Source organism: Rhizobium sp. B230/85 (assembly GCF_019355735.1).
GTDB lineage: Bacteria > Pseudomonadota > Alphaproteobacteria > Rhizobiales > Rhizobiaceae > Rhizobium > Rhizobium rhododendri.
Genome location: NZ_CP072156.1, coordinates 2,801,286 through 2,858,764 on the forward strand (window position 1 = coordinate 2,801,286; position 57,479 = coordinate 2,858,764).

A 57,479-nucleotide genomic window follows, 5' to 3' on the forward strand; every position below is an offset into this window, starting at 1 on the left:
CGGCGCCGGCCGGATACCGGCATAGGTCTCGCTGATCATCTCCTCGGGCGACAGGGTCTCTTCGGTCGCATATCCCCAGAATTCGCGGCGCACCCGTTCATGCATGCGCTCGGCAAAAGCTTCCGCAAAACGGTCGGCCAGCGCCTTCACCAGGATGGACGAGTAGTCGTCGTTGGCGCCGGCGAAGCGTTCAGAAATCGCCACTTCCTCGACACCAGCCGTGACCACGAAGCCACCGATGTAATCCCTAGCGCCGCTGTCGACGGGGGCCACGAAATCCGACAGCGCCACATTCGGCCGTCCATCGCGCTTCGAGAGCTGCTGGCGAAGCGTGTAGAAAGTCGCAAGCTCCGCAGTCCGCGTCTCGTCGGCAAAAAGCTTGATATCGTCGCCGACGGCACCTGCTGGCCAGAAACCAATGACGGCGCGCGGACGAAACCACTTTTCATCGATGATTTTCTTCAGCATCGCTTGTGCGTCAGCAAACAGTGCGCGTGCCGCCTCGCCCTGCTTTTCGTCCTCGAGAATGGCGGGATAGCGGCCCTTCAGCTCCCAGGTCTGGAAGAACGGCGTCCAGTCGATGTATTGCGCCAGCTCGGCGAGATCATAGTCCTCGAAGATCTTCGTGCCGAAGAACGACGGCGTCTTTGGGGTATAGGCCGACCAGTCGAGCTTCTCAGGATTTTCGCGGGCACGGGAAAGCGGCAGGCGGACCTTTTCCAGTTCGTTGCGGGCATGCGCTGCCGCAACCTTGGCGTATTCCTCGCGGATGGTGTCGACATAATTCTTCTTGCCCTCCGGCGACAACAGCGCCGAGACGACGCCGACTGCGCGCGACGCATCGGTGACGTAGACCGCCTGGCCAGAGGAATAGCCCGGGTGGATCTTCACCGCCGTATGAACGCGGCTTGTCGTCGCTCCGCCGATCAGCAGGGGAATATTGAAGCCCTGGCGCTCCATCTCTGCGGCGACATGCACCATTTCGTCGAGCGACGGGGTGATCAGGCCGGATAGGCCGATGATGTCGACCTTCTCGCGGATTGCTGTCTCAAGGATCTTCGCCGCCGGCACCATGACGCCGAGGTCGATGATGTCGTAGTTGTTGCAGGCAAGCACGACGCCAACGATGTTCTTGCCGATATCGTGGACGTCGCCCTTGACCGTTGCCATCAGCACCTTGCCGGCCGCCTCGCGCTCGCCGTTGCCGCCATTGGCCAGCTTTTCAGCCTCCATGTAGGGCAGCAATACGGCGACGGCCTGCTTCATGACTCGAGCGGATTTGACCACCTGCGGCAGGAACATCTTGCCCGAGCCGAACAGGTCGCCGACGACGTTCATGCCGGACATCAGGGGGCCTTCGATGACGTGCAGCGGTCGTTCGACACCCTGGCGCGCCTCCTCGGTGTCGGCCTCGATAAATTCGGTAACGCCGTTGACCAGCGCGTGCTCTATGCGCTTTTCAACCGGGAGCTCGCGCCAGGACATATCCTGTACACGGGCTTCGCGCACGCCGGTTCCGCGATAGCGCTCGGCGACCTCGAGCAGCCGCTCCGTGCCGTCAGGGCGGCGGTTGAGAACCACGTCCTCGCAAGCCTCGCGCAGAACAGGATCGATGGTGTCATAGACGACCAGTTGGCCGGCATTGACGATACCCATGTCCATCCCCGCCTGGATGGCGTGATAGAGGAAGACAGAGTGCATCGCCTCGCGCACCGTATCGTTGCCGCGGAACGAGAAGGACAGGTTCGAGACACCGCCGGAGATATGCACCAGTGGCATGGTCTGCCGGATGGTCCGCGTCGCCTCGATGAAATCGACGCCGTAATTGTTATGCTCCTCGATGCCGGTGGCGACCGCAAAAACGTTCGGATCGAAGATGATATCCTCGGGTAAGATGCCCGCCTGTTCGGTCAGGATCTTGTAGGCGCGGGTGCAGATATCGACCTTGCGCTGGTAGGTGTCGGCCTGGCCGGTCTCGTCGAATGCCATGACGACGACCGCGGCACCATAGGCATGTACCAGCCGTGCCTGCTCGAGGAACTTCTCCTCGCCTTCCTTCAGCGAGATCGAGTTGACGATCGACTTGCCCTGGACGCATTTCAGGCCGGCCTCGATGATCGACCATTTCGACGAGTCGATCATGACAGGCACGCGGGCGATATCAGGCTCGGCTGCGATCAGGTTCAGGAACTCGACCATCGCCTTCTCGGAATCGATCAGGCCTTCATCCATGTTGATGTCGATCACCTGGGCGCCGGCCTCGACCTGGTCGCGAGCGACAGCCAGGGCCGCGTTGTAGTCGGCATTGGTGATAAGCTTGCGGAATTTCGCCGAGCCGGTGACGTTGGTGCGCTCGCCGACGTTGACGAACGGAATATCCTTGGTGAGCTGGAACGGCTCGAGACCCGACAGCGACATGAAGGGACGATGTTCGGGGATGGCGCGCGGCTTGTATTTCGACACGGCTTCGGCGATGGCGCGGATATGGTCCGGCGTCGAGCCGCAGCAGCCGCCGACGATGTTGACCAGACCCTCGGCTGCAAAGCCCTCGATCTGCGCCGCCATCATCTCGGGCGTCTCGTCGTATTGGCCGAATTCGTTCGGCAGGCCGGCATTCGGATAGGCGCAGATCAACGTGTCGGCAGCGCCTGACAGCTCCTGCAGATGCGGCCGCATGGCATTGGCACCGAGCGCGCAGTTAAGGCCGATGGTGAACGGATTGGAATGGCGAACCGCGTTCCAGAACGCCGACGGCGTCTGGCCGGACAGGGTACGGCCGGAAAGGTCGGTGATGGTGCCGGAGATCATAACCGGCAGGCGGACGCCCTTGGCGATAAAACGCTCCTCGCAGGCGAAGATCGCCGCCTTGGCGTTCAGCGTGTCGAAAATGGTTTCGATCAGGATGATGTCGGCGCCGCCATCGATCAGCCCATCGATCTGCTCGCCATAAGCAATGCGCAACTCGTCGAAGGAGACGGCGCGGAAACCGGGATTGTTGACGTCGGGCGAGATCGATGCCGTACGGTTTGTCGGGCCGATGGCGCCGGCGACAAAGCGGCGACGGCCGTCTTCACGCTCGGCACGGATGGCAGCCCGGCGCACGACGCGTGCCCCCTCCTTGTTGAGATCGTAGACAGCGCCTTCCATCTCGTAGTCGGCCTGGGCGATGCGCGTCGAGGAAAACGTGTTGGTTTCCAGGATGTCGGCGCCGGCCATGGCGTAGCGATAGTGGATTTCCTCGATGGCGTCGGGCTGGCTGAGGATCAGAAGGTCGTTATTGCCCTGCTGGTGACAGGCGCAGCCGATGAAGCGATCGCCGCGGAACTGCTCCTCGTCGAAGCCAAGCCCCTGAATCTGCGTGCCCATGGCACCATCGAGCACCAGAATACGCTCGCTGGCTGCCTGCTTCAGCGCCGCGAACACGTCACTGCCATCCCGCTTTGCCGCTTCCGGACCAAAAAGATCGTCAAACACCAGCATACTCCCTCGACCCGACTGCGACTCCGCATTCAATCACATAAAGATATCTTTATGTCAATATATGCGGTCGACTATAGTGATTTGCAATATAGCCGCTCTTTTTGCCGAACGGCAAAAAACATGCAGGTGTGCCCGCCATTACCGGACTTCGGTCTTGGTTGCTGGCGCCTTGACCGTCGCAAAACACGCTGCAGCCGCAGAGGGCAAGGGTGGTGAAGTGCGGCTTGATATCTATGCAGCCTGCACCACGTTTTTCAGCGATCCACCGACAAGCACCCCGAGTGCGCGCAACGCACTTGACGCCGCAGCTCTGTTCTTGTCGGATCACTGACACTAAGAATCCCGGCCAAGGGCGCGCTCTGCGCTCGGCATCTATAGACTCCCGGAGGAAACACTTATGATCGCAGCTGAACCCGCCACGCTGGGAAACTGGAGCAACCGCGACTATCATCGCCGCTGGCTGCTCGATCAGGCCAACGGCTTGTTCGATTTCTTCCAGTATCGCGCCGTCAATCCGAAGGGCGGGTTTTACGACATGGACGATGCGGGCAAGCCGCTCGATGCCGACAACCCGGTGCGCGGCATTCATTCGTCAGCCCGCATGGTCCACTGCTTTTCGATCGCCAGCCTGCTGGGGCGGCCCGGGGCCGACGAGATCATCGACCACGGTATGAGCTACCTCTGGCATCATCACCGCGACAAGACCCATGGCGGCTACTTCTGGACTGTCAACAATGACGGTCCCGTCGATGCCAGCAAGCAGGGTTACGGCCACGCCTTCGTGCTGCTCGCCGCATCATCGGCAAAGACCGTCGGCCATCCGCTGGCGGACGAGATGCTCGCCGACATAACGAAAATAATCGACGAGAAATTCTGGGAAGACAGCCACGGCGCCATCGCCGAAGAGTTCAATCAGGATTGGTCACCGATCGGTGACTACCATGGCCAGAACTCCAACATGCATCTGACCGAGGCGCTGATGGCAGCGTTCGAGGCGACGGGCGACAGGTCATACCTCGACAAGGCCGAGCGTATCGCCGACCTCATCATCCGCCGGCAGGCAGCCGTCGTCGGCTTCCGCGTGCCCGAGCATTTCGATGCCCAGTGGCAACTCGACAAGACCTATCGCGGCAACGAGATGTTCCGCCCGTCCGGCACGACGCCCGGCCACTGGCTGGAGTGGGCACGCCTCGTGCTGCAGCTCTGGACGCTGGGCGGCAAGCACCACGACTGGATGCCGGAAGCGGCTCGCCACCTGTTTGCGCAGTCCATGTCACTGGGCTGGGACAAGGAGATCGGTGGCTTTTTCTACACGCTCGATTGGGAGGATGTCCCGGCCAAGCGCAACAAGCTGTGGTGGCCGGCCTGCGAAGGAGCCGGTGCTGCCCACTATCTCAACGCGCATCTGCCTGATGACTTCCACGAGCAGAGCTATCGCAAGATCTGGGATATCGTCGGCAAGGCGTTTATAGACCGTCAGAACGGGGGCTGGCATGAGGAACTGACGGAAGATCTGGCCCCTGCCCACACGCTGTTTACCGGCAAGGGCGATATCTACCACGCCCTGCAAGCCTGCCTGATCCCGCTATTTCCGGCGACCGGCAGCCTGACCAAAGTGATATCGGAAGCCTGCGGCAAGCTCTGATCGCAGTTCGATGACGACGCGGGGCGATGCCGTCCCGCGCCGCATTTCGCGTGGCTATTCCGTCGCCAGGCTGAGATTGTGCAATTCATGCCCGAGCGTCAGTGCCAGCGCCTCGACCACCAGATTGTGGTCGTCGCGCTGTGGCAGGCCGGAGACGGTGACGGCGCCGATGCAGCCTGTGCCGATGACGTGGATCGGGAAGCTGCCGCCATGCGGCGCATAGTCGGCCGACGACAGTCCGTTGTTCTCGACAGTCTTGCCGGCCTTCTTCAATTCAAGACCGCTGGCATAGCTGCTGCGGAAATAGCGCAGCACCATCGCCCGCTTGCGGCGGATCCAGTTGGCGTTATCCGGCGTCGAGCCGGCAAGCGCTACGTAGAATACCGGCATCGAATGCAGGGTGATGTCGATGGCCACGCCGAGATTGCGCTCGCGCGCCAGATCGTGCAGCAGATTGCCAAGAACCCAGGCGGTGGAGAGATCGAACGAGTCGAAGCGCAGCACTTCTTCCTGCACGGCAATGCGGCTGAGATCGTGGTCAATGGTCATGGTCGGAACTCCCTCGTCTTCTCTGAACGCAATCAAGCCCCAAGCGCGCTGTTTGTCCACCGGCTTGTCTTCGATTGTCCAATCACCGCCCCTTGCCGAGGCGCTGCGTACACGTCAATGATGCGACAATCGAAATATGCCGGAGCCCGACTTAATGCGCGCCAAGATCATCTTTCTGGCCATCCTGACCGCGATCTCGCGGATTGCCAGCGCCCGGGCGGAAGACGGCGGTCAGCAAGTGCTGCGCGACGGCTTCGACGGGAAAGATTTCGCCCCGGCCGGTCACCTCTACTATCGCAATAACGCCGAGCAGAAGGCAGGCACCTACCAGTTCCAGTCGGCGGTGAGCCGAAGCGGCGGCGGCGCGTTGAAACTCACCATCAAGCCGAATTGCGCAGCCGGCAAAGAAAATTGCAGCGAACGCGCCGAGATCTGGGAAAAAACCAAATACCGCGTCCCCTATGATCAAGGCGTCTGGTACGGGTTTGCGGTCAAGTTCGCCGATCCGATACCATCAGGAGACCATCGTTACCTGATTGCCCAGTGGAAGCGCGAGATCGGCCCGGAGGCCAAGGGCGACTTCAGCCCCTTCCTCGCCCTGCGCCTCAACAACGGCAAGTTGTTTGCGACTGTCGAGACGAACTATGTCGCGCCGCCGACGGGTGCGCCAAGCGCAAATCCCGGATCCTGCGCTTCCGGCCAGACGCCTGTCTGGTACCGCCCCGACACCAACCAGATGCGTGCCCTCGTCGCGACAGACGCCACCTGGACCAAGAGCGACGGCGGCGAGTTCACCAGTTGCACGGATGCAATGACCATCACCGATCGCGGCAACAAGCTGCCGACGCCCGGTTCAGGCTGGATCGATTTCGCCATCTACACCCAGCCCGGACCAGACGGCACCGGCCGCATCGAGATTTTTGCCAACGATAAATGGATTGTCACCGTCAAGGGACATATCGGTCATGCGGACAAAGGTCTCGGCAGGAACCAGTATTTCAAGTTCGGCCCTTACCGCGACGCGGACACTACTGAATGGACCATGTATTACGATGATTTCCGCCGTTCGCCCCGCTGCAGGGATGTTCTGGCCGACGCATCGCTGTGTCCCGCAGACTAAAGGCGAAACAGCGACGAAATTGTTTGGAGGAGCGAACCATTGCGCGCATGGTGCGTTTAGTAAAGTTGTCATCAGGAGGCGATAGCTATGCTTAACACAACCCGTGACTGTGCTCGCGATAGCGCGAAAAATGCAATTCCGTCGCTGGGGGAAATCGAAGGTCGCCTCGCGGTGCTGGAGATCTTGGCCCAATGCGCCCTCACCCACGCGCTCAGCGAAGGCGATCAGAAGGTCGACAAGGCTCTTCTGGAGGAAATTCGCCGCGCCATGCATGCGAAGTGCGGTGAACTGAAGCTCGGCAGCGAGGACGCAGAATCTGCCTTCAGCTTTGCCGAGGAACTGATCAGCGCATCAATAGAAGCATCGAGGCTTAATCGCCAGTGATCTCGCGTCGTGCACAAATCATCCTCGCAGCCATGGTCGGGCTGGCCGTCATCCTGACTGTGCTGCTTCTCGTCGTCCCAAAAGTCCCTGAAATTCCAGGGACCGATCTGCCCCAGTCCGGGGCAGCAGCGCCTTCCAAACAGCAGTAATGTACCGTTACGGAACGGTGGGTGTCCCGTTTTCGGAGGATATTAACACCCCCGCGCGGTCTTGCTTGAATATTAGCAAAATCGCGGCTTTATGGGATCGTCACCTGATCGCGGGTGCTTTCATCAAGAGGGTGGCGATATGACCATGCTGATCCAGACGCCGATCTGCTCCGAAGAAGTCGACGTTCTCGCCGGTGCCCTCTACGCTTGGTGTGCGGAACGGGAAATTAAACTTTCAAGCCAGGCCGGCCTTGCGGCAGCCAACAGGGCAATCGACCTCTTTCATGCGGGACATCGTACGCAGGAAGATCTTCTCAGCGCTTTGCACAACGCATGAACCTAAGGGGCTGACCGACGTCGGACCACGGGGTCTCGGCCTGACGTGAGATATTCGCGCAACAGTCGCAAAAAACAACCCACGCGACAGATTGATAATTGTTAAATCAACCATGCGAATCTGCGGGCTTGCCGTTACGGTAAGCCTAGCATGACTTCAAAATCGACTTTCAATTCCATATCCCAGACCCTGATCGACAACTGGCTGGATGCAACCAGCCCGATAGAAGATCCGGAGACGTTTTGCGGCACGATAAGCGAGGCCATGTCTCTGAAGATGTCGCTCAACTTCATCGACACCAGAAGCGATGATCCTCTCGACTGGTATTTCCGGCGCATCAAGCCCTACGGGATCAACAGTCGCATTCTCAATCTGAAAAAGATGTTTCCCGACGGTCCGTTGAGGAACTTGCCAGACAGGACCTACCTCCTCGACGCCGTCATCCCCCATTACAGCCGCGCGCTTTCGCTGCGAAAGCCCTTGATCGATCTGGTCCTGACAAAAATTGCTGGCATCAATGTCGGCTACGACCGTTTGCTGATTCCTCAAAAGACCAACGACCGGGCGGAATGGTGCGTATCGTTCACCGAAGGCCGTTTCCTTTTCAAGGCGCCTGTTGACGCCAAGCTGGACCCGGTTGACGAAGTCATCATCCAACTGCTGATGGAGGGCGAGACCGCCAGGGAAATCGCCGTGGAGCTTGGCTTGTCGCAGCGGACCATCGAGCACCGGATCGACAAGATGAAGATCCGCTATGAGGCGCGCAACGTCGTCCATCTCACCGCCAAGCTTTTCTCCATCCACATGGACCGCCGCATGGCGGAAGACCGGATTATCGATGCGGGCCAAAGGGAAGACTAGCGCGGCCTACCTCTTGCGCGCAGCCGCCTGCGCCCTTGCCTTCAGTTGCTCCATCGAAAGGCCGGTGGCAGCGGCGGCAACATTGTAAAGCGCCTTGTTCAGATCCTTCGTCTTGAATGCGATACCGTCGACGCCGCGCTTGCGATCGAAACCCAGCGGATTACCATCCCGATCAACCACGACATGCACGCCAAAAAACATCTGGTCGAATTCGCGACTATTCGGCTTGTAGAAGCTTGCACCGGCGGAGGTGTCGAATTCCCCGTCGAAATTGGCGATGAAAAGCTGCAGCACCGAATAGCTCGCGGACGACTGGCCGACCACCACTTCGCCGAACTTGCAGCTGCCGAGATAGGGGATGGAAGGCAGCACGCTGGAGCGGTTCGCTTTCCTCATCCGGTTGTTGGCCGGCAGTCGATCGGAAAAAAGATCATGCGCGTCGTTCCCAAGGATCGACAGGTTTTCGCGCGTCGCCGACGCAACCTCGATGGCGTCCATTGTCGGCAGGATCTTGCGGAAACGCGCTCGTGACGTCTCGGATGGCTCCGGTATTACCTCGCCGTTGCTGAACCATCGGGCGTATTTCGCAGCTGCGATTTCGGATTCGGAAGATTGGGAGGCAAGGCTGAGGGAGGCATTCGCCAACTTTACGATGTCGTTTCCGAAGCGATTTCCGTATTGTAGCTTTTCGGCGGCCTTCTTGTCAGACACTGCAATTCCCCTTGTTTTCCCGAGCAGTCTAGTTGCGCTCTGTTGGGATGCTATGGACGAAATCTTAATGCGACGGCCGATTGGCACCGTAGATTTACCGTGCCAACGTCAAGTTGTGTCTCCCACGTCGGTTGATGGTTAGCAAACTGTGATGATCGGACAGGCGCCATTGATAGGCAAGCAACGCCCAAATTCGACAAAATTGACGGAAAAAAAGGCGACCCTGAGGTCGCCTTTGTAGTCGCTGAAGCTGATATTGATTACTGGATCCGGATACGGAACGCGCCCGATGGATACCAGAAACCATCGCTGTGGCGGCGATAGCCGGGACGGCGTTGCTCATAGCCACGATAACCGTTCCAATTGCCGCGACGATCGCGCGGAGGACCGCGTCGGAAGCCAGGGCGTTCATCGTTGCGGTAACCAGGTGGGCTGCGGCGATCGCGGTTCATGCGACGAGGCGGTGGCGCATCGGGATTGTACTGGACAGTCGTAACGTCAGAGCCACCAGCCATTGTCATGGCAGGCAGCGGCGCGGCAGAAGCCGGCGCAACTCCGGAAAGGCCAACCATCGCAGCAAGCGCTGCTGCAGCAAAACCTGTAAAAATTTTCTTCATCGGTACTCCAATTCGGCGTTATCGCCGCTCATTTCTCAAGGAGCGCGATGGGAATGACATAGGGTGCAGGCAACATCCGACAAGACGTAAGGTTGTGTAATCTGCAGGTATGCGCCCGATTGTCCCTCACGAGGCTACTGATCGTCCTCCGGAACCTGAACCTCGCCTTGATCCTCCCCGTCCCAGTAATGGACGCGTTCGGCATGGACGTGGATCATCACAACGCCCGGGGTATCCACACCGTCCTGGAACCAGACGTCCAGCTCGCTCGTCCAGTGCTCGGCAAATCGTGCCTTGTCGCGGATCAGCGCTGCTTCGCCTTCTACAGCGACCGCGAAAGACTTCTCGCCTTGAAATGTCAGCGACACCATTGGATTGGCCTCGATGTCGGCGACCATCTTGGCCTCTTCCCAGGTGAAGTAATAGCTGTCGCCATCGTAGTCGACATCGCCGTTATTGCTCATCGGCCGCCCGGCAATTGTACCGTTTTCGGCATGCGTCAGGAGCATGGCGATATCGATATCGCGCATCTTTTCGGCCAGGTCTTTCAAAGTCATTTCGCTCATCCCGACAGTCCTCCAGGTTGCATGAACACGTCTAACGTGTTCATGCGGTGAAGGTTCAGGCAGTCGGAGGCTATAAATGCCGATATACCGTCGGTTCAGACTTTTTCGGTCTTCTTGACGGGCGCCTTCTTCTGGGGCTCGACCGGGGCATCGGGTGTCGGTGCCAGCAGCTTGCGCAGCGAGCTGATCTTGTCTTCCACCAGTGGCCGGAAACGGGAGGCGCGATAAGGCATGTCGGCAGCACCATAGCCTTCCGGACCGTCATCGTCCCCACGGAAGATCTCGGCTACCTTGATGCCGAGAAATTCGCCGTCGATGTAGTGCGAATACATGCCAACCCAGCGGATCGTATAGATCTCGTCCTTGCGGATCAGCTGGTCGATCGACACGTTCTTGAACTTATCGTCGATACAGACGACTTTCTGGCCGACGTAAAAATCGTTCATCTCATCCTCATGCAAGAAAACTATCGTCGCCTTGTGCTGCCGGTGAAGAAAACCGCAGCTGCAAGTTGACAGCCTTATCGCATAATTTATGGCATTTTGCCGACCGGCGCAAACGTTGCGCTTAAAAATTGGCCGCTGTCGGCGATCAGTGAATGCTGTCGGAGGGAACGTCCTCGCCAAGAATACGAAAGGCTTCGCTGAGGGCAGCGACCAGAATGTCCGTCAGTTTGTCTGCATCATTGTCCATCAGGAAAAGAGCGACAGTGGAATCCTTGGGGTCGCGGTAAGTCTCTGTTTCGTTCGACATATCATTGTCCTTTTTCCCGCCGCGTCACATCCCGGCGTCTTCGAAGAGTCATAGGCGGCATGGCTTGTGCAAAGCTTGTTAAGGTCTGGCGCGCGGCGACATCAGCGAGAGGTCAGTGGCGACTTCCCGTCCAGCCCGTCAGCACCGTGTCGTTGACGTCGAGGTCGATCCAGCAGTGATAGTCTTCGTCCCTCGAGCTTCCGGAAGCACTGACTTTCCGCTGGCAACGCGAGGCTCCGGGCCCTCCTTCGCTTCCGAAACGGCGCGTGATCAGCGTAACGCCAGCGGCGGACGTATCGCTGGTCTCGGCACCAAGGGTTTCGAGCGCGTCGTAGAAATACCTGGCGCCGTCGTCATCGCAGGCAATCTGCGCCACGGGCTTATCCTTGCCGAGAACCACGGGCCTGTTTTCTTCGGCAGCCTGCACGATGCATGCCGTCAGCGCCTTGCCGATGCTGTGCGGCTGGGCAGAAGCCGTCATGGGAACGGCCACAAGCGCGCAGAACGCCAGGAAAAGCCGTCTTTCCATTTCTTTTCTCCCATATTTCGGCCGCACGGATTGCCTATGCAGCGCGTCGTCATCGTACCGTCATATTAACCACCCGGTCCGGAATGGCGCAACGGTCAAGACGGCCGAACTGTTCCAAAAACGAACGCCAAGGTGCCGCTCTTGAGCCGCGACGGACAGAAATTTGCGGCAGAGGCTTCTAATATTCACCGCGTAAAGGGTTTAGTTACCAAGATTCTTCATTCTTTGAGACGAGCGGCGGGAAGCAGCGGAGACGAACATCGTCTAGCTGACCACCAGCACAGGCTCCGGCAATCCGGATCGCCTGGCCGCCCGAGTGTGTATCAGTGTGGAACGAGTATCATGGCGTTTGCGATCGAGACGTTTAGGGACGTCAGTCCCAGGGCAGGAAAGGCCGGCAAGAAAGGCTCGTCCCGCGTCATGACGGTCGGCACCGTGATGATCGGCACCGGCGTGGTCGCCTTTTCCTGGGTAGTAGCCACCGCCTTCGCTCTTCAGGGCGTCGTCGGCCCCTACGCAGCAGGCTCTCCCATCCTGCAGAAATCCGGCCCAGCGCTGGTGGCACGAGCAGCGTCGCAGCCTGTCGGCCATCCAAGCCTGCGGCTTGCGACCCTCGACCCCGCCGGCATCAATGCTCTCGCGCTCGCCAAAGCCCATCGCTCGGCAATCGCTGCCGAAATGGCCGCCCTCGCCCCGAGCTACTCCGTCATTGCCAAGAGCGACCGCGTCGTACATGCACCGACCGAGATCGCCGATGCAGGCCAGTCTTCCCATGCGCTCGCAAAGTCGGGGCGCCCGTTGCCTGCCGACGTCATGGCCGCCCTGAAAGTGGCATTGGCCGCCGTGCCGGCCGGAACAGCCGATGCCGCCGCCGTCCGCACGGCAAGCGTCGATCTCGACCGCGCCGCAGCGACCAGCGAACGCGCATTGACAGCCTCGGCTCCTGCCCTCCCCGTGACCTCACGCGACGACAGGCTGGCGCTTGCCAGCGCCGCGCCGACAGGCCCTGGCTCGCAAATTCCGACACCTATGCCCAACCCGACGACGGCAGCGACAGCGTCAGCCGCAGACCGGCCTGTCCAGATGGCAATGATCGACCCGACGCCTGCTCCCGCACGCGACGCGACGGCCCTCGTGCCAGCACAACGCCCGCAGGCCGCCGCAAAGCCTGCCCGTCCGACAGTTGTCTCCACCCGTGAGATCGTGCCGCAGCAGCGCCCCGCTGAAAACGACGACGGTCTTCCGTCCAGCGCCGCTGCCATGGTCGAGCCCGATGCACGGCGCGCAAACGTCGCTGTCGAACAGACCTTCGGACTGGTCATGCCGACCGCTTCCGGCGATTCGTCTGGCACGTCTTCCGCTGATGACATGCTGATGTCGAGCATTCCGCTGCCAACCATGCGCCCGGCCCCTTCGCCGGATGCGGCAACGACGCCGGCCGCAAAGCTGACCCGCCCCTCCAAGGCGCTGCTCGCCTACGCCCGTCCTGACGATGCAGGGATGGACAACGAGCCGGTCTTCAAGGCACCGACCTCGTTGCCGAACGCCCGCACACGCGTTGCGATCTACGATATCTCGGCGGCCCGCGTGTACCTGCCCAATGGAGAGCAGCTTGAGGCCCATTCCGGGCTTGGCCAGATGATCGACAACCCGCGCTACGTCAACCAGAAGAACCGTGGCCCGACGCCACCGCACACCTATGACCTGACGATGCGCGAATCGCTGTTCCACGGCGTCGAGGCGATCCGCCTCAACCCCGTCGACCCGCGCGCCATCTACGGTCGGGACGGGCTGCTGGCCCACACCTACATGCTCGGCCGCCGTGGCGATTCCAACGGCTGCGTCTCCTTCAAGGATTACCGCCGCTTCCTCGCAGCCTTCAAGCGCGGCGAAGTCAACCGCCTGCTGGTGGTTCCCCACCTCTCGGTCGCCCCCGGCCGTATCGCCTCGCGTTAAGCGCTTCGTCCCAGCCGATCCACGCGACGGCCGGGACGACTACGTTAAGGTCCGCCGGCACTTCCTTCGGATTTAATTAAACATGTCCTGATATATCTGCGATGCGCCTGTATCGAAATCCAAGTACCTGCGTTTAGATCGAGACAGAGCAACGGACAGGAGCCAGGAATGGCAAGCGACAGAATGACGGTCTTGGTCGTCGAGGACGAAGCGCTGATCCGCCTCGACATCGTCTGCGCACTCGAGGATGCTGGTTTTGAGGTTCTCGAAGCCCCGAATGTCGCAAATGCCGTGGCTGTCTTGACCGCCCATCCAGAAATCTGTGCTGTCTTTACGGATGTCGATATGCCGGGGTCGATGGATGGACTGAAGCTTGCAGCCGTGGTGTCGATGCAATGGCCGGACACCAAGATCATCGTCACCTCCGGTCGTTGCAACGTCCAGCCATCCGACCTGCCCGCGGCCAGCCGTTTCGTCGGCAAGCCCTACCATCCGGAAACGATTATCAACAATCTCAGCCAGATGCTGGCCGCTTAGCAAGCACGCACCAGCGCACTGTCGGAAAGTCGAACCGACTTAATGTCGGGGCATACAGTCACGCAGTTTGCTGCCGGGGCCTAACACTCACATCGTGATTTGTGCCGTCCTCTCCGGGAGAACGGCGGACTGCGCACGGAGGTCGTATCCGTGCGCAGGCGATTGAACCCTCGGACTGTGCTTCCTCAGGCGCGCCGCAGCTGGCGCCTGGCGGCAGGGGCAAGGTCATCCATCTCGGCATCGGCGTGGCGGAGGGTGGTTGTGCGGTTGAGCTTGAAGCGGCCGACGAGCTCCGTCAGCACGCTGGACCCGGAGAACAATTCGTTGCTGAGAGCTGTCGTCTCTTCGGCCATGGCGGCGTTTCTCTGTGTCATCTGGTCCAGCGCGTTGACGGCCGAACTGATTTCCTGGAGGCCCGTCGCCTGCTCGACGCTGGAGGTGGCGATGGCTTCCACCTTGGCGTCAATCTCGGAGACAAAGCCTTCGATCTTGCGCAAGGCAATGCCGGTCTCTCCCACCAGACGGACGCCGGTCGAGACCTCGTTGGACGAGTTGACGATGAGCGCTTTGATCTCTTTTGCAGCCTTGGCCGAGCGCTGCGCCAGTTCGCGCACCTCATGGGCAACGACAGCGAAGCCCTTGCCCTGATCTCCCGCCCGCGCCGCCTCTACGCCCGCGTTCAAAGCCAGCAGGTTCGTCTGGAAAGCGATTTCGTCGATGACGCCGATGATCTGCGTAATTTCTCCCGACGCCGCCTGGATGCGGTTCATGGCAGCAACCGATTCCTGCACGGTCATGATCGAGGTATGCGCACACTGCTTGGCATCGGCAACGAGGTGACGCGTCTCGAGGCTCCGCTCCGACGAGGACCGTACGGTAGCAGTCACTTCTTCCAGTGCTGCGGAAGTCTCTTCCAGCGCCGAAGCCTGCTCTTCAGTACGCTTGGACAGGCTGTGCGCAGCCTCCTGCATCTCGGTTCCGTTGCCGTGCACCAGCCGGGTCTTCTGCAGCACTTCTTCCAGCGTCGTCTGGAAGTTTGCCAGCGAATTGTTGAAGTCGGCACGCAGCGGTTCGAACTGCTCGCTGAAGCTTGAATCGATCGTCGTCTGCATGTTGCATTGGGCAAGCCGGCCAAGCCCGGCGCCAAGGGCGTCGATCACCATCTTGACTTGCCTGGATTCTTCCAGCCGCTCGGCCTCGCGACCGCGCCGCTCGGTTTCGGTCTGGGCTCTCGAGGCCTCCGCCTGATCGTGCAAGCTTCGATTTTCGAGGCCTGCCGTCCGGAAGACATTGAGCGCCGCAGACATCGCACCGATCTCGTCGGTCCGGTCGGCGTAAGGGGCAGCCTCGTCGAGATTGCCGCCCGCCATCTTCGACATGGCTGTCGTCATTTTGGTGATCGGCTGGATCGCTCTCTGCCGGATGGTGACGAGGCCAGCCAGGAACACCACGACCGACAGGCCACCAGCACCGAGCGCCAGCGACATCAGGCTGGACGACATGCGGGCGGTTTCGGCCTCCTGCGCTGCCGACAGCGCGTCTGACATCTTCACCAGCTTGAGGACTGCCGCCTCATGTGCATGGAACGTGTCTTTCAGCTCCATCAGAGCCGCATGCCTGTCAACCGAGCTGTCGGTAGACAGAAAGCGCTCGTCCATGACCTTCCAGAAAACGTCTCCCTTGGCGAGAACATCGTTCTCCAGCTCGTTCTTGATTTCATCAGGGAGCCCGGATGCACGCCAGTACGCACGACGCTCGTCGTAGTCCTTCCTCAGCGACCGTATCTTTCCGGCATTGACCGCATAGAGATCGGGGTTGCTGCCGATCTCGTTTGCCAGCATGTAGGACTCTATCAGGTAAAGAGGCGGCGGCAGGATGTCGGCAACCAGATCCTTGCCCTCGACGATCGACTTGTAGATCGGTCCGTTCACCTTGAGCTTCTCGATCGCATAGGTCTGAAGACCGATGGACACGAAGAGGCCGGCGCCGACGACCAGCCCGAACAGCAGCAAGGTGCGGGAAAGATTGATTTTCATTTAGGGAGTCCTCATTTAATCGAAGACTGGCATTCAAATCTCAATAAATTATGCACTTAGCGGCGTCCGTGCCCCCGGATCCTTAACGATTCCAGTAATTCTCCGGCCGGCGGACGGCAATGCAGCCACGCATTGAGGATCGTCCGAACCGACTACACGCTCCGATATGCGAGCGTCAATACGCTGTAAACACATGTATTTTAGCAAGAGGCAATCTTCGCGAGCGCGCCGGCCTTGATCACGGGAAGAACAACCCGGTGGCTTAAAGGGTGCCGGACGGTGGAGCAGATCGCTGCTCCACCGTCCGGTTCCGAAATCCCTTCACAGAAATGCGATGCGCTTAGAACTCTTCCCAGCTGGCGCCTGAACTGCCGCCGCCTGCTGCCATCTTGCGTGGTGCGGCGAACTGCGCCGCCGGGCGGGACTGACGCGCCGGAGCAGCCATGGCCTGCGCCGTCTGCCTGAGCGCCGATGACTGTGTATTCCTGACACCTTCGAGCTTGAACTGGCTGACGAGTTCGAGAAGCGTATTGGCCTCGTTGGCGAGCGTATTCGACGCGGCGGTCGACTGCTCCACCATCGCGGCATTCTGCTGTGTCGTCTGGTCCATCGAGTTCACGGCCTGATTGACTTCGTGGAGCCCGGTGGCCTGCTCTTTTGCAGACGTGGCGATCGAGTCCATGTGGCCGTTAATCTCGACGATGAACTGCCCGATGGTTTTCAGGGCATCGCCGGCATCGCGCACCAGCTTCACGCCGTTTGCGACTTCGGACGAAGAGCTATGGATTAGACCCTTGATTTCCTTGGCTGCCTGCGCCGAACGCTGGGCAAGCTCGCGAACCTCCTGCGCTACCACGGCGAACCCCTTGCCTGCCTCGCCGGCACGGGCTGCCTCGACGCCGGCATTCAATGCCAGCAGGTTGGTCTGGAAGGCGATTTCGTCGATGACGCCGATGATGTTGGAAATCTGCTGCGAAGAAGTCTCGATCTTCTCCATTGCCTCTTCGGCCCGCGAAACGACTTCAGCAGACTTTCCAGCGGACTCGTTGGCGCGAGACGCCACGTCGCGTGCATCTTCGGTGCGCTTGGCGGAGTTAGCCACGTTGACGGTGATTTCCTCAACGGCCGCAGCGGTCTCCTCGATCGCGGCAGCCTGTTGCTCCGTCCGCTTCGACAGATCGTTGGCGCCGGCTGCAATCTCGCGAGTGCCGTTGCCCATGCTGGATACGCTGGTGGTGATGGACGACAGGGCGCCGCCGAGCTGCTCGACCGACCGGTTGAAGTCGTGGCGCAAGGCATCGAAATCCGGAGAAAATGCTTCCGTTAGCTGGAAGGACAGGTCACCTGCTGCGAGGCGCTTCAGACCATCTGCAAGGCCCGAGGTTGCGATGCGCAGACGTTCGGCCGCTTCTTCTTCAGCCCGGCGCTGACCCTCGATCCGGTCGATTTCAGCCTGCCGCCTGTTGTCTTCCGCCTCGCGTTCCAGGCGATTGTTGGAAATCGCTGCCTGACGGAAGATTTCGACCGCGCCGGCCATCTGGCCGATTTCATCGGCCCGGCGGGCAAAGGGAATTTCCGAATCCGTGTCGCCTTCCGAAAGCTTGCGCATCGAGGTGTTGATGCCGGCAAGCGGACGCGAGACGTTCATTATGGCAAAGAGCGCAGAGGCAATGCCGAGAAGGAGAGCAAGCCCAAGGCACGCGTAGGTGACATCAGACGCGAAGGAGATGGTGTGCAACGTAGCGGCGCCTTCGTCCTTGGTGTTCATGGCGATGTCATCGACAGCTGCCTGAACGGCGTCGCCGGCCGAGCTATAGTCGGTGAGCGCCTTGCCATAGAACAGCGCTCTCGCCTCATCCGCTTTGGCATTCTTTGCGAGATTGCCCACTTCGCCCCAAGACTGCAGGCCTGCGCTCCAGTTGCGCTTCAGCGTGGCAAACAGCTCGATGTCTTCCTTGTCTACCAGAAGCGGCTCATAGGTGCGGATGTCATTCTCGACCTTATCGATTGCAGTCTTCAGTATATCTGAGAACTTCTGGCGCTGCTCCGCTGGAGCGTTCAGTACGGCGCTTTGATAAATGCGAACATCGCCGATGTCAGCATTCATCTGCCCAAGAAGAATGAAACCCGGAATGCGCTTTTCAATGATGACATGGTTTTTCATTTGAATAGAATCGAGAGAATAAACCGCAAAAAAACCTAGTCCGGCGGTCATGGCCACAGACACCGAAAATATGCCTAAAAGCTTCGTTGCGACAGAAAGTTTCATACTCTTGACCCCGATTCGCTGCTGCTGGAAATACCAACTGTCAAGAAAATATCGGACAATCGTTAATTATAATATAAACTACTTGTAAAGTATAAAGGCGTTTCTGCAACGCACTACGCATTGACTATTCGATACTGAATCTATGCTGCTTTCGGGCACAGGCGTTGATCGGGGCCGGTTGCCGGCCCCGATTCCGGCTCAGGCGGGCCTCACCCAGGAACGCACGGTCGTGCCGCCGAAAATCACCTCTTTCGGCAGATCGAAGATGAAATACGGGTTGAACGCCGGCGGCGCACCGATCGAATCGAGGCGATGAAGGTGATCCCCCGTCAGTACGATCTCGAGCGAGGCTATGTTTTCCGTGAGTTGTCCGGCGCGGCTCGCCCCGACGAGCACGGAGCCAACGCCCGGACGCTGCATGAGCCAGGCGAGAGCGACCGCCGCCATCGGCCGGCCCAGTTCGGCCGCAACCTCCGTCAGCACATCGACCACCGCGAAGTTCTGCTCGGTAAACAGGAGCCCCCCGAACGGATTGTCACCGTTGAGGCGGCCATCGCTTTCGCCCTCGCCGCCATCGCCGGCGGTGTCCGGAATTGCCCCAGCCGGCCCGGCACGGCTCAGCATGTCGCGGCCGTATTTGCCGGTCAGCAGACCCGCAGCAAGCGGGCTCCATGGCACGAGGTCCATTCCGAGTTCGGCAGCCGCGGGAAGAATGTCGAGTTCGACGCCGCGATCAACGAGCGAATAGGCATATTGCAGGCCGATGGGCACCGGCAGGCCATGGGCAGCAGCCAGCGTCGCGAGCTTGGCGACATACCAGGCCGGCGTGTTCGAGAAACCGTAATGCAGGATCTTTCCGCTCCGGACCGCATCTGTCAGCGAAAGCAGCACCTCTTCTGCAGGCGTCGTGCGATCCCAGACATGGATCCAGTACATATCGATATAGTCGGTCTGCAGCCGTCTCAGCGATCCCTCGATGCCGAGCCGGATGTTCTTGGCACCATTGCCGCCATGGAGAGGCGTGCCCTGGCTCCGGGAAAAGCCCGACTTCGTTGCGATCACCACCCGGTCGCGCAATCCCGCCTCCGCGACAAACTCCCCCAGCATCTCCTCGCTGCGCCCGCCGGAATAGACATCCGCCGTATCGAAGAAGTTGCCGCCGGCAGCGATGTAGGTATCGAAAAGCTCGCGCGATGCCTTGCTGCCCGAACCCCAGCGCCCGGCGCCGAATGTCATGGTGCCGAGCGCAAGAGGGCTGACGATGAGGCCCGAACGTCCGAGCGTGCGATAGCTGGTGAGATCCATGGGAATATCCTTCCGGTTTGACGTCTTGCTGCGCTCACCCTACAGCACGCCGCAAACCTCGATTATCCGTTGCACGCCGCATGAACTTATGAGCACACTGCATCAATGGAACGCGGCGAACTGAATGATCTGATGGCCTTTGCCGCCGTGGCGCGTGAGCGCAGTTTTACGCGGGCAGCAGCAGCGCTGGGAATTTCGCCCTCGGCTCTCAGCCATGCGATCAGGGGGCTCGAAGAGCGGCTTGGGGTCAGGCTGCTGGCGCGCACGACGCGCAGCGTCGCGCCGACCGATGCCGGACAGCGGCTGCTGCAGCACATCCAGCCGGCCTTTACACAGATAGAAGCCGGGCTGGAAGCGCTTGGCGAATGGCGCGACAGTCCGTCGGGCAAGGTCAGGCTGACGACCTTTTCCTACCCGGCCCGGACCATTCTCCGCCAGAAGCTCCCGACCTTTCTTCTCGACAACCCCGATGTCGAGGTCGAGGTCGACATCAATGACCGGCTGGTGGATATCGTCACCGACGGTTTCGATGCCGGCATTCGGTTCGGGGAAACCGTGGCGAAGGACATGATTGCGGTGCGCGTCGGCCCGGATCTCAGGACCGTTGTCGTCGGCACGCCGTCATATTTCGAAAACCACAGGAAGCCCGAGGTGCCGGGCGACCTAGAAGGACACAACTGCATAGGCTACCGGCTTGCCAGCGCCGGCGGGCTCCTGCCATGGGAATTCCAGTCAGGGGCACGCGAGATCAAGATCAGGACATCCGGATCCTTCGTCGTCAACGATGGCGACCTCGCCGCTGCAGCCGTTCGCGCCGGCGCAGGCCTCGGCTACGTCATGGAAGACGACGTCGCCGACGACATCGCCGCAGGCAGGCTGATCCGCGTCCTCGATGCATGGTGCCCGCCGTTCCAGGGCTGCTATCTCTACCACCCCAGCCGCCGCCAGACCCCACCAGCCCTGCGCGCCCTCATCGCTGCGCTGAAGGAGGAGGCGTGATCTCATCCGAGGTCATGTAGATATGCATCGCGGACCTTCCGGCGCGAACATTGCCGTAATGGCATCCGGACGCTCTTGCAGAGACCACTGAGCCTAGCTGCGGGCGTAACAGCTGAGATCAGACGTATGAATCGCCGCAGGCGTCATGATTGTCCTATAATTGTAATTTGCGCAGTCACGGTGTGTTGCTACGCTGAAGCTGGATGCCGACCGCTCGAGCACGCCTTTCGACGGACCGTCCGAACCTATTCCCGCTCTATGAACGATCCACTCCATGTCGTTGGCCTCTGTCGCAAGATATTGCATCACCGCTTCGTTGTCTTCATGCTGACCGATATAGGCGCGGGCCAAGGTGTTGCGTATCGTCCAGAAGAGTGGAGAAAGTCTCCCGTTATAGGGTCTGCTCAATCCTCCCGCCTGGTAGAGAAAACGCTTTACGCCGTGCCGCCGCATCGAGGGGACAAGCCTTTTCACGAAGGCGGTATTGATCCTGTCGGTCCTCTGGAGCTTGACATCGCCGAGCATCGAAATGACGAAATCGACCCCGCTCACCAAGGCATCCGTGTCGATCGGATCCGTGATCGAACCCTGACGCACCTCGAGGTTCGCAGTTGCAACGCCCAGCTTTTCCGGAGACCTCGCCAGTGCCCTCACCCTGTGGCCGCCCGCAAGAGCCAGGGAAACGAAATGCTTGCCCGTACCGCCAGTGGCGCCGAGTACCAGAAAAGTCGATTGTTGGGTCATCCATGAAATCCGTTCGTTAGTGCAACCACGCCCCGGCATCATAGGAGTGAGGCCCTTGCCGCTTGGCTCCGAGTCCAAAGCCTGCCGCCATCGTTCGCATACAGCCGGCTGCTCCCGTGAGGAAACTCGCGTCTTTCGCTCCCATTTCCGTGAGTTGAAATTAGACCGGGATCTCCGTAGGTTCTATGGCATGGAATCCACATTAGTATCGCGATCGTCCATTCTGGCCAGCCATCCGCTCTCGGACGTGCTGTCACTGGTGAAAACGCGCGGCTATATGTCGGGCGGGTTGGATTTTGGCGGCAACTGGTCCTACGCCTTCGCGGCGGATTCAGCCTTTCGCTGCTTCGCGATCGTATCCGGCCAGTGCTGGCTCTCCGTTGCGGATGGACCGGACCCTATCCTGCTTAGGGAAGGAGAGTTCTTCGCCCTGCCCCACGGCCACCGTTTTTCCCTGGCAAGCGACCCGGCAATCGAGCCGGGCAACATCTATGACGAGGTGGACGGTCCCCTCAACGGGCGCGTGCTTCAAATCGGCGGCGGCGGTAGCTGTTGCCTGTTCGGTACCATTTTCACGTTCAGGCAGGAGCTGTCGAGCCATCTGCTCAACGCCCTTCCCGAGATACTGCATATCGGTGATGGCGCGGATCGATACGCCCTCAAAACCTATCTGGACCGGATGATGGCGTTGCTGAGGCATCCGCGTATCCATCCGAGGTGAACCGCAGGATTTTTGCTTTTGCGCGTGGTAAAATGGCGGGATGGAGATCGACGAAGGCAAAATCGACGATGCTGTGCTGGCGCTGCTATGGCTGACGCTTCACAACGAGCGTTGCGCCTGGAAGGGTTTTGACTGGGCTACGACGGATCGGTTGCATCAGAAAGGCTTGATTGGCGATCCGGTGAACAAGTCGAAGTCGCTGGTGCTGACGGATGAGGGTCTACGCCGATCGGAAGAGCTTTTCCGGCAGTTATTTACGCAGCAACCGCAATCTCCGCCGCCTTGATCCTCTTCCATTCCCATGGCAACAATTCGTGCAGGTGGGAGACGGGCAGATCGGCGATGCGAGCCAGCACGTCCGCCAGCCAGGCCTTCGGATCGATATCGTTGAGACGGGCCGTGGTGATAAGGGTCAGCATGATGGCAGCCCGGTCTGCGCCGCGATCGGACCCGGCGAAGTTCCAGTTTTTCCTTCCGCACGCCACGCCGCGCAGAGCTCTTTCCGCCGCGTTGTTCGTCATGCAGATCCTGCCGTCATCGGCGTATCTGGCAAAGTCCTGCCAGCGCGACAGCATGTAGTTGATCGGCTCAAGCACCGGTGAGGATCGCGACAAACCTTCGCGCTCCTGCCGCAACCAGGTCTCCAGCTCTTCGAGCAGCGGTTTGCTCATTTCCTGGCGCACGGCAAGTCGCTCACCGGCGCTCTGGCCGTTAATGTCGCGCTCGATGTCAAACAGCGCATCGATACGCTTGACCGCCTCCAACGCCGTCGCAGAGACAGGCTTTGCCCCTTTGCCCCGCCGGGCACTTCGCGAGACATCTGCCAACTCGAAGAACTTTCGGCGCGCGTGGGCAAAACAGAAGGCCGGCGTCACCGGGATCTGTTTCTTGGTCCGATCGAAGAGCGGATTGAAGCCATTGTAGCAATCAGCCTGCAGGATACCGGTGAACTCGGCCAGGTGTCGTTGCGGATGCTCACCCCGCCTATCACTGGAGGCGTAGAAGACGGCCGCCGGCGGTGATAGCCCACCAAACGGCCTGTCGTCGCAAACGTAGGTCCATATGCGCCCCGTCGTGCACTGGCCCTTGGCGAGGATCGGGATGGTGGTGTCGTCGCCGTGCAACCGCTCGGCCGCAAACACATGGGTCTCAATGAGATCGAACAGCGGTGTGACGGCGGCGCTGACGTAGCCAACCTGGTCGGCAAGCGTCTGGGTGGACAGATCGATCCCTTCACTGCGAAAGCGACGGCTCTGGCGGTTGAGCGGCTGATGCTCAGAGAATTTGTCGAAGACGATGGTGGCGAGTAGCTTGGGGCCGAGAAAGCCACGTGGCGTTGCATGGAAGGGTGCGGGCGATTGGCTGATGCAGCCGCAGTCCCGGCACGTGAACTTCTCCCGCACGGTCTCGATGACCTTGAAGCGGCGCGGGATCTCCTCCAGCGTCTCGGTGGTGTCCTCACCGAGCTTCGACAGGCGTTCGCTGCCGCAGTGATCGCAGGCACTGGGCGCGTCGATGACGACGCGCTCGCGCTCGATAGTCTCTGGCCAAGGCTTGCGCACTGGCCGCTTGCGGGTGAAGGCACGCACGACTTGGGTTCTGGCCGCCGCCGCTTCTGAAGCGAGCTCGTCCTCGGTGGCATCGGCAACCAGCTCCTCGAGCTGCAATTCCATCTGGTCGATCAGCCGCTGGGTGCGCTCCCGGCTTGGACCATGTTTGTCGCGTTCCAGCTTGGCGATCAGCAATTGCAGATGGGCGTTGAGCGCCTCGATGCTGGAAAGTTTTGCCTTGGCGCTGGTGGCTTCCGCCTCGGCCCGCAACCGTGACTCGCGTTCTATCAGCAGCGCGGCGTGGGCGCTGGCAAGATCGTCAGGAAAGGAAAGCGGTGGTAACGACATGCCAGAATAAGAGCATATTTCTTCAACAAATTCAATGATGAAGAAACTCAAACGCGTGTTGGACGCCAAGTTTCCTGAGGAGCTCGCCAGTCAATTCCAGAGAGCAAATAGGAAAGCTGCGCCGGTGTGATCGCCACCGCGCCACCCTGCACATTCGGCCAGATAAACCGGCCGCGTTCTAATTTTTTCGTGAACAGCCATGCGCCCTGGCCATCATGCCAGATCAACTTTATCAGGTCACCGCGGCGGCCCCTGAAGCAGAACAAATGACCGCCCAGCGGATCATGCTTTAAAACTTCCTGCACCCGAAGGGCCAAGGATGGAAAGCCACACCGCATGTCGGTATGTCCGGTCGACAGCCACACCTTGATCTCCGCCCCCATCGGAAACGGATTCATCGCAATGTCTCCAAACCACGCATGATCCGTAGCAAAACGTCCACATCGATATCCTGGCCCATGATCACACGCCGGCCGTTCGCACTCACCACCTCTATGCGACCCCGGTCGGTGATGGGAGACGGCACCGCGACAGTTTCCGCAGGAGGCGTGCTCGCAAAAACAGGCTCGGCAGCAACGACAATCGCCGGAACAAACTCGTTCGTCGAGCGGTGGACAAGGCGTCCTTCCCGCACGGCCCTGCGCCAGGCATTCAACTGCCAACGCGTGATCCCGTGACGCTGCGCCGTGACTGTTACCTGCCGCGGGCCAGCATAACTCTCAGCCACGATCGCCAGCTTCGCTTCATCCGTGAAACGCCGCCGACGCCCGCTATCGACAATCTCCATCCGGCTGAAACGCCCCGAGTGATCGCTTGTGATGTCCATGAAAGCACCGTCTATATTGCCGTCTATATAGACAGAGCATCCACACGATCACTCAAATCCGCAATCCGGTTCAGCTCGGATGCGTACGCATCCGCAACCGGGAAGCGTTCTCGTTGCCGAATACCTTGCCGAGACGATGTTGGTCGAGGTTTTGCGGCTGCACCTCGCGCAACAGGCAGAGATCGGCATAGGCTGGCTGTTCGCCCTGTCGGATAAGCGCCTTAACCGAGCCGTTACCGCCATTCACGAACAGCCCGGCCACAGATGGAGCGTTCGGCAACTCGCAGAGCGCGCCGGCATGTCCCGCTCGGCCTTCGCTTTCCGGTTCAAGGAGAAAGTCGGAGTATCGGTGATGGAGTATGTCGTGCAGTGGCGAATGATGCTCGCAGCGGACCGCCTGCTGACCACCCCGGACACTATAGCCAACATAGCCAGCAACCTCGGATACGATTCCGAAAGCGCATTCGTATTCGCATTCCGCAGGGAAATTGGCTGCACACCGCGCCAGTACAGCCGCCGAGCCGCGCGCGCGGCCTAGCCTTTGCCAATGCGGCCGTGATGGCTGGCAGGGGTCAGCGAGCGTGAAATCTCAGCCCGCCCGTCTGGCAGCACCACATAGCTTTACGACGCCGAGAATTTTACCGTTACGCCGCGCTGGCGAAAGTAGGCCTGCATCAGCTTTCTGCCTGAACGATTGTTCTGCACGAGCCGTGAAGGGTCGAATACGGCCTCTTTCAGGCCTGCTCGCGTCAATGCTGCCTTCAGATCCGCGATATGTACGTCGATATCGGCATTGTTCGCCTGAAGCGATTCATAAACCCGGTTTGTTGCATCTGCTACGGTTGGTTCGCTCACGATCACTCCGGTCGCCGTCTGTTTGGCGATTGCTAGGTTTTTCCGCCCCGATCCTATTGTGGTGAAAAGCGCTGGCGTCAATAGGGCAACATGGATTGAAACATTGCGACCGGGTCGGAGAAGCGCGATACACATCATATATTGTGAAACCGGTCAGTGCCCCTGCCTGGCGGGCGATCCACCAGACCGCCCCGCGAGATGTGTCCGATCCGAATTCTACAGTGAATGGCGGCGACGGTCTTTTGCTGTCGGCCGGGCTTCAGACACCGACCTGTCCGCGACAGTGGGACCAACATTCCTGGCGGCGGTGACCAGTCTCGGAAAGTCTAATTTGGCAACAAGCATGCAGCAAACCATCGACAACCTGTTCGGCACGACGTTGTCACCTATGTCTCCGGGTCGGACATGACGAGACAAGAGTCCGCCGCAACACCTAAGTGATTGAAAAGATTCGACGTCACTGTGATTGAACTAAGCCGCTGATCGCGGCGATTTGCGGCGGGCTTTGACGAGAGCGCCCTGACTGAGAGGATGGTTGTGTTGCAACCCACCCTTCAGACAGGAGGCCCCGATGGCTGAGATAAGCCCTCTTCGCCGCCGGATGATTGAGGACATGACGATCCGCAATTTGTCCCCGGCGACCCAAAGATCCTACATCAGTGCAGTCCGGAAGTTCAGCCGCTATTTCTCCCGATCACCTGATCGGCTTAATCTCGACGACATTCGCACGTTCCAGGTTCACCTTGTCTCGACGGGGATATCGTGGGCATCGTTAAATCAGATCGTGTGTGCTCTCCGATTTTTCTATGGCATTACCTTGGCCCAAGACGATGTCCCTGAGCGGATTCCATACGCGCGCAAACCCCGCAAGATCCCCGTTGTTCTGTCGGCGGACGAGGTGGCCCAATTTCTTGAGGCCGTCTCCAGTCTCAAGGCGCGTGTAGCGCTGACCACAGCTTATGCCGCTGGCCTCAGGGTCGGCGAGGTCTGTGGTCTGAAGATCGAGGATATCGACAGTTCCCGGATGGTGATCCATGTTCGTCATGGCAAAGGCGCCAAAGCCCGATACGTCATGCTGTCAAACGAGCTGCTGGGCATTTTACGCAGTTATTGGCGTCTATCGCGACCCACCGGGTTCCTTTTTCCAGGGCGCGATGCCGACAGGCCGATCGAACCGACCGTTTTGAACGCCGCCTGTCGTTCAGCGGTTGCCGCTACTGGCCTTTCAAAGCGGGTCACCGTCCATACGTTGCGGCATTCCTTTGCAACGCACCTTCTGGAGAATGGCACCGATATCCGGATCATCCAGGTCTTGCTTGGCCATGCCTATCTATCCAGCACTGCGCATTATGCACAGGTGTCCACCGACACCATCAGGTCGACCGCCAGTCCCCTTGACCGTTTGCGATTGGAGGTGACCCCGCCGGAAGCGTAGCAGGTTGCGTCCCGCCTTCGAAGTCGCCGACATCTTTCGGTGGCATGGTGGCCCTTACAGACGCGAGAACGCCGGTCATCTTGGCCGCGGCGAACGACGTGTCATGGGAGCGATAGAAGCCTGCCGGACACCCAGGCTTGGCGGTCACGTCAATGCCTGCGATAAGTGCGGCAAAACCCGCATCTCCTATAACTCCTGCCGCAATCGTCATTGCCCAAAGTGTCAGGGAGCTGCTCGCAAGGAATGGGTCGATGCTCGCATCGCCGATCTCTTGCCGGTCCCCTATTTCCATGTGGTCTTTACGATGCCACGTGGTGTCGCTGAGATCGCCTTCCAGAACAAGGCGGTCGTCTATGCATTATTGATGCGGATCTCGGCCGAGACCCTGCAGACCATCGCAGCTAACCCCAAGTGGCTGGGCGCAGAGATCGGTGTAACCGCTGTGCTCCACACCTGGGGCCAGGCCATGACCCACCATCCCCATGTCCATTGTGTCGTACCGGGTGGAGGCCTCTCACCCGATCGAACAAGGTGGATCAATTGCCGATCGGGCTTCTTTCTGCCCGTTCGCGTGCTGTCACGTCTGTTTCGCCGGCTTTTCCTGACAGCTCTCGCTGATGCCTTTGCCAAAGACGAGCTGCAATTCTTCAACGAACTCGCTCATCTCAACGATAACAAGACATTCGCCCGCCATCTTGCCCGCGCTCGCAGCATCGAATGGGTGGTCTATTCGAAGCCGCCATTCGGTGGTCCGGATCAAGTGCTCGCCTATCTTGGCCGCTACACCCATCGTGTTGCCATCGCAAACAGCCGCATCGTCCATGTCGATGACGACCATGTCGCCTTCCGATGGAAGGATTATCGTGGAAACGGTCGCGACCGTGAGAAGATCATGCGTCTTCATCCCCACGAGTTCATCCGGCGCTTTCTCCTTCATGTGCTTCCGGATGGCTTCCACCGCATGCGCCATTTTGGCTTTCTCGCCAATTGTCACCGGCGCGATCGTATCGCTCTCTGCAGAAGCCTCCTCGGCCAACTATCACCGATAGGCGAGCGATCCCATTCGACAAAATCTCAACAGGCCCATTCCTTCGAATGCCCCGATTGCCAGCACCCCATGCGTCGAACTGGCGTCACCGTCGCGCCTGTTTCACCGCCTCGGCCATCATCCTTCTGGTGCGATACTTCATGATGTCAGACAACCGCAAACATTACAGCATATTCCCACTCGCTCGCCGCTGTGCCGGCGATCGATATCGCTCGACCCCAGCAAGACCGAACCGCGTCAGATCCCGGTACATTTGGCCCACAGGTCTGCAAGGTCTCCGGCAAAACGCTCAGGAATGTCGATTCTCAGGATCAGCGACACCCTCGGAGCAATCGGGACGGCATGGTTCCGGCTCTGCCGACATCGGGCCACTTCTCAATTCCCCATAGCAGCGTCAAACAACCCGCCTCTTAGTTCAATCCGGCTTACATGAGGTCGCCCGAACCCGCCGCACCGTCCCATGCGACCTCAAATAACCCTCCAGATTCACGCAACAAACCTGCAATGATTCACGCATCAGCCCGACTATTATGTAATAAAATCAGCAATTTAAGTTTTTACGAAAATTGGCGATTTGTCGCCAAAAATGCCCAAATGAAGCTTCGGGCGCTGTATCGCGATTGTTCGACAACACCCAAATCGACGGAAGCGCTCACCCGAGAGTCGTGCATAGGGATACCCTTTAGTGTGTTGTGAGCGTGGGACAACATGTAGATCTGTTCCCCATAGACCCAGACCCTCGCCACATCAAGGTCGTCATTTAGACTGCCTGGTACGCTCGAAACACTGGCCATAAGATCCACGAGACTGGTACCCATCTTTCCGCGTCGATCGACAAGCGACGTTCTATTTTGAAGTTGCGCACGCACTTCCATTTGCGATAGCGGATCGTCTTGCGTTCGGCGGATATGATGTTGCAGGCCCGTCGTTCCGAAAGACCCATGACGGTCTTCAGATGTGTAACGGCGTCACGCTGGGCGGCGGGCCCTACCATTTTTTGCAAGAAGCTCGCGGAGTGCGGCCGCATCCAGCATCTGCTCGGCCAGCAACTTCTTTAGCCTGGCATTCTCGTCCTCAAGCGCCTTCAGCCGCTTCGCCTCGGAGACTTCCATGCCGCCGTATTTGGCCTTCCAGTTATAAAATGTTGCTTCTGAAATCCCGTGCTTGCGGCAGAGATCGGCAGCCTTCGCGCCAGCCTCCTGCTCCTTCAGCACACCGATAATCTGCTCTTCCGTAAATCTCTGCTTCTTCATTCGTCCGTCCCTTAATAGGCCGGACCCTTACCCATTATGGAGGAAATTCTCAGTGGCAGGTCAGCCGATTATCAAGGACACTCCCGAATGGTAGCCTATCAACCAACTTGAAGAAAGCGTGTTGGCAAGTCCCGCCCATGGGTCTGGATTTTCAAATCATTTCCACAAGGAAATATATTTTTGTCCATGTTTACTTACTTTCGTCGAATGGAATATATTGCTTAAAGGGCCTTTTGGGGTCGGGAGCTTCTCCGCTTGGATAGAGCAGACAATACATTTTGCTGTGATACACGACGGCTAGAGGATAACATGAGTCAGCCGCGCTCATGCCACGAGCAGAACATATACTGAATCCCTTCCCAATATCCTGAGATGTACATTTCTCGCCAGGACAAAAGTACTGTGTTATCCCGGTGTATCCTTTGGAAAAAAACACAACTGGCTTCGAATACATGTCCAGAGACCCAACGGTCTCGGCTAGCTTTTTGTAGGCTTTGTCGACATCACTCTTATCGCCAAAACTGAAAGTCGATGGTGTGTCGTTCGTATAGTCGAACTTAGAAACTTCTGTTTCACAGTTCAGAGCGAAAGCCGGTGAGAAAGAAATGATCGCGCCGATCAGTCCGAGAAAGATGACATATTGGTGTGATTTCATCAATTTAGGTCGATCCTCCCACTATCAATAACGACACGCTTCTCGCCGTTTACTTCAATCTCGTCAAAATCCAGGAAAAGTTTAGTGTCTGAGATGGCGATTGAACCGTCTTCGCGCATCAAGACATTTGAATTGCCACAGATCGTGTCCCGCCGGGTGGTGTAGGTTGTGGAGGGTAGCAAAGGCGAGTGCCCGCGCGCTTCCATAGCGCTGTAGCGGGTGATCGGCTTTGCGGGCGGCCACCAGTGTTTTCCGTTAGGGTCGGGTTGTTGAAGACCAACCTGACGGAAAGATCACCGATGACCAAAGACATGATGGACGTGCGCTCGCTTGTTGAGAAGAGCGCGGATGCAGATTTATTGCGTGAGATGATCGGTTTTGCCGCCGAGCGGCTCATGGAGCTGGAGGTCGGCTCAGCCACAGGTGCCGATTTCGGCGACAAGAACCCGTTGCGGCTTGCTCAGCGCAACGGCTACCGTGACCGTGATTGGGAAACCCGAGCTGGGACCGTGGAGCTTCGCATTCCGAAGCTGCGCAAGGGCAGCTACTTTCCGAGCTTCCTCGAACCCCGCCGCATGGCAGAGAAGGCTCTGACGGCGGTCATCCAGGAAGCTTATATCCAGGGCATCTCGACCCGTTCAGTTGACGACCTGGTCAAGGCCATGGGGATGAGTGGCATATCCAAAAGCCAGGTGAGCCGTCTCTGCGAAGAAATCGACGTTAAGGTGAAAGCGTTCCTCGACAGACCGATCGAAGGCGACTGGCCATATCTATGGGTCGATGCGACCTACCTCAAAGTCCGACGCGGCGGACGGGTTGTCTCTGTCGCTGTCATCATCGCCGTCGGCGTCAACAGTGATGGCCGGCGCGAGGTCCTGGGTATGGAGGTTGGCACGTCAGAAGCCGAACCGATCTGGACGGAATTTCTGCGCAAGTTGAAACGCCGAGGATTGCGCGGCGTCAAGCTTGTCATCTCCGATGCCCATGAAGGTCTCAAAGCGGCCGTGACCAAGGTTCTCAATGCCACCTGGCAGAGGTGCCGGGTTCACTTTATGCGGAACGTCTTGGCGCATGCCGGAAAGAGCGGTCGGCGGGTCGTCTCCGCCTTCATCGCAACGGCCTTTGCCCAGGAAACACCGGAGGCGGCCAGCGCTCAATGGCGTAGTGTCGCCGACCAGATCAGGCCGAAAGTGCCAAAACTTGCCACCATCATGGACGATGCCGAAGACGATGTTCTGGCCTACATGACCTTCCCGAGAGAGCACCGGGCAAAGCTACACTCGACCAATCCGATCGAGCGTCTCAACGGCGAAATCAAGCGCCGCACTGATGTGGTCGGTATCTTTCCCAACGACGAGGCAATCGTCCGTCTTGTCGGGGCGCTGCTGCTCGAACAGAACGATGAATGGGCCGTGCAGCGCGCCCGGTACATGACCCTTGAGACCATGGCCCAAATGAGCGATGATCCCCAAATCAGTTTGCCAGCAGTGGCTCGCTGATATCCCCTCCGACCTCAGTCGGAAAGCACGGCAATCAGCCGCGACCTACACCACGTCCAGGGGCACGATCATTGCCACAGGTTAGGTGAAGTTCACTGTTACTCTGCAATGCAGTGCTGTTTTGGCTCGTTAAAGAGAGTGTGTCATTGCTCATAAGGTTAATACGTGAACCTGCGTTGACGCTGTAGGACAAACCGACATTCGTCGTCATTCCTGCACCAACATTCACTGCATTAAAAACACCCACGCTCTCGGTCTTGTTCTTCTCGACAATGACCGACATGTTACCTTCGCCCGGATTCAGTATTCCGGGAAAGCCGAGTTTTTTGCCACCTCACCTATTCCGCCGGCCAAAGATGTCAACAAGGAAGTCACTATCCTACCAATGCCGCTTGGCCCCACCGTAAGCATCATGTTTCCGCCAATGACCTCCGTGGTGATTGTTTTCCGCCTCAGTTGCACCAATCGTTGCATTTGTTGCAGCGACCATTGGTTTCGTCAGGACATAGAAAAATGTGGTGGGCCCGGAGAGACTCGAACTCCCAACCAAGCGGTTATGAGCCGCCGGCTCTAACCATTGAGCTACAGGCCCTACCTTGCGCTCTGCGCAATATATCGGAGCAATGGTCCTCCGGTATGTCTTGCCTCTAGCCCAAAACTTGTGTCACGACAAGGGATTGCCGCATTGGCTACACAATCAATCGACACAAGGGTATTCCAGAAGAACAACGGAGGAAACCGATGACCCTGCCCCAGCCAGCCAGACTTGCCTGCAGCGCCTTTGCCGGCCTTGCCCTGCTGACGCTCACCAGCGCGACGGCCTTTGCAGCGGGCGAGCCGCGCCAGGCGCTGATCAGCGTTTCCGGCGAAGGCCAGGCGGCTGTCGCGCCCGACATGGCGGTCGTCACGCTGTCGGTCGTCAAGCAATCAAAGACTGCCCAGGATGCACTCGATCAGGATAACAAGGCGATGGGCGCAGTTCTGGCAACCCTGAAGAATGCCGGCATCGCCGAGCGCGACCTGCAGACCTCCGGCTTTGCCATCCAGCCGCAGTATAATTATCCACCTGCAAAGGACGGCCAGCAGCAACAGCCGGAACTGGTCGGCTACCAGGTGACGAACGGCCTGACCGTGCGCGTGCGCGACCTCGGCAAGCTCGGCGGCCTCATCGACCAGGCGGTCGGCCTCGGCATCAACCAGGGCGGCGACATCCAGTTCGTCAACGACAAGCCGGATGCGGCAATCGAGGCGGCTCGCAAGGACGCCATGGCCAATGCCGCCGCCAAGGCAAAGACGCTCGCCGAAGCCGCTGGCGTCAAGGTCGGCCGCGTCATCGAGATCACGGAAAATGCCGTGCGCGCAGCACCGCAGCCGATGATGCGTCCGCTTATGCTCAAAGGGGCTTCGGACGCGGCCATGCCGGTGGCCGGCGGTGAGAACAGCTATAACGTCACCGTCAACGTGACCTACGCGCTGGAGCCATAGGGCCAGCCGCAACGTTCACGGCAACGCATCAAACGAAAGCCGCCCCGGGTTCGAAAACCCGGGGCGGCTTTTTTTCGTTCGACGGTCAGAGGCCTCAGCGGCCCATCATCGGGCAGCCGCGGACATTGGCGAACATGATGGTGTCGGGACCACGGCGGCTGAAACCGTTGACGACGACCCGGCGCGGCGTCACGTCGACGACGCGGGCGCGGCGCAGGCCGTAATCGCGGGCTATGCCTTCTGCCTGGCGCGGATCACAGCCGCGACCACGGAAGCCGGGTGGCGGCATCGGCGGACGGCCGTAATAGTCCGGCGGTGGCGGACGGTGATGTCCAGGACCGACGTAGATGTCGAGGTTCTGTGCAGAGGCCGAGGTCACCGTGCCGGAAAAGGCACCGGCAATCAGCGCCGCCGTCAGGGCGGCTTTGGCCAGAATAAGTTTCATGTCATCCTCCATGGAGCGTAAATACAATCAGCGCCCACCGCGCCTCCCACGCAATCGGCGCTGGTGCAACGGCTGGAACCGAAAACGGTTCAGAATCAGCCAAAGGCATCTTCCAGTTAAAAGCAAGTCCCGCGAGACGCCAGATCAAATATCGCCACGCGGTGCGGAAAGCCTGTCGTTCTATCGGCGCAGCACGGGGCAATCGGACTGGTTGGCAAACACCATCCGTTCCATGCCATGGTGGCTGCGGCCGACGACCACGACGCGGCGCGGCGTGATCTTGGCAATCTCGGCGCGCCGTATGCCGGCGGCCCGCGCCTTGCGCACGGCCATAAGCGGCGAGCAGATATCGCGGCCATGATGTTGGTAACGGACCGTTTCCGCAGGAGACGAAAGACCGGCAGCAGAGACCGAGGGCGCCATGACCGACACTGCGCTCAACGCAATCAGGCTGGCGGTTCCGAGTTTCGCAAACAGGTTCATCACATTCACTCCGTTTCCTCAATTTCATTGCCCGACGGATCGGGCATGCGGTGAAAACTAGAGGAGCGAGCTTGAACGACAAGCCAACGGCCCGTTCACTTCCTATTCAGCGGCCGTTTCAGAGGCTTATGCGCCGAGATGCAGTATCACCTCGCGCTGGTGCGGCCGATCCCTGTGTTCGAAAAGGTAGATCCCCTGCTAGGTGCCGAGCAGCAGGCGACCGTTGTTGACGGGAATGCCGATGGACGTCTGCGTCAGCGCCGCCTTGATATGGGCCGGCATGTCGTCGGCGCCCTCGGCAGTGTGGATCACCCAGCGCATGGACGGATCGGAGGACGGTGGCACCAGCCGCCGGAAGAAGGCATCGAGATCGGTCCTGACGTCGTCGTCGGCGTTTTCCTGGATGATCAGCGAGGCCGAGGTATGGCGCACGAAGACGGTGAGCAACCCTTCCTCCGCACCGCTGCGGCGCACGAACGCCGCCGCCGCATCCGTGAATTCGTACAGCCCCTGGCCATGGGTCGACAGCTTGAGAACGGTCTGCGGCATGAAAACTCCTTCGCGCACGGTTTCCCGTGAGGTCGGTCGCGGCGGCGACAAAGTCAAGGGCAGCGAGACCGCCGGCCGGCTATCGACCAGCCGGCGGTCTTTTCAGGCCGGTAAACCCCGGCATGTGTCGTGGCGTACCCGCCCCGTTCAGTCGCTGTGGCTTTCGTGAAAGCCCGCGCTGCCATGGCGCCAGTAGCCGGCCGACTTTATCCAGCCGCGCGGCACGCCGCGTTGCTCCACCAGCACCTTGCGCAAGGCCTTGGCGACATCCGTCTCGCCGGCAATCCACACATAGCCGTCGCCATCAGGCAGGGTCAGGTCGGAAAGCGCGGCAAACCAGACGGCTGTGTCGCTTGCAGCCGACAGCGGTCGGTGAAGCCATCTGATGTCGAGGTCTGCGCTACTGGCAAAGGCCTGCTCTTCGGCTGGGCCCGTCACGGCGGCGATAACGATGGCGCGCACGCCAGTGCGCAGTTCCTCCAGCCGTCGGCCGATGGCTGGCAGCGCCGTCTCGTCGCCGACCAGAAGGTACCAGTCGAAATCGTCGGTCACGAGGAAGGAGCCGCGCGGACCGCCGACCCCCAGCCGGCTTCCCGGCACCGCGTTGACGGCCCAGTCGCTGGCCGGACCGGCCTCGTGCACGGCAAAGTCGATCGTCAGTTCCTGCCTGTCGGCATCGTATCGACGCGGCGTGAAGTCACGCACCGGAGACGCGACGACGCCCTCTGCCAGTGGCGTCGCATCCGGTCCGATGGCCGGCCACACCGGTAGCTCCTCGCCGGGTTTGGGAAAGCATAGTTTGACATGGTCGTCATAGCCGGCGCTGACGAAGCCGGCGAGATCCTCGCCTCCGAGCGTAATGCGCAGCATGTCGGGCGTCAGGCGCTCGGTTGCCGTGACGGTCAGAAGGCGGCGGCGCAGTTCGTGGCGAACCCGGCCGATGGCGTGTTTTTCGGTCATGAAATCTCCTGTGGTGGAGGCGGCCTCTAGCCGCGATTGATTTCGGCGACGGCGCGGCGGAGGATGTCTGCCAGCCGGCTCGCTTCGTCGGTGGAACAGCCGCGCTTGTGAAACAGCGCCGTCTTGATCGCCAGCCGGGCCACTTCAAGCGCCTCGTGACCATGGGCCTCTGGGTCCTGACCCGCTCGTGGACCGCGCCCCTCCATCACGTCGCGCACCGCATCCATCTTGGAACCGATATGGGCGAGATCGTCGAGAATACGGTCGGCGCCGGCCCTGTCCGCCGACAGCGCGGAAAGACCGGTCTCGGTGATGCGAAACAGCTTCTTGTTGCCCTCGGCCTCGCAAACCGCATGACCGATCTCGTCGAGATAGGTGAGCGCCGGGTAGATCATCCCAGGGCTCGGTGTATAGAAGCCGCCGGAAATATCCTCGATCGTCTTGATCAGCTCGTAGCCATGGGCAGGCTGTCGGGCCAGCAGCGCCAAAATCAGCAGCTGCAGATCGCCCGAGCTGAGCTTGCGGCCGGCCCGAAAGGCGCCGCTGGCGGCAAAGCCGCCCTCGAAACGACCATGCCCACCCCTGCCACGTCCGTCTCGTCCATGATGATCGCGCATCACCATTTCCTTACGTAAGATACAACAGAAAACATATCTTAAGATATATCGGCATGGAGATGTTCGCAAGCGGAGATCGATCCAGCCGTCCGATGCGAAAGAAGAAAGAAATCCGCCTCCTGGATACAGTTGCGCCGGCCAACGCGATCCTGGGTGAACCGCATTGGCCGGCGCTTGTCAGGTAAAAAGCTTGGACTATTGAAGCGTGCGTCGCTGTGCCTCGGCGACGGCACTGGCTGCCATTTCGCTGTTGGTCTGGCTGCGGTCGAGGCCGGTGGCAACCACGGAGACACGGAATGCGCCATCGAGATTGCGGTCAAAGATCGCCCCGACGACGATATCGGCGTCCTCGTAAACTTCATCGCGGATGCGGGTGGCGGCTTCGTCGACTTCGAACAATGTCATGTCCATGCCGCCGGAGATCGACACCAGCACGCCCTTGGCGCCCTTCAGCGATACGTCGTCGAGCAGCGGATTGGCAATTGCCGCTTCGGCCGCCTTCATCGCACGTCCCTCGCCCGAGGCCTCGCCGGTGCCCATCATGGCCCGGCCCATGCCCTGCATCACGGATTTCACGTCGGCGAAATCGAGGTTGATCAGGCCTTCCTTGACGATCAGGTCGGTGATGCAGCCAACGCCGGAATAGAGCACGCGGTCGGCAATGACGAAGGCATCGGCGAAGGTGGTCTTGGCATCGGCAATGCGAAAGAGGTTCTGGTTGGGAATGACGATGACGGTATCGGCCGCCTCGCGCAGCCGCTCGATCCCCTCTTCGGCAGCTTCCATCCGGCGCTTGCCTTCGAAGGTGAAGGGCTTCGTTACGACCGCAACGGTCAGGATACCGGCAGCCCGCGCTGCAGCGGCGATCACCGGAGCTGCTCCCGTGCCGGTGCCACCGCCCATGCCGGCGGTGACGAAGCACATGTGGGTGCCTTGCAGGTGGTCCATGATCTCGTCGATCGATTCTTCCGCAGCCGCACGGCCGATTTCCGGCAGCGAACCGGCGCCGAGACCTTCGGTGACCTGCGCACCCAACTGGATGAGACGGGTCGCCTTCGACATGGTCAAGGCCTGCGCGTCGGTGTTGGCGACGACGAATTCGGCGCCGCTCAGACCTTCCGCGATCATGTTGTTGATGGCGTTACCGCCGCCGCCGCCGACGCCGATGACGGTGATTTTAGGCCGCATCTCGGCAATGTCGGGCTTTGTGATGATGGCCATGTGTCGTCTCCCGTGCCCACGGCGCGGTGGGCTTTGCTATCCTGGTGCGCGTCGGACCGGTCGCCTGCGACGACCGCTCCGAATCAATTGGCCCAATGTAGCGGGTTAAAAAGGCTAAGAGCAGGCATATATGCAAAAACAGGCGAAAGCCGCGCGGGATTTTTAAAGCCGCTCAAAGCATCGCGCCCGAACGGTTGCTGGCCGCCGACGTGGACCATGTCCGGTTGTACAGGCAGCGGAGGCCGGCCTATGCGGACCGGCCAGGCTGGAGGTCAGGCTTCGACGGCGTGCGTCCAGCCATGCGGATCGTTGGTGGCGCCCTGCTGCATGCCGACCAGCGCAGTGCGCAATTCCGCCGTCAGCTGCCCGGTTTCGCCATCGCCGATGGTGAACTGGCCGTCCGAATGCTTGATCAGGCCGATACCGGCAAGCACAGCCGCAGTGCCACAGGCAAAGGCTTCGCGGAGTTTTCCGCTCGCCGCATCCGCTTGGAACTCCTCGAACGAGTAGCGCTTCTCCTCGACGCGTAGACCCTTGGCCTCAGCCAGCGCGATCACCGATTTGCGGGTGATGCCGGGCAGGATCGTCCCGCCGAGCGGCGGGGTCACCATGCTGCCGTCCTTCATCACGAAGAACACGTTCATGCCGCCGAGTTCCTCGATCCAGCGATGCTCGGCGGCATCGAGAAACACCACCTGGTCGCAACCCTGCTTGGCTGCCTCGGATTGCGCCACAAGGCTGGCCGCATAGTTGCCACCGCACTTGGCAGCACCCGTGCCGCCGTTTGCAGCGCGCGTATAGTGCTTTTCGACCCAGACCGACACGGCCTTGCTGCCGCCCTTGAAATAGGAGCCGACCGGCGAGGCGATGATGCAGAAGATATAGTCATGCGCCGGCCGCACGCCGAGAAAGGCTTCATTGGCGAACATGAAGGGGCGAAGATAGAGGCTCGCGTCGCCCGACGGGATCCACGCCTTGTCAACCCGCACCAGCGTCTCGACTGCCTTGATGAACAGGTCCTCCGGCACCGGGGGCATTGCCATGCGGATGGCGCTGTCGGAGAAGCGTCGTGCATTTTCTTCCGGACGGAACAGCAGGATACGGCCATCGGCAGTCTTGTAGGCCTTCATCCCCTCGAAGATTTCCTGCGCATAATGCAGCACGGCGCTGGCCGGATCGATCGACAACGGCTGGCGAGCGGTCACCTTGGCGTCGTGCCAGCCCTTCTCCGTGGTCCAGCGGGCAAGCACCATATGGTCGGTGAACACCTTGCCGAAACCCGGTGTCGCCAGCGCCAGCGCACGGTCGGCGTCGGAGACCGGCGACGGGTGAAAATCGATCTTGATATCGGCAATCTTTGAAGTCGTGTCCATTCCATCCACCTTGTAACGCAGCGATCGACCCTGCCGCCCGCCAATGATTCACGGGACAATAACGGGGAATTCCGCAAATGGGCAGTGCTGCCTTGGCCAAAAACGTCGTCAAATCGCGTTATCCGCGTGGGCAGAGCGTCAATGACGCCCTCGCGACATTGCCCTCTGAGGCGAACCGGCGATAGATGACGGAAAGAGCAAGGGAGTTGTGCATGCGATTGGGATTTGTCGGAACCGGCGCAATTACCGAAGCGATCGTCACCGGTGCGCTCGGTGCAGATCTCGCCATCGCATCTATCCTCGTGTCGCCGCGCAATGCCGATGTCGCAGCCAGGCTCGCTGCCGCCTCTCCCCTCGTCCGTGTCGCCAAAGACAACCAGACGGTGGTCGATGGCGCCGACATGGTGTTTCTCGCCATCCGGCCGCAGATCGCCGAGACTGTTGTGCGGGCTTTGGCATTCCGCGCCGACCAGCACGTGGTCAGCCTGATCGCAGCGACGGACCGGACCGCCCTTTCCGACTGGATCGGTACGGACCTGCGGCTGACCCGGGCGATCCCGCTGCCCTTCGTCGCCGAGCGGAAGGGCGTGACAGCCATCTTTCCGCCGGACGAAGACGTCGCCGCCTTTTTCAACGCGCTGGGATCGACCGTCGAGGCAAGGACCGAGGAAGAATACCAGCTTCTCGGCTCAGCCAGCGCCATGATGGGAACCTTCTTCGGCATTCTCGAGATCAGCAGCCGCTGGCTGGAAGCGCAGGGGATGCCCTACGACCAGGCGAAGAGCTACCTTGCGCCGCTGTTTGCCAGCCTCGCCGATACCGCCGCCCGGCCGCAAGCACCGGATTTCGACGTGCTGCGCGGTGAATTCTCGACCAAGGGCGGCCTCAACGAGCAGGTCTTTGCCGATTTTACAGCCGCGGGCGGTGCGAAGGCGCTGACCGAAGCGCTCGACGGCGTCCTCGCCCGCATCAGGGGCAAGTAGACATCGGGAGAAGCCATCCCGTTCAGCGCTGGCTGGATATCGCGCGGTATTCGGACTTCAAAAGCCCAATCATCGCCATATCCCATCTTTCATCGCCGACACGGGCGCAGGAGCGACGCACGCCTTCATGCACGAAACCGAGCTTTTCATAGGTGCGGATCGCGGCGCTGTTGAAAGTGTAGACGTTCAGTTCCAGCCGCTCCATGCCCTCGATGGCAAAGGCATGTGTAACGACTGCCGAAAGCATGGACAGGCCAAAACCACGACCGCGTTCTTCAGGCGCTATGGCGACGCGCGCCGGGCGGCCCACACCATTTCGGCGATCCAGCGCCAGTTGCACGTGGCCGACGATGCGGCCATCCAGCGCCCGCGCCGTCCAGATCAGCCGCTCGGGCGCTTCCCCTTGCGTCTCGGCCAGCATCGCCTCGCACTGGGTGATATCAAGCGGAAACGCCAGCGTCGGACCCGCCCACTGGATCAATTCGACCTCGGTACCAAACCAGCCAATCAGTGCCTCGAAATGCCGCGGCGCAAATGCCTCGAGGGTTACTGCCTCAGCCATTCAAAGTCTCCACCTTGGCGAGCGCCGGGAACAACCTCATCCACGCCAGCACCACCACGATTGTTCCAATACCGCCGATGACGCCTGTCGCCACCGGCCCGAGGGCCCCGGCCAGCATACCCGATTCGAATTCACCGAGCTGGTTCGACGTGCCTATGAACAGCGAATTCACCGCATTGACCCGGCCGCGCATCGAATCCGGCGTCAGCAGCTGCACCAGCGAACTGCGCACCACGACGCTGACCGTATCGGAAGCGCCGACCACCAGCAGCGCCAGCACGGAAAGCGCGATGTTGCCAGACAGCGAGAAGACGATGGTCGCAACTCCGAAAATGGCGACGGCGAGCAGCATCGTCTTGCCGACCCCGCTTTGCATCGGCCGGCGCGCCAGCACGATCGACATGGCAAGCGCGCCAACGGCCGGTGCCGCCCGGAGCAGGCCAAGCCCCCAGGGACCGGCCTTGAGGATGTCATGGGCGAAGATCGGCAACAGCGCCGTTGCCCCGCCGAGCAGCACCGCAAACAGGTCCAGCGAGATAGTGCCGAGCATGATCGGCCGGCTGCGGATGAAGGCGACGCCGGCAAACACCGAGCTCAGGGTGACCGGTGCACGGGCCACCGGTGCCCGACGCGCCATGCGGATGGAGATGACGTTGAAGCTGGCGACGGCAAACAGCACAGACGCCATGACAAAAGGCGCGACCGCGTCGAGGCCGTATAGCAGCCCGCCGACAGACGGGCCGATGATCAGGGCTGTCTGCATCATCGATGTCGAGGTGGCGATGGCTTTCTGCAACAGCGGCGCGGGCACGATATTCGGCAAAAGCGCCGCCATCGTTGGCCGCTCAAAGGCCTGCACGGCCCCGAGCACAGCAACGGCGGCTAGGATGCCGGCGGGCCCGAGCCAGTCGCGCCAGACGGCGATGGCAAGCACCACCGCCGTGACCGCCTCAACGATCTGGCAGGCAAGACCGATGCGACGCCTGTCGAAGCGGTCGGCAACATGGCCGACGACGAAGGTGAGGATGACCATCGGCAGGAACTGGCAAAAGCCGACAAGCCCGAGCGCATAGGCACTGTGGGTCTGGTCGTAGATCATCCAGCCGAGTGCCACGGTCACCGCCTGGAAGGAAAGTTGCGAACAGACCCTGGACGCGACAAAGGAGAGATAGGCAGGGTTGCGCAGCACGCTACCCCCGGCAGGTTGATCGCTGTCCATCGAATGTCCTCGGGAACACCGGCCGCCTGATACAGGTCGGCGCGGAGACTGCTATGGGAGACTTACTTCTCCTGCTCCGCTCGAAACATCGATTTGTCAATTCACGAAATCCGGCGTCTCTCCGAAAGACACGACGGCGACGTCGTGGAGCGCAGCTGTCGACAGCCTCTCAAGGCGCGCCCGAACCACCGCGTTCCGGCGGACGCTCGAGAGAAGAGCCGGGCAGGATGTCGTCGAGCGTTTCGAGCAGTTTCTTCACTTGATCCGAGCGGCACGAAAAATAATCCGTATCCGCCCGCTTGGTACAGATCACCAGTCCCGCACCGCGAAGCGCACCGAGATGCTTGGAACATGCCCCGCTGCCGATACCCGTTATTAGCGCCAGCGCATTGAGCGGCAATTCACGCTTCAGCAAGATCCTGAGGATCAGCAGCCGGTCGCGATCTGCAAGTGCCGCCAGCAATGCCGCGCCCTGCTCGAAAAAAGCACTGTCTCTCAAGGGTCCATCTAAAGGCATCAAGGCTCCGCGATCATAAACGCTGCCGTACTCGTACGACCGATGTGAATGCCGGCTAAGGAAACTGCATCGTACCGACCGGGGTGATACGCAGGCAACGGACGGAAAGTTTCAGGAAATTGCGCACAATGTCGTCGGCGCACAGCGGATGACAGGACGCAACATTCGATTGAAACTCCCGCCAGGCCGCCCATCATCGGGGCTTTGGCCGTGCAACCTCAAGATTAAATCGCCAGCGTTTTCGCTTCCTTAATCACATTTGCCAATATTGCCGAAAAAGCCCGCAGGAGTTGCGCTGATGAACCGATTGCTTCCTTCAACCATTGTCTCACAGATTGTTTTTGTCACAATAGGGCTGATTTTTCTCGGAATTTCGGCTGTCGCTGGAGCAACGTACTATCAGTTGCGGGAGCGCGTCCTGACGACTGCGGCTGACGATGTCAGGGATGCAAGCCGCGCGATGGCGGTCATCTACAGCGTGAAACTCGCCGGCACGACAGTCGATATACGCGACGGCGAACTTCGCGGCATCGTGCATGATGGCGCCCAACAGGTTTCAGATCATGATCTCGTCGACAAGGTGGCCACGTCGATCGGTGGCGTCGCTACCATCTTCCAGGTCCAGGACGGCGACTACCTGCGCATTTCGACCAATGTGAAGAAGGAAAATGGCGAGCGTGCTGTCGGTACCAAACTCGCCGCCGACCATCCGGCCCGACCGATGCTTGCCGCCGGCAAGCCCTACTACGGCGAGGCCGTTCTGTTCGGAAAGCCGTATATAACCGGCTATTTTCCCATCCGCTCAACCGCCGGCGCGACGACCGGGGTTCTTTTTACCGGTATCCCGATGCAGGTCTATTCGGACCAGATCGATGCGCTGAGAACGCTGATTTTGATTGTCGGCGCTGCCGCCATGATGGCCATCGGACTGCTCGCCTATGTAACAACGGGGCGTTTGATCCGCCCGCTGACGGTCCTCAGAGGCTCTGTGCAGGCGATTTCCTCCGGCACGCTGGACACGGCCATACCCTACCTGTCCCGCCGCAATGAATTCGGCGACATAGCCCGGGCACTGGAAGGGTTTCGCGACAACGCCCGTGCCAAGCAATTGATGGAAGGCGAAAACGCCAGGCAGCGCGCATCCGTCGAGGAAGAGCGGGCTCGCAACGAAAGCGACAAGCGCAGTCTCGACAGCCAGATCGATTTTGCTGTCGAACAGCTCGCCGGCGGCCTCGCCCGGCTTGCACAGGGCGACCTGTCGCACGACATCGACACACCGTTCGCCGGGCGGCTGGAGCAGTTGCGCATCGACTTCAACGGCTCGCTGGTGCGCCTGAAGCAGACGATGGTGCAGATCCGCGAAAATACACTCTCGATCCAGGGCAGCGGCTCAGACATGCGTCAGTCCGCACTCGACCTTGCCAAGCGTACCGAAGATCAGGCAGCATCGCTGGAAGAGACAGCCGCTGCTGTCGAGGAAATCACCGTCACCGTGCGCTCTTCGGCTGACCGAGCCCGCGATGTTCAGCAGGTTGTCGGCAAGACGCGCAAGACCGCCAGCAGTTCTGAATCTGTCGTCAACAATGCCATCGAGGCAATGGGCCGCATTGAAAGCGGCGCGCGGCAAATCGAGCAGATCATCGAGGTGATCGACAGCATCGCCTTCCAGACCAACCTTCTGGCCCTCAATGCCGGCATCGAGGCTGCACGGGCCGGAGACGCAGGCAAGGGATTTGCCGTCGTCGCCCACGAGGTACGCGAACTTGCACAGCGCTCGGCCGACGCAGCAAAGCAGATAAAGGGGCTGATCGACCAGTCGACCGCCGAGGTCAAGACCGGATCGGCGCTGGTGCGCGAGGCCGGCCAGGTGCTGACCAGCATCAGCACGCAGATTGTCGAGATCAGCAAGCACATCGATACCATCGCCACCGCCGCCCAGGACCAGGCCTCGGCCCTGCAGGAGGTGAACAGCTCCGTCAATGCCATGGACCAGATGACCCAGAAGAACGCCGCCATGGTTGCCGACACGACAGCCGCCAGCAACGAACTGGCCGACGAGGCCGACGCCCTGCTGACCATCGTCCAGCAATTCCGCACGGACGACGTAACGCAGGCGACGCCACGGATGGCCCGCGCGGCGTGAGACGTACGCCTGCAGCAGCAGACCGTGCTGATAGGGTTAAGCACCGACTGACGTATGAAGGAGGATGGCCATGCTGATTGTATCGATGAAGCGGCCGTCGATGTGGACGGCTCGCCTGAGAACCCCCTCGGTTGCGAAACCGACCTTCTCGTAGAGCGCGATGGCAGCGACATTGTCCGCATGGACGGAGAGCTCGACGCGGAGAAAATCCCGCTCTCGTGCTTGCTCCAGAGCCGCCTCGATCAATCTCCTGCCGAGCCCCCGTCCGCGAAATTCCGGGATCAGCCCCATCGCCAGGCTACCGCGATGGGCGTGGGCAGGGAAAAAATGACGGGTGATGTCACACCATCCCACAGCGCGGTTGCCGGCGATCGCCACCACATGCGGGTTTTTCCGCCCGATCATATCGAGTACATGGGCGCGCGTTTCCGCCAGCGAGAAGGCTTCGAGCATCGTCAGATATTTTCGCTCCCGGGCAACCGTGTCGAGGGCAGCGTGGAAGCTTTCGACATGCTCGTCTGAGGTCGCGACAATCTCGATTTCCTCTTTGCCCGTCATGACCATAGTCATCCACTCCCCTTCCCGAAAGCATGTGCTTGCAGACTATCCTCCACCGTAAAACGACCGCAAGGCAATTAGCAGATTGCTCAACCAGATGCGGTGGAGAACAGAATAGCGCGGGATGGCTGGCTACTGCGGTACTGAAGCTGGCTAGTTGTCCGGGAAGCCACGGCTTCGCCATTCGCTCCGTGGCACGGGCTCGCCGATGTCAAAGGAAAAGGACTGTACTTTCGTCGCCTCAGCATCCAGTTCGCAGCGAAAGCGCAGATTGTACCACTGTCCATCGGCGCGAAACTGGCTGCGCTTGACGTCGAGAACGTTGCCTGACGGCAGTCGGTAAGCCGGCAGCAGCTCGGGCCGATAGACGGGCGCTGCGTGGCGCAGCTGTTCACGCAGCTCGCTGGCGCACAATTCTCCGGCGCGAACCCCACGTGGGATATTGCCCATCGCTCGGGTCGCAGCGGCATCTCCGGTCTCACTGCGGGAAAACAGCTTCTTTGCCTTCGTCATTGCTCCATCGGCGGGCTTTCCACCCGGCTTTGGCGGCGCAGGCTTGTCCTTCGGTAACTCGGACGGCGGCGCTGGCGCTAGTTCGACCTTGGCGCTGTCGGGACTGTTGGAGGGTGGGCCATTCTTTTCGGCAGTGCTGTCGGGCACGTCTACCTGTGGCAGGTCGATGTTTGGTGGCAAAGGCCCTGCCCCGCCCGGCGCATCCACCGGCGGGGTATCGGTGAGGGGTGTCTCACTCGGTGGCATTGCAGCCGGCGGCTTGTCGGTCGGGGGCACCTCCGGTGGCGTTTCCGGAGTTGCTGCGGCGTCCGGCGTTTGCGCCGCCGCATCATCTGGCTTGGCATCCGTCGCATCGGGCTTGGCCGCATCGTCAGCCGTCGGCTCCGGCTTGGTGTCGCCCTCCGCGCTGTTGCCGTCTTCCGATTTCTTCGGCCCGGCATCCTTGTCGCCATAACGAAACACCGGATCGAGCGCGCGGATCCGCGACTGCTCGGCGGGAGGCGTCGCCTTCGGGGGTTCCTCTGGCGGCTTCTCCTCCGGTGGCAGTGCCTTTTCAGGTGGCGGCGGAGATGGCGGCTTTTCCTCCGGCGCTTTCTCGGGCGGCGGCGGGGGTGGCGCCGGCTTTTCCTCCGGCGGCTTATCAGCGGCTGGCGGGGGCGGCGGCTCGGGAGGAGCCGGCGGTTGCTCGGCTTTCGCAGGTTCGGCTGGTTTGGCCGGTTCGGGCGGCTTTTCCGGCTCCGGCATTTTTAGCGGCTCGGGCAGCTTGTCAGCCTCCGGCTTCGGCTCGGGCGGTTTTGGCTCTTCCGGCGGCGGCACCAGTTCGACGCTGACGCTATCTTCCTTGGCGGGCTCCGGCATCTTCATGGCGTCCGGCAGGAAGAGCAACGCCACGACCAGCACATGCACGACAAGCGAGGCAAGCACCACCCAAAGCGTCTTCCGCCACCGCACAAGCCGTTCGCTCGCCATGCTTCAGTGCCGGTCCATCGACGCGTCGCCGCCTGGAAAATATGCCAGAATACCAATCATACGAATTCCTTAACGCCTGCCGACTTGCGAAGATACCGGATTCTCGATCACCATCCCGTCAGCAGACAGAGAGAGCTGAGATGGGGATTGCGGGACGCCGCGTCCAGCCATGATCGGCAGAGCTCGCGAAATTGCCGCAAGATTGCCGGTCTTCGAGGCCGCGGCCCGCCTCTGTGATCGACATGAGCTCGGGATACGCGCAGCCGACGCATTGCATCTGGCGATTGCCATGGACGCGTCCGCAACCCTGCTTACCTTCGACCACCTTCTCCTGAAAGCCGCGTCGAGCCTTGGCCACCCCTGCCCGCCCCATGAAAAAACCCGGCCAGTGAAAACTGACCGGGTTTCTGTTGGTAACCTCTCGTAGAACCTCAGCTGTCGAGGAACGAGCGCAGTTTGCGGCTGCGGCTTGGGTGCTTGAGCTTGCGCAGCGCCTTGGCTTCGATCTGGCGGATACGTTCGCGTGTGACCGAGAACTGCTGGCCGACTTCTTCCAGCGTGTGGTCCGTGTTCATGCCGATACCGAAGCGCATGCGAAGCACGCGTTCCTCGCGCGGCGTCAAGGATGCCAGCACCCGGGTCGTCGTTTCGCGAAGGTTCGCCTGGATGGCGGCGTCGATCGGCAGCAGCGCGTTCTTGTCCTCGATGAAGTCGCCGAGATGGCTGTCTTCCTCGTCGCCGACTGGCGTTTCGAGCGAGATCGGCTCCTTCGCGATCTTCAGGACCTTGCGGACCTTTTCGAGCGGCATGGCGAGCTTTTCGGCCAGTTCTTCCGGCGTCGGCTCGCGGCCGATCTCGTGCAGCATCTGGCGCGATGTCCGGACGATCTTGTTGATCGTCTCGATCATGTGCACCGGAATGCGGATCGTGCGCGCCTGATCGGCAATCGAGCGGGTGATCGCCTGGCGGATCCACCAGGTCGCATAGGTCGAGAACTTGTAGCCGCGGCGATACTCGAATTTGTCGACCGCCTTCATCAGGCCGATATTGCCCTCCTGGATGAGATCGAGGAACTGCAGGCCACGGTTGGTGTACTTCTTGGCGATGGAGATGACGAGACGCAGATTTGCCTCGACCATTTCCTTCTTGGCGATGCGCGCCTCGCGCTCGCCCTTCTGGACCATGTGGACGATACGGCGGAATTCCGAGATGGAGATGCCGGTTTCGGTCGCAAGGCTCTGGATATCGCCCCTGATGTCGAGGATCGTCTTGGCTTCGCTCTCGGCAAACTGCTTCCAGCCGCGGCCGGTCAGGTTGGAGATGAAGGTCATCCAGTTCGGATCGAGCTCGGCACCGGAATAGTGCTCGAGAAAGCTGTCGCGCTTGACGCCGTAGGATTCCGACAGGCGCAGCAGCTTGCCCTCGTTCTGCACGAGACGCTTGTTGATGTCATAAAGCTGCTCGACCAGCGCATCGATGCGGTTCTGGTTGAGCGACAGAGACTTGACCGACTTGATGAGCTCGTCCTTGAGCTCCTTGTAGCGGCGCTCCTGGGCCGACGACAGGGCGCCGGCGGCAGCCAGACGCTGCTCGACCTGCTGGTCCTGCAGTTTGCGCAGCTTCTTGTAGGTCTCGGCAATGCTGTCGAGCGTCAGCATGACCTGCGGGCGCAGCTCGAATTCCATCGCGGCAAGCGAAAGGCTGGACTCGTCGTCCTCCTCTTCCTCTTCCTCGCGCTGGCCTTCGCCGCCGACATTGGTGATGTCGTCGTCGCCGAAGCGTGCCTTGCGGGTCTTTTCCTTTTCCTCGGCGAGCTTACGGTCGGCCTCGATCTTCTCAGGCGACTGGAATTGCGGAGCGGCCTTTGCTTCCGGGCCGGAATAGGTGGTTTCGAGATCGATGATCTCGCGCAGCAGCGTCGTGCCCTCGTTGAGCTCGTCGCGCCAGATGATCAGCGCCTGGAACGTCAGCGGGCTCTCGCAAAGACCGCCGATCATCGTCTCGCGACCGGCCTCGATGCGCTTGGCAATGGCGATTTCGCCTTCGCGCGACAGAAGCTCGACAGAGCCCATTTCGCGCAGGTACATGCGCACCGGATCGTCGGTGCGGTCGGTCGGCTCCTTCTTCTTGGCGGTGGCCAAGGCGGTGCCGGCCGAAGGCGCAAGCTCGCCGCCTTCGCTCTCTTCCTCGTTGTTGTTGTCATCGTCGTCGGAAGAGGCCGGCGTACCGGGCTCCTCGACGTCCTCGTCTTCCACGACGTTGATGCCCATGTCCGAGAGCATGGCCATCGTATCTTCGATCTGCTCGGAGGTGACTTCCTCGGACGGGAGGACGGCATTGAGCTCGTCCATCGTCACGTAGCCGCGCTTCTTGGCGGCCTTGATCATCTTCTTGACCGCGTCATCGGAAAGATCGAGAAGCGGGCCGTCGGAGGCGCCGTCGCGTTCGACTTCAGCTTCTTCGTTTTCTTTGACTTTGGTTGCCATCTATATAGTCGCTTTCCCTGACGCTGCCCTGCCTGCGGTTGGGCTTGAGAGCCCCGAGCAAAAAACTCGCCCGCCGCAATTGTTCACGAACACCTACGGAATGATCTTTAATTCCGAATTAACCACGCGCGCCCAAAAGCTCAAGGCCAGACGGTTCACCTGGCGAACTGCTGGACATTGCTGCCCCATGACGCGCGAGACCTTCTCTGCCTGAAATGGTGATTCCCACTATTTCCCTTCCCGTCAAGCTATTCCGCGAAGAATGATGCGGAAAACCCGGAAAAAGCCCGACATACATGGGCCGACTTGGCACGGAGGCCGGTATGGGTGGGATATGGGGAGGATTGGGGGAAAGACAAGGGTGGGGGTGGATGGGGCGCGGCCCTACCATCCAGGTAACGGAGAAGCGCACGCATATCGGATCGAACGCTACCGTTCTTACGTCGCGGAAAAATCCGAGAAAAGCATTTTTAGTTCCGCCGCGATCCAATCATGCGCAAGGGTAAGCGCCGGAGTTTCACCCGTGAAGCCACCGTTCGGAGCGTAGCCATCAAACGCAGGCAATTGTCCAGAACTTGTCTCAACAGTTACATCAGACGGCCTACCCAACTTATCCAGTCGCGACAAAACATTTTGGTAATGCTCATTAAATTCAACCCGCTGACTGGCGATGTCAAGTTCTGAAACAGGCTGAACAACAACTTTGGGGTCAGTGTAGCTTTCAACAGGAATCCACCACTGCTTTAGTTGCCAATCTCCATCTTCTGAACCATTCAATCTCAGGCACCACTGAATTGGCCTAATTAGATATCCCTGCATTTCGTCACGGATAGCGGGAAAACTGAAGTGAACAATCTCACAAAATATTTTTTCTGCGCGCTTATATGTCTCAATTAGTGCCTCGGGCGCTTTTCCGAAAGCAATTCCGCCACATTCGCCAGAATACTTTGTCCACCAAACATCAATTTTGGCGTCACCAGCATCTAGGCAGATTTGTAAGTCGTCTAACAGCGCGCTGATAGCGAAGTCTTCATCTTCACTCTGGAAATCACTAACGCAAACAAAACTTTCTCTTGCAGGATCGAGAGCCCTCTTGATCGAAACAAGATCAATGCAGTCTTGTGGGAAATTTTCCTGCTTAACCAATATCCTCATACGAGATACTAATCGCTCTCGGGCAAGGCTGACTCCACCCTTTAATTTTCGCCCACTAATAATCTTATTGAGGGTTTCACGTAAGACTCCGACACCGATCGCGCGACCATCGTCTAGCCTTAATCTTGAAAGTAGGACATTTACACCTCGTTGACGAAAACCGGTGTCCGTCTGAGCTAACGAGACCCGAGCATCATTTGCTGAACGCATCTGGAACGAATATGAAACGGTCGACAAATGGGCGTCCAACAGCCCTCCTATACATAATCCACAATTGCTAACACCTACTTCTTCGAGGCAAATTTCATCCCACAATTCTGGAAAATAGGCTAAACTTGTCTGCTCGAAGCCATCAAGAATGTCTTGCAACACATTTTCTTGAGCCTCCACCTCCGAAAGCTGGAATAGCATGGGGGACGCGTCGGCTCGAAATTTGAAAGCTGCAAGATATTCGCATATGCCAGACTGGCTAAGCCGATACCACAGTGCACGTTGATACTGGAGATTGGGTATTTGGCCCATCAGCAACGTTGCTAATAATGAATCGTTTCGAAACGTAGTCCGCTCGATAGAGGTCCTAAATTCCTCTAAAGACAGCGATGCAAGATGCTTCGCCCTTAGAAAATCTGCCAGCGCCTCATGTACCAGTTCAACATTGTTCTGCGAAATATTAAGCGCATCAGATTGTACCAACGCATTAAAAATCTCCTCATCGAAACCTGCTTCTATTAACATACGATAAGCGGCTATGTTTGAAAGTGGCTCAACAAGGCTCTGCTGCGCAAGCAAAAGCAGGGCAGCTTCACGCCGCACACGTATTGCAGGCGACCCATCCGACCATCCCAAAAATTTTGTCAGCCAGTCATCAAAGAGCTTTGTTAGGGTTTCTGGACGACTTCCAAATTTGCTATAGTGCTCACAGATTAACCTGAGGAATAAAGGGTGCCCCAACCGAGCATTGAGCGACTTCGGCAAATCCCACGATATATTGTGAGCTATTCCTGAAATTATGCCCTTCTGGAACTCTTGTCTTTGTTCGTAGTCCAACTCCTTAAGTCTGACCGCGGGGAGGTAGATATCAGCCGTAGCGGATGGACGTGAAAAGACGAATAGGACAACTTTCGGAAAGTCGCGTCGAATGGCGGAAATATCTGCGGCAATGTGTGCTCTACGTGAACTCAGGACTCTCTCTAGCCCATCGCAGAATATTATTGCGCCATCCTGCCTCCACACATCCCGCCATTTAGAATCTGTAATATGTGGACAATGCGCATTGATCCGCTCATGGGTATATTTGAAGATAGAGATCCCTTCTGCCACCAACTCTACTAAGGGAACTTCAACTGGAATTTTATCACTGGCAGATTTAGAATAAGATCCGACGGCAACATGAAAAAGATGCTCGCATAGCTGAGTTTTGCCGAAGCCGGATGGTCCGGTTATCAAAGCGCCCTTAGGAAACTCTGCGTGCAACTCGGCGCTTGAAATTGTCGGCAGGTCCTGTCCCCTAGCTAATGTCCGTTGGACAAATAGCTTCGCATCACCGCGCCGTAAGGCCAGTTCAGTTACGCTACATGTAAACACCAGACTGTTTTCAGCGGACAATTGCTGCTGCCATATTTCAAACTTGAGGCCGTTTGTAATAATAATGAAGGGTGTTCGAAGCACTCGAGCGTAAGATTCTACCTGCTGACACGCACCCTTTATATCTTTACTTGGGCGCTTCGCCTCAATGACAGCAAGGGAGGTATTTTCGTCTTTTATTGGACCGCAATATACGACGAAATCCGCTTCAAACGGCCGCCCCTTTTTTACTTGCCCCTGATGAAATTCGACACTTTTTTTTGGAACTATGTCATCATCTTTGTCGTACCCCAGCGCATGCAACAATGGAGTTACTAGCCGAGATTCGACAACGGCCTCGGTGTCATCCGGATCAAAAATGATAGCTCCAACCGAACTCCAGAAGTCGTTCATAGACAGACCCCAAACACCAGCATCATCCCCCCTCACCCCCGCCCAATCACCGCCAAAAACGCATCCCCATAGCGCTCCAGCTTCGCCTGCCCCACGCCCGAGATCGCCAGCATCTCGTCCGCACTGCCCGGCCGTTCGCTGGCCATGGCGATCAGCGTCGTGTCCGGAAACACGACATAGGGCGGCACGCCCAGCGTCTTGGCGATCTTCATGCGCTCGGCCCTCAATTCCTCGAACAGCGCCGCATCCGCTGCCGACAGGCCGGCCGTCCTCGGCGCGCCGCCGCTGGCAGCGCTCGCGCCGGCACCGCGCCTCGCGGACTTGGCCGTGGCCGGGCGGTCCTTGCGGAACTGGATGCTGCGTTCCTTCTTGAACACGGCCTTCGCATCCGGCGTCAGTTTCAGCGCGCCATAGGCTGCATGATCGACGCTGACGAGGCCGGCGGCGAGCAGCTGGCGGAAGACGGATTGCCAGGTGCGGACGGGGATGTCCTTGCCGACGCCGAAGACCGGCATGTCGGCATGGCCGAAGCGCTGGGTCTTCTCGTTGACGTTGCCGACCAGCACGTCGATGACGTGGCCGGCGCCAAAACGTTCGCCGGTGCGGTAGATGGCCGCCAGCGCCTTGATCGCCGCTTCCGTGCCGTCCCAGGTTTCCACCGGCTTCAGGCAGGTGTCGCAATTGCCGCAGGCGCCAGCGTGGCTTTCGCCGAAATGGGCAAGGATTGCCTGGCGGCGGCAGCCGGAGGTCTCGCAGATGGCGAGCAGCGCGTTCAGCTTGGCGCGCTCCACCCGCTTGATTTCAGGTGCCGACGCGCCTTCGTCGATCATCTTGCCGCGCTGGATGACGTCGGCCATGCCATAGGCCATCCAGACGTTGGATGGCAGGCCATCGCGGCCGGCGCGTCCCGTTTCCTGATAATAGGCCTCGACGGAGCCCGGGATGTCGAGATGGGCGACATAGCGGACGTTCGGCTTGTCGATGCCCATGCCGAAGGCAACCGTCGCAACAAGGCAGAGGTCTTCCTCCTTCAAAAATGCATCCTGGTTGGCATCGCGCACAGACCGGTCCATGCCGGCGTGATAGGCGAGCGCCCGGATGCCCTGCCCGTTCAGCCATTCGGCGGTGTCCTCGACCTTGGCGCGCGACAGGCAGTAGACGATGCCGCTGTCGCCCTTGTGGCCGGAGAGAAAGCGCAGCAGCTGCTGGCGCGGCTGGTCGCGCTCGACGATCTCGTAGGCGATGTTGGGGCGGTCGAAGCTGGTGGAGAAGATTTTTGCGGTGTCGAGCTGCAGCCGGGCGATGATGTCGTCGCGGGTGTGCGGATCGGCCGTCGCCGTCAGCGCGATGCGCGGCACGCCCGGAAACTGCTCGGCGAGCTTGCCGAGTTCGCGGTATTCCGGCCGGAAATCATGTCCCCACTGCGACACACAATGGGCCTCGTCGATGGCAAACAGCGCGATCTTCGCGTCGCCGATGGTCTGGCGGAAATTGTCGGTAAGGATACGCTCGGGCGTCATGTAGAGCAGTTCGAGCGTGCCGTTGCGGATGTCGCGATAGATGGCTTGCGCCTCTTCGCGCGAGATCGACGAGTTCAGCGCCGCGGCGTTGACGCCGAGCTGCTTCAGCGCCTGCACCTGGTCGCGCATCAGCGCAATCAGCGGCGAGACGACAATGCCAATGCCGTTGCGGCAGAGCGCCGGGATCTGGAAGCACAACGACTTGCCGGCGCCGGTCGGAAATAACACGACCGCATCGCCGCCGGAAACGACGTGCTCGACCACCTGCTGCTGCTTGCCGCGAAAGGCCGGATAGCCATAGATCCGCTTCAGCACCTCGAGCGGCCCCTGCCCGGCGGACGACCTCGGCAACGCCCGCGAAGTGTGCGGCTCTGGCGCAGCAGACGGCTCGCCGTAGGGCTCCCATCCGGCCGCTTGATCCGGCTCAAAGACATCCCTCGGCGGTTCGAGGCCGAACAGCGCCTCGTCGGTGGAAAACCGTGGATCGTTCTTCTCCGGCTTCGACATTATCTTCCTTCGCTCGGCAGGTCTTCACGCCCGCCCTGACCATGATCGGCCTGCTGTTTCATTTCGGTCGCCGCCGTCGAATCGACGGGTTGGAGGCACCCCCGAGGCTGGCCCACCATGGCATGTTTCGAAGTCGACTGCACCCGCTGCACTTCCCTTCTCCCCTCGGGGAGAAGTGCCGAGCGAATGCGAGGTGATGAGGGGGTCTTCGCGCCGTCGCCGTCGGCTCAAGGCCCCTCATCCGCCCTTCGGGCACCCTCTCCCCCGAGGGGAGAAGGGGAAACGTCCTTCCCGATCAGATCAGCGGCGGCAGCAGGTTCATGAGCAGCACCATGACCAGCCCGACCACCGAGACGATGGACTGGACCACGGAGATCGTCTTCGTCGCTTCGCCCATAGACATGCCGAAGGATTCCTTCACCAGCCAGAAGCCGGCATGGTTGGCATAGTTGAAGAACAGCGAGCCGCAGCCGATCGAGAGCGCCAGCAACGGCACATTCAGCCCCTCGCCGCCCGCTAGCGGCCCGAGCAGGCCGGATGCTCCGACAATGCCGACGGTGGCCGAACCCGTCGACACCGACAACAGCATCGAGATGATCCAGCCGAGGATAAGCGGCGACAGAGAGAACTGCTGGCTGAGATGCATGATCGCGTCGCCGACCTTGGCGTCGGTCAGGACGTGCTGGAATGCGCCGCCGCCAGCGATGATCAGGAGCACGTTGGCGACCGGCTTGACGCTCGCCGACATCGAGCTGCGCAGCGTCTCCGTGTTTCCATTTCCGATGTAGACAAGCATCAGGGCGGCAAACAGCACGCCGATCAGCATGGCAATGGCCGGCTCGCCCAGAAACCCGGTGACATGCACGAGTGCCGCGTCCTTGGGGAACACCAGTTCGGCAATCGCGTTCGCCAGCATCAGCAGCGCCGGCAACAGGGCGGTGAGCAGGCTGAGCGCGAGGCCAGGCGGTGTATGGTCTGCACCGTCGACGGGGCCTTCGGACGAGAACTGGTCGATGAGCGCCTGATCCGGCCGAACGGACAGTCGCGGCGTGATGAAGGCGCCATAGACCGGTCCGCCGAGAATGATGGCCGGGATTGCGGCGAGAAAGCCATAGAGCATTGTCGCGCCGATATTCGTATGCAGCGAGGCGATGGCGGTGAGCGGTCCCGGATGCGGCGGCACCATGCCGTGCATGGCGGCGAGCGCAGCGATCACGGGAACGCCGACATAGACATAGGCCGAGCCGCGAACGCTGGAGGCCGCATCGAGCTTGCGCGCCACGCTGAAGATTAGCGGCAGCAACACGACCAGCCCGACCTCGAAGAACATCGGGATGCCGATGATGAAGGCCGCCCCGGCCATCGCCCAGGGAAGCAGGCGCACGGAGGTCTTGCGGATGATGATATTGGAGATGCCCTCGGTCACCCCGCCATCTGCCAGTATCCTGCCCAGCATCGCCCCCAGCGCAACGACGAGACCGACAGCGCCAAGCGTGTTGCCGGCACCCGACTCGATGGACTTGATCAGCTTGTCCGTCGGCATCCCCGTCAGCAGTCCGACAGCGATGGAAGTGATGATCAGCGCGATCAGCGGATGCAGACGCGCGCGGGAAACGATGAGAACGACGAGAAAAATGACGCCGCCAAGGGCGGTCAGCAAGAGCGCAATGTCCGAGTTTTGCATGGTCTGTTCCAGCGCCCCCACGGGCCTCGGCGGCTGTCCGCCCGGGCTCGGGAAGCGAATCCTTGATGCCTCGACGATAATGTCGGCCCCTCTTCGCAGAGAGCCCGGTTTCTGTAAACCGTAGTTGCGCGAACGATCTATTCCGACTTCGAGCTTTCCGCATCGGAGGCGCCACCGCAGAAACTGCGGCACAAACGGCGTGTCAACGCTGGTGAGCTGAGCCACAGACCGATCGGGATCGTCGGTGATCGAAGGGAACGGGAGACGCATGATGATGGGGCGGTGACCGCAATGGATTGTGAGTTTGCGGCGGCGCCCCCCTCTGTCCCACCGGGACATCTCGCCCACAAGGGGGAGATTGGCCGAGAGGCCCGAGCCCGCAAGCGAAAAGAATGATCTCCGCCCTTGTGGGGGGAGATGTCAGCGCAGCTGACAGCGGGCGGTGAAGCCCATAGTCATCAGCCGCCGTGGGTGACGGCTGCCTTGACGCGGCCCGACAGCAGGCCGAAGCCGTCGATGATGGCTTCCTGGTTTTCCATGCGGGAGATTTCCAGCTGGATCTCGTTCAGCGCCCGCATCAGTTGATCGATGTCATCCTCGGCACCGGCCTCGGTGGCATCGGCAATCTCGCGCTCGAGCTCGATCTTCTGCCAGCGCAGTGCCTTGGTGCGCTTGTGCAGCCCGAGCGCCTGACGATATCCCTCGCGGGCATCCTCGATGGCGGCCTCCTCGGTGGCAGTCCAGAGCCGCGCATTGCGCACCTGCTGGTCCAGCCCCTTGATCAGCGCCGCAAACCCCTGCGCCTCCAGCCTCTCGACCAGATGCTCGCGGGTCAGGTGCGGGCCAGCCAGTGCCGCCGCGGTGCCGAGCATGGCCGACCACAGGCGCTGCAGATCACGGTTGTCGTAGTCGATCGAGGCGATCTCGTCATATTCATCCTGCAGCAGCAGCGGATGGTTGACGATGGTCAGCGCCAGCACGCTTTCGCGCAATGCAGGCGCAGCGCTATGGCCGCGCACCATGCCGGAGCCGGTCAGCCGGTTGGAAATGGCATTCGGCGCCTTGGTGCTGGCAGGTCCGTTGCCACGCGGATCGTTGCGGCCCGCCCGGCCACCGCTGGCGTTGCCGCTCCTGAAATTGCGGCCCTGCTGGTTGCCGCCGTTGCGAAACTGCGGCTGGAAGAAAGCATTCAGCCGGTCGCGGATATCCTGCTGGTAGTGGCGGCGGACATTTTCGTCGGCAATGACCGATACCATCTGCTTCAGTCGCGCCTCGAGCTCGGCGCGGCTTTCCGGCGTGTCGAACTTGCCGCTCGAGACCTCGCGGCTCCAGACCATCTCGGCCAGCGGCCGCGCCTGCGACATCACCTTGTCGAACGGAGCCCTGCCCTCGTGGCGGACCATGTCGTCGGGGTCCTTGCCGTCGGGCAGCATGGCAAAGCGCACCGAATAGCCGGGCTTCAAACGCGGCAAGGCCAGGTCGACACCGCGGTTGGCAGCGCGGATGCCGGCGGCATCGCCATCGAAGCACAGCACCGGCTGCGGCGTCATGCGCCAGAGCAGCTCCAGCTGGTTTTCGGTCAGCGCCGTGCCGAGCGGCGCCACGGCATTCTCGATGCCCGCCTGATGCAGCGCGATGACGTCCATGTAGCCTTCGACGGCAATGATCGTGCCTGATCCATCAGCGCCCTGGCTGGCGCGCCGGGCGCGATTGAAATTATAGAGCACGTTGCCCTTGTGGAAGAGCTCGGTCTCGTTCGAGTTCAGGTACTTGGCCGGCGCATCCGGCGCCATGGCGCGGCCGCCAAAGGCAATCA

Annotated in this window: 50 protein-coding genes, 1 tRNA gene and 2 pseudogenes (2 of these 53 cut by a window edge); 17 read left to right on the forward strand and 36 right to left on the reverse strand. The window is 60.1% G+C overall.

Going from position 1 to position 57,479, the window contains the following annotated elements; genetic code table 11:
• On the reverse strand, positions 1-3,474 hold the 5' portion of the coding sequence (gene metH / locus J5289_RS13550) for a methionine synthase (RefSeq protein WP_209184223.1). 303 nt of this gene lie to the left of the window's left edge; the window shows 3,474 of its 3,777 coding nt (coding positions 1-3,474); it begins with the start codon at positions 3,472-3,474; its stop codon lies beyond the left edge, outside the window.
• Between the two features lie 403 nt (positions 3,475-3,877).
• Between metH and J5289_RS13555 the strand changes: the two genes are divergently transcribed.
• Positions 3,878-5,125, forward strand: coding sequence for an AGE family epimerase/isomerase (locus J5289_RS13555; RefSeq protein WP_209187497.1), 1,248 nt, complete (start codon positions 3,878-3,880; stop codon positions 5,123-5,125).
• Positions 5,126-5,179: 54 nt separating this feature from the next.
• Here J5289_RS13555 and J5289_RS13560 read toward each other — a convergent pair whose 3' ends face one another.
• Entirely contained in the window at positions 5,180-5,674 is a 495-nt protein-coding gene (locus J5289_RS13560) for a heme-degrading domain-containing protein (RefSeq protein ID WP_209184227.1), read from the reverse strand.
• A gap of 154 nt (positions 5,675-5,828) precedes the next feature.
• Here J5289_RS13560 and J5289_RS13565 point away from each other — a divergent pair, with 154 nt between their 5' ends.
• From J5289_RS13565 to J5289_RS13580, 4 genes are all read left to right on the forward strand, one after another.
• Positions 5,829-6,794, forward strand: a complete 966-nt coding sequence (locus J5289_RS13565; protein WP_209184228.1) for a polysaccharide lyase — start codon at positions 5,829-5,831, stop codon at positions 6,792-6,794.
• A gap of 87 nt (positions 6,795-6,881) precedes the next feature.
• A complete protein-coding gene (locus J5289_RS13570) occupies positions 6,882-7,178 on the forward strand; it encodes a hypothetical protein (RefSeq protein ID WP_209184233.1) in 297 nt (98 codons plus the stop codon).
• 294 nt (positions 7,179-7,472) lie between these two features.
• Positions 7,473-7,664 carry a hypothetical protein gene (locus J5289_RS13575; RefSeq protein ID WP_374108584.1) on the forward strand — a complete coding sequence of 64 codons (192 nt, stop codon included), beginning with the start codon at positions 7,473-7,475 and terminating at the stop codon, positions 7,662-7,664.
• A gap of 150 nt (positions 7,665-7,814) precedes the next feature.
• Positions 7,815-8,525 carry a LuxR C-terminal-related transcriptional regulator gene (locus J5289_RS13580; RefSeq protein ID WP_209184237.1) on the forward strand — a complete coding sequence of 237 codons (711 nt, stop codon included), beginning with the start codon at positions 7,815-7,817 and terminating at the stop codon, positions 8,523-8,525.
• Positions 8,526-8,531: 6 nt separating this feature from the next.
• Here J5289_RS13580 and J5289_RS13585 read toward each other — a convergent pair whose 3' ends face one another.
• The 6 genes from J5289_RS13585 to J5289_RS13610 form a co-directional block, all read right to left on the reverse strand.
• Positions 8,532-9,236: a hypothetical protein gene (locus J5289_RS13585; protein ID WP_142823257.1), complete on the reverse strand. Its 705-nt coding sequence runs from the start codon at positions 9,234-9,236 to the stop codon at positions 8,532-8,534.
• A 260-nt stretch (positions 9,237-9,496) separates the two neighbouring features.
• Positions 9,497-9,853, reverse strand: a complete 357-nt coding sequence (locus J5289_RS13590; RefSeq protein ID WP_142823258.1) for a hypothetical protein — start codon at positions 9,851-9,853, stop codon at positions 9,497-9,499.
• Between the two features lie 134 nt (positions 9,854-9,987).
• Entirely contained in the window at positions 9,988-10,419 is a 432-nt protein-coding gene (locus tag J5289_RS13595) for a pyridoxamine 5'-phosphate oxidase family protein (RefSeq protein WP_209206513.1), read from the reverse strand.
• Between the two features lie 95 nt (positions 10,420-10,514).
• The gene (locus J5289_RS13600; RefSeq protein ID WP_142823260.1) at positions 10,515-10,865 is read right to left on the reverse strand and encodes a CAP-Gly domain protein; all 351 of its coding nucleotides are present in this window, start codon (positions 10,863-10,865) and stop codon (positions 10,515-10,517) included.
• Positions 10,866-11,010: 145 nt separating this feature from the next.
• A complete protein-coding gene (locus tag J5289_RS13605; protein ID WP_162854782.1) occupies positions 11,011-11,172 on the reverse strand; it encodes a hypothetical protein in 162 nt (53 codons plus the stop codon).
• Between the two features lie 112 nt (positions 11,173-11,284).
• Positions 11,285-11,701: a hypothetical protein gene (locus J5289_RS13610; protein ID WP_142823261.1), complete on the reverse strand. Its 417-nt coding sequence runs from the start codon at positions 11,699-11,701 to the stop codon at positions 11,285-11,287.
• A 342-nt stretch (positions 11,702-12,043) separates the two neighbouring features.
• On the opposite strand from J5289_RS13610, the gene J5289_RS13615 reads away from it, so the two are divergent.
• Both J5289_RS13615 and J5289_RS13620 read left to right on the forward strand, forming a co-directional pair.
• Positions 12,044-13,657 (forward strand): tlde1 domain-containing protein, encoded by a 1,614-nt coding sequence (locus J5289_RS13615; RefSeq protein ID WP_247750651.1) that lies wholly within the window; start codon positions 12,044-12,046, stop codon positions 13,655-13,657.
• Positions 13,658-13,825: 168 nt separating this feature from the next.
• Positions 13,826-14,194, forward strand: coding sequence for a response regulator (locus J5289_RS13620; RefSeq protein WP_209184239.1), 369 nt, complete (start codon positions 13,826-13,828; stop codon positions 14,192-14,194).
• A gap of 185 nt (positions 14,195-14,379) precedes the next feature.
• Here the strand turns inward: J5289_RS13620 and J5289_RS13625 are convergent, their stop codons facing one another.
• The 3 genes from J5289_RS13625 to J5289_RS13635 all read right to left on the reverse strand — a co-directional run bounded on the left by J5289_RS13625 (position 14,380) and on the right by J5289_RS13635 (position 19,804).
• Complete coding sequence (locus tag J5289_RS13625) at positions 14,380-16,230, reverse strand: methyl-accepting chemotaxis protein (RefSeq protein WP_209184244.1); 1,851 nt, start codon at positions 16,228-16,230, stop codon at positions 14,380-14,382.
• A gap of 340 nt (positions 16,231-16,570) precedes the next feature.
• Complete coding sequence (locus J5289_RS13630) at positions 16,571-18,499, reverse strand: methyl-accepting chemotaxis protein (RefSeq protein ID WP_209184246.1); 1,929 nt, start codon at positions 18,497-18,499, stop codon at positions 16,571-16,573.
• Positions 18,500-18,697: 198 nt separating this feature from the next.
• Positions 18,698-19,804 carry an aldo/keto reductase gene (locus tag J5289_RS13635; protein WP_209184248.1) on the reverse strand — a complete coding sequence of 369 codons (1,107 nt, stop codon included), beginning with the start codon at positions 19,802-19,804 and terminating at the stop codon, positions 18,698-18,700.
• 105 nt (positions 19,805-19,909) lie between these two features.
• Between J5289_RS13635 and J5289_RS13640 the strand changes: the two genes are divergently transcribed.
• Positions 19,910-20,803 (forward strand): LysR family transcriptional regulator, encoded by an 894-nt coding sequence (locus tag J5289_RS13640; protein ID WP_209184250.1) that lies wholly within the window; start codon positions 19,910-19,912, stop codon positions 20,801-20,803.
• A gap of 93 nt (positions 20,804-20,896) precedes the next feature.
• On the opposite strand, the gene J5289_RS13645 is transcribed toward J5289_RS13640, so the two are convergent.
• Positions 20,897-21,547, reverse strand: coding sequence for an NAD(P)-dependent oxidoreductase (locus J5289_RS13645; protein ID WP_209184252.1), 651 nt, complete (start codon positions 21,545-21,547; stop codon positions 20,897-20,899).
• A gap of 55 nt (positions 21,548-21,602) precedes the next feature.
• Between J5289_RS13645 and J5289_RS13650 the strand changes: the two genes are divergently transcribed.
• Both J5289_RS13650 and J5289_RS13655 read left to right on the forward strand, forming a co-directional pair.
• Positions 21,603-22,268 carry a cupin domain-containing protein gene (locus tag J5289_RS13650; RefSeq protein WP_209206512.1) on the forward strand — a complete coding sequence of 222 codons (666 nt, stop codon included), beginning with the start codon at positions 21,603-21,605 and terminating at the stop codon, positions 22,266-22,268.
• Between the two features lie 40 nt (positions 22,269-22,308).
• On the forward strand, positions 22,309-22,554 hold the full coding sequence (locus tag J5289_RS13655) for a DUF6429 family protein (RefSeq protein WP_142832635.1): 246 nt from the start codon (positions 22,309-22,311) through the stop codon (positions 22,552-22,554).
• Here J5289_RS13655 and J5289_RS13660 read toward each other — a convergent pair.
• Genes J5289_RS13660 through J5289_RS13670 form a run of 3 tightly spaced genes read right to left on the reverse strand, consistent with a single transcriptional unit; the run spans position 22,523 to position 24,992 of the window.
• Positions 22,523-24,166: an IS66 family transposase gene (locus tag J5289_RS13660; protein WP_219276556.1), complete on the reverse strand. Its 1,644-nt coding sequence runs from the start codon at positions 24,164-24,166 to the stop codon at positions 22,523-22,525. The genes J5289_RS13655 and J5289_RS13660 overlap by 32 nt on opposite strands.
• Positions 24,167-24,213: 47 nt before the next feature.
• Positions 24,214-24,564: an IS66 family insertion sequence element accessory protein TnpB gene (gene tnpB, locus J5289_RS13665; RefSeq protein WP_219276557.1), complete on the reverse strand. Its 351-nt coding sequence runs from the start codon at positions 24,562-24,564 to the stop codon at positions 24,214-24,216.
• Complete coding sequence (locus J5289_RS13670; RefSeq protein ID WP_142832636.1) at positions 24,561-24,992, reverse strand: transposase; 432 nt, start codon at positions 24,990-24,992, stop codon at positions 24,561-24,563. Before J5289_RS13670 ends, tnpB begins: the two co-directional genes overlap by 4 nt.
• A 79-nt stretch (positions 24,993-25,071) precedes the next feature.
• On the opposite strand from J5289_RS13670, the gene J5289_RS13675 reads away from it, so the two are divergent.
• Positions 25,072-25,530: an AraC family transcriptional regulator gene (locus J5289_RS13675; RefSeq protein WP_209206511.1), complete on the forward strand. Its 459-nt coding sequence runs from the start codon at positions 25,072-25,074 to the stop codon at positions 25,528-25,530.
• Between the two features lie 83 nt (positions 25,531-25,613).
• Here J5289_RS13675 and J5289_RS13680 read toward each other — a convergent pair whose 3' ends face one another.
• Complete coding sequence (locus J5289_RS13680) at positions 25,614-25,850, reverse strand: hypothetical protein (RefSeq protein ID WP_111223012.1); 237 nt, start codon at positions 25,848-25,850, stop codon at positions 25,614-25,616.
• 568 nt (positions 25,851-26,418) lie between these two features.
• On the opposite strand from J5289_RS13680, the gene J5289_RS13685 reads away from it, so the two are divergent.
• Positions 26,419-27,282, forward strand: coding sequence for a site-specific integrase (locus J5289_RS13685; protein WP_111220930.1), 864 nt, complete (start codon positions 26,419-26,421; stop codon positions 27,280-27,282).
• 4 nt (positions 27,283-27,286) lie between these two features.
• A complete protein-coding gene (locus J5289_RS13690; RefSeq protein WP_162854796.1) occupies positions 27,287-28,474 on the forward strand; it encodes an IS91 family transposase in 1,188 nt (395 codons plus the stop codon).
• A gap of 733 nt (positions 28,475-29,207) precedes the next feature.
• On the opposite strand, the pseudogene J5289_RS13695 reads toward J5289_RS13690, so the two are convergent.
• Positions 29,208-29,583, reverse strand: a pseudogene (locus J5289_RS13695) (transposase); the annotation flags it as partial.
• Positions 29,584-30,537: 954 nt separating this feature from the next.
• Between J5289_RS13695 and J5289_RS13700 the strand changes: the two are divergent.
• Positions 30,538-31,737, forward strand: coding sequence for an IS256 family transposase (locus J5289_RS13700; protein WP_209207809.1), 1,200 nt, complete (start codon positions 30,538-30,540; stop codon positions 31,735-31,737).
• 34 nt (positions 31,738-31,771) lie between these two features.
• Here J5289_RS13700 and J5289_RS29220 read toward each other — a convergent pair whose 3' ends face one another.
• Together J5289_RS29220 and J5289_RS13710 are read right to left on the reverse strand one after the other, a co-directional pair.
• Positions 31,772-32,020, reverse strand: a complete 249-nt coding sequence (locus J5289_RS29220; RefSeq protein ID WP_257625372.1) for a hypothetical protein — start codon at positions 32,018-32,020, stop codon at positions 31,772-31,774.
• A 233-nt stretch (positions 32,021-32,253) separates the two neighbouring features.
• Positions 32,254-32,329 (reverse strand) — tRNA-Ile (locus tag J5289_RS13710).
• Between the two features lie 149 nt (positions 32,330-32,478).
• Here J5289_RS13710 and J5289_RS13715 point away from each other — a divergent pair.
• Positions 32,479-33,222: an SIMPL domain-containing protein gene (locus J5289_RS13715; RefSeq protein ID WP_209184260.1), complete on the forward strand. Its 744-nt coding sequence runs from the start codon at positions 32,479-32,481 to the stop codon at positions 33,220-33,222.
• Between the two features lie 94 nt (positions 33,223-33,316).
• On the opposite strand, the gene J5289_RS13720 is transcribed toward J5289_RS13715, so the two are convergent.
• From J5289_RS13720 to J5289_RS13750, 7 genes and pseudogenes are all read right to left on the reverse strand, one after another.
• Positions 33,317-33,667, reverse strand: a complete 351-nt coding sequence (locus J5289_RS13720) for a hypothetical protein (RefSeq protein WP_142823270.1) — start codon at positions 33,665-33,667, stop codon at positions 33,317-33,319.
• Positions 33,668-33,847: 180 nt separating this feature from the next.
• Positions 33,848-34,159 (reverse strand): hypothetical protein, encoded by a 312-nt coding sequence (locus J5289_RS13725; protein ID WP_374108565.1) that lies wholly within the window; start codon positions 34,157-34,159, stop codon positions 33,848-33,850.
• Between the two features lie 117 nt (positions 34,160-34,276).
• A pseudogene (locus J5289_RS13730) lies at positions 34,277-34,699 on the reverse strand (secondary thiamine-phosphate synthase enzyme YjbQ).
• A gap of 147 nt (positions 34,700-34,846) precedes the next feature.
• On the reverse strand, positions 34,847-35,659 hold the full coding sequence (locus tag J5289_RS13735) for a siderophore-interacting protein (protein WP_209184261.1): 813 nt from the start codon (positions 35,657-35,659) through the stop codon (positions 34,847-34,849).
• Between the two features lie 26 nt (positions 35,660-35,685).
• The gene (locus tag J5289_RS13740) at positions 35,686-36,276 is read right to left on the reverse strand and encodes a PadR family transcriptional regulator (protein WP_209184263.1); all 591 of its coding nucleotides are present in this window, start codon (positions 36,274-36,276) and stop codon (positions 35,686-35,688) included.
• Positions 36,277-36,471: 195 nt separating this feature from the next.
• Positions 36,472-37,497 (reverse strand): cell division protein FtsZ, encoded by a 1,026-nt coding sequence (ftsZ, locus tag J5289_RS13745; protein ID WP_111222763.1) that lies wholly within the window; start codon positions 37,495-37,497, stop codon positions 36,472-36,474.
• 272 nt (positions 37,498-37,769) lie between these two features.
• Positions 37,770-38,870, reverse strand: a complete 1,101-nt coding sequence (locus tag J5289_RS13750; protein ID WP_209184264.1) for a branched-chain amino acid aminotransferase — start codon at positions 38,868-38,870, stop codon at positions 37,770-37,772.
• A 212-nt stretch (positions 38,871-39,082) separates the two neighbouring features.
• Between J5289_RS13750 and J5289_RS13755 the strand changes: the two genes are divergently transcribed.
• The gene (locus J5289_RS13755; protein WP_209184271.1) at positions 39,083-39,853 is read left to right on the forward strand and encodes a pyrroline-5-carboxylate reductase; all 771 of its coding nucleotides are present in this window, start codon (positions 39,083-39,085) and stop codon (positions 39,851-39,853) included.
• Between the two features lie 22 nt (positions 39,854-39,875).
• Here J5289_RS13755 and J5289_RS13760 read toward each other — a convergent pair whose 3' ends face one another.
• From J5289_RS13760 to J5289_RS13770, 3 genes are all read right to left on the reverse strand, one after another.
• Positions 39,876-40,415, reverse strand: a complete 540-nt coding sequence (locus tag J5289_RS13760; RefSeq protein WP_209206506.1) for a GNAT family N-acetyltransferase — start codon at positions 40,413-40,415, stop codon at positions 39,876-39,878.
• Complete coding sequence (locus tag J5289_RS13765; protein ID WP_209184275.1) at positions 40,408-41,634, reverse strand: MFS transporter; 1,227 nt, start codon at positions 41,632-41,634, stop codon at positions 40,408-40,410. The genes J5289_RS13760 and J5289_RS13765 overlap by 8 nt, the downstream gene beginning before the upstream one ends.
• A gap of 169 nt (positions 41,635-41,803) precedes the next feature.
• The gene (locus J5289_RS13770) at positions 41,804-42,133 is read right to left on the reverse strand and encodes a helix-turn-helix transcriptional regulator (protein ID WP_247749155.1); all 330 of its coding nucleotides are present in this window, start codon (positions 42,131-42,133) and stop codon (positions 41,804-41,806) included.
• 316 nt (positions 42,134-42,449) lie between these two features.
• Here J5289_RS13770 and J5289_RS13775 point away from each other — a divergent pair, with 316 nt between their 5' ends.
• Entirely contained in the window at positions 42,450-44,294 is a 1,845-nt protein-coding gene (locus J5289_RS13775) for a methyl-accepting chemotaxis protein (RefSeq protein ID WP_209184277.1), read from the forward strand.
• 36 nt (positions 44,295-44,330) lie between these two features.
• Here the strand turns inward: J5289_RS13775 and J5289_RS13780 are convergent, their stop codons facing one another.
• From J5289_RS13780 to dnaG, 7 genes are all read right to left on the reverse strand, one after another.
• Positions 44,331-44,864 carry a GNAT family N-acetyltransferase gene (locus tag J5289_RS13780; RefSeq protein ID WP_247749156.1) on the reverse strand — a complete coding sequence of 178 codons (534 nt, stop codon included), beginning with the start codon at positions 44,862-44,864 and terminating at the stop codon, positions 44,331-44,333.
• Positions 44,865-45,005: 141 nt separating this feature from the next.
• Positions 45,006-46,334 carry a DUF930 domain-containing protein gene (locus tag J5289_RS13785; RefSeq protein ID WP_209206505.1) on the reverse strand — a complete coding sequence of 443 codons (1,329 nt, stop codon included), beginning with the start codon at positions 46,332-46,334 and terminating at the stop codon, positions 45,006-45,008.
• Positions 46,335-46,765: 431 nt separating this feature from the next.
• Entirely contained in the window at positions 46,766-48,820 is a 2,055-nt protein-coding gene (gene rpoD, locus J5289_RS13790; protein WP_209206504.1) for an RNA polymerase sigma factor RpoD, read from the reverse strand.
• A 438-nt stretch (positions 48,821-49,258) separates the two neighbouring features.
• Positions 49,259-51,952, reverse strand: a complete 2,694-nt coding sequence (locus J5289_RS13795; protein WP_209206503.1) for an NACHT domain-containing NTPase — start codon at positions 51,950-51,952, stop codon at positions 49,259-49,261.
• A gap of 32 nt (positions 51,953-51,984) precedes the next feature.
• Positions 51,985-53,979, reverse strand: a complete 1,995-nt coding sequence (recQ, locus tag J5289_RS13800; RefSeq protein ID WP_209206502.1) for a DNA helicase RecQ — start codon at positions 53,977-53,979, stop codon at positions 51,985-51,987.
• 295 nt (positions 53,980-54,274) lie between these two features.
• Positions 54,275-55,663, reverse strand: coding sequence for a GntP family permease (locus tag J5289_RS13805; RefSeq protein ID WP_209184283.1), 1,389 nt, complete (start codon positions 55,661-55,663; stop codon positions 54,275-54,277).
• Between the two features lie 458 nt (positions 55,664-56,121).
• A protein-coding gene (gene dnaG / locus J5289_RS13810) for a DNA primase (protein WP_209184284.1) crosses the window boundary here: on the reverse strand, positions 56,122-57,479 show its 3' portion. Its footprint extends 649 nt past the window's final position; 1,358 of the gene's 2,007 nt are visible here — the last part of the coding sequence; the start codon falls outside the window, past its right edge; it ends in the stop codon at positions 56,122-56,124.

Excerpts from the sequence above, each read along its gene's own strand:
- J5289_RS13805 (WP_209184283.1), bottom strand. The coding sequence starts at position 55,663 with ATGCAAAACTCGGACATTGCGCTCTTGCTGACCGCCCTTGGCGGCGTC.
- J5289_RS13655 (WP_142832635.1), top strand. The coding sequence starts at position 22,309 with ATGGAGATCGACGAAGGCAAAATCGACGATGCTGTGCTGGCGCTGCTA.
- J5289_RS13740 (WP_209184263.1), bottom strand. The coding sequence starts at position 36,276 with ATGCGCGATCATCATGGACGAGACGGACGTGGCAGGGGTGGGCATGGT.
- J5289_RS13675 (WP_209206511.1), top strand. The coding sequence starts at position 25,072 with ATGCGTACGCATCCGCAACCGGGAAGCGTTCTCGTTGCCGAATACCTT.
- J5289_RS13630 (WP_209184246.1), bottom strand. The coding sequence starts at position 18,499 with ATGAAACTTTCTGTCGCAACGAAGCTTTTAGGCATATTTTCGGTGTCT.
- J5289_RS13660 (WP_219276556.1), bottom strand. The coding sequence starts at position 24,166 with ATGTCGTTACCACCGCTTTCCTTTCCTGACGATCTTGCCAGCGCCCAC.
- J5289_RS13595 (WP_209206513.1), bottom strand. The coding sequence starts at position 10,419 with ATGAGCGAAATGACTTTGAAAGACCTGGCCGAAAAGATGCGCGATATC.
- J5289_RS13750 (WP_209184264.1), bottom strand. The coding sequence starts at position 38,870 with ATGGACACGACTTCAAAGATTGCCGATATCAAGATCGATTTTCACCCG.
- J5289_RS13720 (WP_142823270.1), bottom strand. The coding sequence starts at position 33,667 with ATGAAACTTATTCTGGCCAAAGCCGCCCTGACGGCGGCGCTGATTGCC.
- J5289_RS13570 (WP_209184233.1), top strand. The coding sequence starts at position 6,882 with ATGCTTAACACAACCCGTGACTGTGCTCGCGATAGCGCGAAAAATGCA.
- rpoD (WP_209206504.1), bottom strand. The coding sequence starts at position 48,820 with ATGGCAACCAAAGTCAAAGAAAACGAAGAAGCTGAAGTCGAACGCGAC.
- J5289_RS13610 (WP_142823261.1), bottom strand. The coding sequence starts at position 11,701 with ATGGAAAGACGGCTTTTCCTGGCGTTCTGCGCGCTTGTGGCCGTTCCC.
- J5289_RS13670 (WP_142832636.1), bottom strand. The coding sequence starts at position 24,992 with ATGGACATCACAAGCGATCACTCGGGGCGTTTCAGCCGGATGGAGATT.
- J5289_RS13640 (WP_209184250.1), top strand. The coding sequence starts at position 19,910 with ATGGAACGCGGCGAACTGAATGATCTGATGGCCTTTGCCGCCGTGGCG.
- J5289_RS13565 (WP_209184228.1), top strand. The coding sequence starts at position 5,829 with ATGCGCGCCAAGATCATCTTTCTGGCCATCCTGACCGCGATCTCGCGG.
- tnpB (WP_219276557.1), bottom strand. The coding sequence starts at position 24,564 with ATGAATCCGTTTCCGATGGGGGCGGAGATCAAGGTGTGGCTGTCGACC.
- J5289_RS13620 (WP_209184239.1), top strand. The coding sequence starts at position 13,826 with ATGGCAAGCGACAGAATGACGGTCTTGGTCGTCGAGGACGAAGCGCTG.
- J5289_RS13700 (WP_209207809.1), top strand. The coding sequence starts at position 30,538 with ATGACCAAAGACATGATGGACGTGCGCTCGCTTGTTGAGAAGAGCGCG.
- J5289_RS13685 (WP_111220930.1), top strand. The coding sequence starts at position 26,419 with ATGGCTGAGATAAGCCCTCTTCGCCGCCGGATGATTGAGGACATGACG.
- J5289_RS13775 (WP_209184277.1), top strand. The coding sequence starts at position 42,450 with ATGAACCGATTGCTTCCTTCAACCATTGTCTCACAGATTGTTTTTGTC.
- J5289_RS13615 (WP_247750651.1), top strand. The coding sequence starts at position 12,044 with ATGGCGTTTGCGATCGAGACGTTTAGGGACGTCAGTCCCAGGGCAGGA.
- J5289_RS13575 (WP_374108584.1), top strand. The coding sequence starts at position 7,473 with ATGCTGATCCAGACGCCGATCTGCTCCGAAGAAGTCGACGTTCTCGCC.
- J5289_RS13735 (WP_209184261.1), bottom strand. The coding sequence starts at position 35,659 with ATGACCGAAAAACACGCCATCGGCCGGGTTCGCCACGAACTGCGCCGC.
- J5289_RS13780 (WP_247749156.1), bottom strand. The coding sequence starts at position 44,864 with ATGACTATGGTCATGACGGGCAAAGAGGAAATCGAGATTGTCGCGACC.
- J5289_RS13600 (WP_142823260.1), bottom strand. The coding sequence starts at position 10,865 with ATGAACGATTTTTACGTCGGCCAGAAAGTCGTCTGTATCGACGATAAG.
- J5289_RS13715 (WP_209184260.1), top strand. The coding sequence starts at position 32,479 with ATGACCCTGCCCCAGCCAGCCAGACTTGCCTGCAGCGCCTTTGCCGGC.
- J5289_RS13605 (WP_162854782.1), bottom strand. The coding sequence starts at position 11,172 with ATGTCGAACGAAACAGAGACTTACCGCGACCCCAAGGATTCCACTGTC.
- J5289_RS13645 (WP_209184252.1), bottom strand. The coding sequence starts at position 21,547 with ATGACCCAACAATCGACTTTTCTGGTACTCGGCGCCACTGGCGGTACG.
- J5289_RS13635 (WP_209184248.1), bottom strand. The coding sequence starts at position 19,804 with ATGGATCTCACCAGCTATCGCACGCTCGGACGTTCGGGCCTCATCGTC.
- J5289_RS13765 (WP_209184275.1), bottom strand. The coding sequence starts at position 41,634 with ATGGACAGCGATCAACCTGCCGGGGGTAGCGTGCTGCGCAACCCTGCC.
- J5289_RS29220 (WP_257625372.1), bottom strand. The coding sequence starts at position 32,020 with ATGTCGGTCATTGTCGAGAAGAACAAGACCGAGAGCGTGGGTGTTTTT.
- J5289_RS13755 (WP_209184271.1), top strand. The coding sequence starts at position 39,083 with ATGCGATTGGGATTTGTCGGAACCGGCGCAATTACCGAAGCGATCGTC.
- J5289_RS13760 (WP_209206506.1), bottom strand. The coding sequence starts at position 40,415 with ATGGCTGAGGCAGTAACCCTCGAGGCATTTGCGCCGCGGCATTTCGAG.
- J5289_RS13590 (WP_142823258.1), bottom strand. The coding sequence starts at position 9,853 with ATGAAGAAAATTTTTACAGGTTTTGCTGCAGCAGCGCTTGCTGCGATG.
- J5289_RS13625 (WP_209184244.1), bottom strand. The coding sequence starts at position 16,230 with ATGAAAATCAATCTTTCCCGCACCTTGCTGCTGTTCGGGCTGGTCGTC.
- ftsZ (WP_111222763.1), bottom strand. The coding sequence starts at position 37,497 with ATGGCCATCATCACAAAGCCCGACATTGCCGAGATGCGGCCTAAAATC.
- J5289_RS13555 (WP_209187497.1), top strand. The coding sequence starts at position 3,878 with ATGATCGCAGCTGAACCCGCCACGCTGGGAAACTGGAGCAACCGCGAC.
- J5289_RS13560 (WP_209184227.1), bottom strand. The coding sequence starts at position 5,674 with ATGACCATTGACCACGATCTCAGCCGCATTGCCGTGCAGGAAGAAGTG.
- J5289_RS13580 (WP_209184237.1), top strand. The coding sequence starts at position 7,815 with ATGACTTCAAAATCGACTTTCAATTCCATATCCCAGACCCTGATCGAC.
- J5289_RS13785 (WP_209206505.1), bottom strand. The coding sequence starts at position 46,334 with ATGGCGAGCGAACGGCTTGTGCGGTGGCGGAAGACGCTTTGGGTGGTG.
- recQ (WP_209206502.1), bottom strand. The coding sequence starts at position 53,979 with ATGTCGAAGCCGGAGAAGAACGATCCACGGTTTTCCACCGACGAGGCG.
- J5289_RS13795 (WP_209206503.1), bottom strand. The coding sequence starts at position 51,952 with ATGAACGACTTCTGGAGTTCGGTTGGAGCTATCATTTTTGATCCGGAT.